Origin of the sequence: Dielma fastidiosa (assembly GCF_000313565.1) — a bacterium.
In the GTDB taxonomy this organism is placed as follows: Bacteria; Bacillota_I; Bacilli_A; order Erysipelotrichales; family Erysipelotrichaceae; genus Dielma; species Dielma fastidiosa.
The window spans coordinates 48,875-105,542 of the sequence record NZ_HE578927.1 but is presented as its reverse complement, the minus strand read 5'-3'; the positions used below and the strand labels follow the sequence as shown (position 1 = coordinate 105,542).

Sequence of the window (56,668 nt, the reverse complement as noted above, 5' to 3'; positions counted from 1 at the left end):
AGATACCCAATTGTCTACACTTTAAAATGAGACATATGAACTCATTTCATTAAACTAAATAGGAGGAGGAACGCTGATACATATTTCTGACAATTAATTTTTGTCATGAATATGTGTTAAGTTCCGTTTTTTTTATTTAGGAGGTGGGCACATATGCTTAGAATTTGTAAACAAGATAAAAACAAAGTCATGGAACAAGTAAAAAATAAAGTGTTAGATGGTATTATGGTAAGCAACAGTAATTTGATTGATGATATTATACTTTCTATGTGTCATGAAGGTGTCTTGGATAACTTAGACCAAGGCTTTCCAGATAAGAGAAATACTAATTCCACGATTCCTTTAAGGTTTATAATGGCTTTAGTTATTGTTTCAAAAATGAAAGTCAGAACCAGCTTAACGGATATTCCTTATGCTATTCAAGATTACAGAACATTAGCTGAATTAGGTTATAATGCAATGAGTACAGATAAGTCAGATGGTTGGTTTAATGAAGGAACTATCAGACATTTATTGGGTAAATATAAATCTGAGGATATATTCAATTACTATAACAATGTAGTACAAAAGCATATCTTTAATACCATGGATATTGAAACTAATATTCATATATTAGATTGTACCAAGATAGCAGTTAACTATAATAATGAGAACTATGAAGGTTCAACCTTTGGTTATGATAGATTAGGCAATTCTATGAGAGGTTATAAACTAGCTTCACTTAGAGGTATCTATAACGATAGTGGTTTAATCGAAGATGTTCGTTTTGGTACAGTTAATATTCACGATTTTAAGTTGAGTGAAGAAATGTTAAAGACTACTCCGTGTTTCCATGAGGGTGACATCCTACTAATGGATAGAGGATTCACTTCACGAGAAATGATGAACTACTTAAAGACGGTTAGAAAAGTAGATACATACATCCCAGTAAGAAAAAGTATGGAAATATATGAAATGGCTATTGAATTAGCAGAAGAAATTGACGATTGGCAACCTCACCCTACTAGAAAAGATCAAATGATTTGTCACGTTAATAATGTAGGTGAATATTTTAGAACTAGAAATTCTAAGCATGATGTTGACTTAAATTCATGTGTTGTATGGTCGGAAGATACTCAATCTTATGAAGTGTTTATTACAACAGACATGAATAGGTCAGCAAGTGATATTGTCAATATATATAATATGAGAACTGAAATTGAAGAAGATTTCAGACAACTAAAAGACTTCTGGAAACTTGAAGATTTCAAGAGTACAAAGTTAAATATTATCTCATTCCATTTAGTATGTGTGTTATTAGGGTATCTATTTTATCAGTTATATTTAAATACAGAAGATGGACAAAAATACATTGGTAAATGTTTACCAGTAATTCTTAAAAACTATAAACAAGAATTTCTAAATTATTTAGTATTATTTAGCGGAGAATACTTTTGCAGTATGAGTATGCGTGAATTTTTAGAGTTTAGAGATGAATGTTCAACTGACGTAAGAAAATTCATTTTAGAATTTTCAGTTAAAAATTTAACGTCAAAAGTGAGTGTAGGGACTTTTTAGGCTTTTTTAGATAAATACTAATAAAATACCTTTCAATAGTATAATTTATTGAAAGGTATTTTTATTTTTAATTCTCAAAAAGTCATATTCCGAATCGCAGTTATAAGATGATTTTTCTCAATATCAATACGATCTATGATATAATGATAAATAATTAACAAAATATGAGGAGAAGAAAATGAAAAAACTATTATTAAGCTGTTTGACAGCATTATGTCTTGTGGGATGTACGTCAGCTCCAACGCCGACAAATAAACCAGAAGAACCGGTCAATGAACCTGAACAGCCAACCAATGAGCCGTCAACAACGCCGGATACTGAGCCTGAACAAGAGGCGGTTAAAAGGACCGTCTGCGCTTTAAATCAAGAGGGTGTCAGCGTAGAGACAACTTTTGAGCATGATGGTGTTAAGGTTCTGAGACAAGTAAATACAAATACGATTGTATTATCAAAAGCAGGATTGAATAAGGAACAAATCGAAGAAGCGGCAGCGAATGCCAATGAAACATACAGCGCTATCGCAGGTGTAACGTATAGCTATGAATTCAAAGATGATGATACATTTGTAGAAACAACAACAATTGATTTTACAGCTACATCAATTGCTGATTTACAATCTGCGGGTATTGTAGAAGCTGGTGAAGCTGATTATGTGGGTATTGAAGAAACACTTGAATTAAACAACCAAAACGGTATTGAATGTAAAGACGCTGAATAACTAAAACTAGCATAATCAATAAATTAAGAAAAGGAAGTCTTAATTCATTGCAATCATTTGCAATCTGAATTAATGCTTCCTTTTTTTTGTTGCTTTTAAGGCTTGTGACGGCCAATTCGATTTATTGTAAATTGTTTATGAACGATCGTTTCTTGCATGACAAAAATCACGTTTTGCTTAATTGTGTCAAAAAGTATACTTTATGAGACACTGTAATTGTAATCTTTTTTACATTATTTGTAAATAATTTATTACGATTTTATTCATTTTATGACCGAATTTTGTTTATTCAGTCATTTATTAAGCCTGTTTTTATCTGTCTTATAAAGTATACCTTTTAAGACAATATATGAAAAACTGGGATGTTTACAATTATGGAAGCAGGAAAATATAGCTTCCGCCGATACAGGAATGATGTTTTTCCCAAGTTTCATCATTCCTGCTTTTTTATAGAAAAATCAATCTTTTTAGATTGCAGAGGGGTGAACAATGGATAAAACAGTGAAATTTAAAACAGTATTCAATGGTTATTCAAAAACTGAGGTAGATCAATATCTCAATGAGCTGGACACCCAATATCAAAATGAACATCTGGCAATCAGCCGTTTAATGCTGAATGCACAAAACCGCAGTGATCAGATTATCCATGAAGCAGAGCAGCGGGCGGCTGAGATTCTTGCTAAGGCAGAGGCTGACAGCAAAATGATACGGGCTGAAGCGGAACAGGTAAAGGCAGACTTAATTCAGGAAATGCGTACTAATTTTATCGATCTTTTGCATACGGCTGAAAAGATGCGTAAAACCATAGAGAATTCACAAGAGATGTATATGCTTTATTCAACCAAGATACTGCGGGAGATTCCTTTAGAAAGCAGTATCAATGCCGCTGTTGAAAAAGTGAAACAGCTATATCCGCAGACAATCAAGAAAGAAGCCGCCATTAAGGAACAAACCCCGATACAGGAAACAATCATTGATGCAGAGGATCTACCAATGCAAACCGTCTGTAATGAAATCCCTGTTTCAAAGCAGTCAGAGACGAATGTTGACGATCTAATTAAAAGCATCAATGCACAGCGCAGGAGTTAATCAGCGTGTTTGCTGCCATTATTGGAAAGGGGAAGCTTGTATTACTTATCTTCTGCCTGCTTTCTTCAATGCCAATGCATTCTTTCTTAGAAATTGAAGAATGGGAGGATACAGGCAATGAGGTTCTTGAAGATGAGGGGGAGAGTGCTGATCATGAATCAGCCGATGAGGACAGCGATTATCAAGAGGCGGATCAAGGTGAAGATTTAAATGAAGCAACAGCAGGGGATATTTTGCCAGATGATACCGCAAGTGACAGTGACAGTTCATCAGATATTATTGAAAATGATCCGCTGCCTGCTGAGCCTTCAGATACCAATGCAGAACCATCATTGCCCGATACAAACGGGGTGTGTGAGGTCGAGGACGCTTTAGGCTTTCGGGAATGTCTGGCACAGGAAAAAGACATTCGCTTGACACTGCTGAGTGATGTTTCAGTAAATGCCGCTGATCTGCCAAATGCTGACACTGAATTTTTAAGTATCGATCTTAATGGCCATCAGCTGACAATCGTCATTGATGAGGATAGTAACTTTACACCGCTGCGCTGTTCATCGTTTCAGCTAATCAGTGAGAGTGAACACGCGGGCATGTTAAGTGTTAAAGCTGCCTCTTCAATGTCAGCACCCTTTCTTGCAGTCAGCTCCTATGCCTTTTTTGCCGGATCAGAAGCCGGTATTCAGATTTATTCTCAAAGTGCGGATAAGCAGGCTTATACAATGATTGATTTGATTGGTGATGCTGAAATGAATGCACAGAATTCACGATTCATGACGAATACGGGCGATGTGCTGACCTTAATAACACGGGAGGGGAATAAGCTGCCGCAGACAGCGTGGATTGAATTTGCCAATATTGACCAGCACGCTGAATTTTTAAATCAGCAGATTCTGTATTATTATCTGCCAGCCAGTCCCTTCCTTTATGCGGAATCAGACAAATATCAGGTTCAGATAGAATGGGGCGATTTGAGTTACAGCTATGATGGTGATCGTATGTCATGGCAGGGCAATGATAATTTAAACAATCATATCCGGGTTAATAATTATTCATTATTTCCGGTTATGATCACCCATGAGCTGCAGCTTGATGATGGAAATATTAAGGGTGATGTTTATAAGACTGCCGGCAGTAAAAGTGATGGCAGTGATGAATATGATTATGATATGTGTGAATTAGCGGCATATGAGGAAGAACTGATCGCGGCCGCCAGCAATCTTCCGACTCAGCTTGACCTCTATGTCGTACTTTCAGGAAATCCGGATCTTGATCAGTATAAGCATCAAAAACAAATCGGCTCTTTAAGCTTAACTGTGACATCGATGGAAAATGAGCCGCAGAATTTAAACGAACCAGCTGAAGCATTTGATCTTACGATTGAAAAAGGAGAGACTTTGATTTTAAGCGGCGAGCATGAAATGAATGGAAATATTTATCGTGTCAGCGGCGGCGGTACGTTATGCTTTGATCAGTTTCAGGCGGTTGATGCGTTGGATGGTGATGTTTTGGCGGAATGTGATGAAGATAGTTCACTGATAGCAGGCAGTCATCAGGACTTGAATGCTTATCGGTTTATTGATTTGCTGGGTGAAGAAACTACGGCTGGCACACCGGCTGTCAAGCTGATTTATCGAAAGGAAGAAGCGGATGTCAAAGCCAATGACACAAATGAAACAGCTGACGAGCAGCCGCAGTAATGCGCAGTATAAAAAGCGCCGCTTTCAGATTGCGGTTAGCTGCTTGCTGCTTCTGCTCATGATGCTGCTGGCGGTATATCGATGGGATGGCTTCCTGCTGCCGCGCCATGAGCCCAAAGCACAGGTATTGATTGATCCATCTATGCTTGATGAGCGCATGCGTTATCAAATCTATGAAGTAAATGAAGGCTATGTGACAGGCTTTTGTATTTCCCCGGTATATGAACAGGATGAATTGATGATTTATTTAATGAATCAGCCAGAAAGTAAGGTTGATATTCAGTTAGTGATTCTTGATCAAGAGGGTCAAATAAAAGCTAAAAGCGGCTTGCTTTCACCGGGAGAGATGCTGGCTGGAATCAAGGTCAAAGCACTTGAAAAACAGTTTCGCGTCGAGGTTTTGGCTTATGAACAGGGCACCCATTATTCAGCCGGCGTGCTGCGTGTGAAAACATCTTGGATTGATGCATTGGAGGAATAAGATGAAGAAAAAGATATGTCTTATGGGTGGTCTGGCTGGCCTCAGCAACAGTTATATTAAAGATTGCTATGCCATGGTGAAGCTTAGCGGCGGACAAAGCAGCGGCGGTTTTATTGGCTGTAACTATGGTGAGATTTATAACAGCTGGTGTCAAACAGATTCAAAGCGGGGAAAAATCATGGCCGGCTTTGCAGCTAAAAATGAAGGCATCATGGAACATATCTTCTATATTGATGACCGTAAAAAAAGAAAAAGGAATTTGCGGACAGTGAGCTGGCTTTAGATTCTGAATCAATTCAAAACCTGCCCTGGGATTATGAGCGGACATGGAACCGTGATGAAGTGCCGCGTCGATTCAAGGAAGATGCATTTCACATTGAAAGCGGCGCTGCTGATGAATGGATTGAAATTGACAGCATTGAAGGTTTTACAGCCTTTGCGGATGGTGTGAATCGAGGCAACCGCCAATATCAATATGCGGCCTGCCGGCTTACCGCTGATCTTGATTTTCAAGGCAAGAAACTCATACCAATTGGGGAAGATGATGCGCTTCCTTTCAAGGGTATATTTGATGGCGGCAATCACAGCATTACCAATTTTAAAATCAAAGGGAAACGAAAATACGGCGGTTTATTTGGCTGTCTTAAGGATGCGAAGATCGTTAATCTCACTGTTGACGGTATGATACAGGGGGCCGAATACAGCGGCGGTATCGCTGGGATGATGGAAGGCGGTATCATCAGCTGCTGCGGCAGTGCCATCCGCATTGAAGCTAAAAAGTACGCCGGCGGCCTGGTTGGGAAGAACCGTGATGGGATTCTGATTAAAAATTATGCGGTGGGATTGATTCATGAACATAAAAGGCCGTGGTTTCTGCTGCTGTTTCTTATCCCGCTGCTGCTGTTGCTGCTGAAGCTGGGTATCCCTTATCCATCGGTTCCGGTTGATGGAAATGTGCAGGCAATTCATGATGGCCTTAAACCCCAGAATGGTAATACAGCGGCATTTGAATTTAACCGGCTGATTGTCTTTACCGACGGGATCGGCGAGCTGGCCTTCTACAATCCCGGCAATTCTACCCAGGACATTGTTGTGAAGCTGACAATCAGTGATCAGGAGCTGATCGATAAGCTAGGTGTCAATCATCGAACCTTTCTTGATCAAAAACGCCTTGAAGTATTAGGGGAATATGATCCTGAAACATACCGTCAGGATTTAGCTGTTTCCGGACGGGTACCGGCTGGTTCAAGACTTGAGACATTGACACTGAATGCTTTACAGGACGGCACCGATTTGCCGCCGGGTACTTATAAGGGAATTATTGAATTAGTGTTTTATGACAGTGAAAGTCAGGAAAAGGCATTGCTGAACAGTCAGCTGCCGGTAGGCATTGAGATTCGATGAGCGGTTGGATTGACTTATTGGCACAGCTGATCTTTATCACGATATTTTGGGAATTTGGTTATGGTGAAACCATTTATTATTACTTTTGGGGTAATGTGGTAATCATCATGCTGGCACTGCTTGAACTTGAAGTCTTTAAGATAATCAATGGCGGTTATCAGATAGCGGAGAAAAGCCGTGATGAAATCTTATTTATACATAGCTTAAGCAGCTTAATCAGCGCGCCGGTGCTTTATTTAGAAATATCATTGATTGCCTATCGTTTTATGAATCTGCTGCCGCTGCTGCTTTTAATCGGTACGCAGCTGATATGGGCACTGATCTGGAGCAAAGCGGTGGATCATTATTATCAAAATCGGCATGGCTGTAAAACATTGATTCACGTCGGTGAGTCTGGGCTGGCACTTTATGAGTTTAGAGCGCGTGCTGATCGTTTTAAGATTGTAGATAAACTGTCATCAGAAGCAGTTGACGCAGAAAGGCTGAAAGCTGTAGATGGACTGCTTGTTGAAAAAATCAGTACGGCAGAACGTTATCGATTAAATCAGCTTTGTTTTGAACTAGGCAGGGAATGGTATGAACGCTGTGAAATCAAAGATGTGCTGCTGAGCGGCGATACGGTAGTTGTCAGTGATTTATTAATGAGTCATCAGCAAAAAGGAAGGCTTTGCTCTCTAAACGTGTGATGGATATTGTTATCTCCATGCTGCTTCTGATTATTACTTCGCCACTGATGGGAATCGCGGCATTGTGCATCTATCTTGAGGACGGCGGGCCGATCTTTTACCGCCAGCGCCGCTATGGGCAGGGAAATCACTGCTTTGAGGTAATTAAACTTCGCAGTATGAGGGTGAATGCGGAGGCCGACGGCATCGCGCGAATAAGTGATGCTGAGGATCAGCGTGTCACCAAGGTTGGCAGAATTTTGCGGAGACTGAGAATCGATGAATTGCCGCAGCTGATGAATGTGTTAAAAGGTGAGATGAGTTTAGTTGGGCCGCGTCCAGAACGTCCGGAATTAGCCGATGAGATTATCAAGCGATTACCGGAATTTTCATATCGGACAAGTGTGAAAGCGGGACTGACAGGCTATGCGCAGGTAATGGGAAGGTACAGCAGTGATATTGAAAGTAAGCTTGCTTTTGATTTGTATTATATCCAGAAACAGACGCTGATGCTGGATCTGTTGATCTTAATGAAAACCGTTATGGTAATTTTTGAGAAGCATCGCAGTGAGTAAATTTTTGCTTTTCTGTTTAAAAGTCTGAATTTCAGGCTTTTTGACGGAAAAGCAAAGGAGGGGGCGAAACGATAAAAATTAAGCATTACAGTATGGAATTAGAAAAAAGCGAGATTGAAAGGAGAATTAAATGAAAAAGTTAATAGAAAAACTTGGTGCGTTTTTTATTGCATTAGCAATGATATTAGCTGTTTTCCCAACACAGGTACAGGCAGCCGCAACGGCTGAAACTTGGTTTGAAGCGGGTAAGTCAGCGGAAAAGGGAAAAGATTATCGATTTGTAGAAGACAGCAGTAGTCATGTGGTATCTGAAATTCAGGTTATGACAGCTACCGGATTAGGCTTCGTGTCATATTTAATGACCGGTGGAGTAACTGTGGATGGTGTAAGTTATGGTACTGCTGAAGTTGGAGATGCGACAATCAAATTAATGAACGATATTGATTTAGCTGGCAAGCAGTGGGTTGGTATAGGTGGTATAGCTATATATAGTGGTACTACTCAAGCGACATATACAGCAACTTTTCCCGGTTCAAGTCCTCAAACTTCTGATTATTTTTATGCCCCTTCGACAGGCAGTAATATTGTAGACTTTAAAGGAAATTTTAATGGTAATGATAAAATAATCAGCAACTTAACTATTCAGCGTACATATAGCGGTGATAAAGATGGTACTGATGACTGGGGTATTTCAAACTTAAGTGGCTATAACGCATCTAAGAATGTGGGCGGATATTTCTTAGGTGAGAATTATTTTATGTTGAATAATGATGGTGAATTTAAGAATGTTACATTCAGGGATATTAATGTACAGATTATTGATAAATTCGTAAGCACAAATTTAATACCAATGGAGTCTTACTTAACCGACTACTACAGAGGCAGTGCGACGGGTTTTGGCTTGATAATGGAAAATCATGGCACTGTTTCAAATGTCAGTGCAGATGGAAATGTGACAATTTTATCAAGTATGCCTTTCTATTATGGTCTGACTGCAATCAATCGCGGAACCATCAGTAATGCAGCAATGAATATCAATGTTGATTTGTTATTGGCATCGGATAGCGGTCACCGATACGCCGGACTTCAGAGCACTCCGTCTGTCAAACTTAATGATGGCGTTATGCGCCGATATGCATTAATCAGCGGGATAGCTGGGATTACAGGTGAGCCGATTCCGGATCAAAGTAAATTAGGTGGTATGACTACATCATCAATTAAAAATTCAAGTGTAAGGGGAGCCTATAACTTGTATTATGCCGATGTCGATACATCAGGCTATCCTATTTATGAGGGATTAAAAGAATTTAAGGATGCTCAGCAGTTATTTAAATTAGATTTGCTGAATGATACTCACGGATATTCCGGTTCATTAAAAGGCTTATTAACTAACTATGAATTATCTCTAGTCAGCGCTATTTCAGGTTCTGGATATAATTCGATCACTGTTGATTCAACAACTTATAATATTCAAGTAGGTGCGGATGAAAGCTATACAGGAGCTGCCGGTTCACTGCGGGGTAAGGATCTGAGCGGACTCGCCAATCCTTTAGAGACAATGAGTGTGAATTATACAGCAGAGCCAGGCTCAATGGCTAAATTATTCTCTACTCCAGCAGAACCAGTTGTTGCCAAAACGGAAACCTTTACTTCATCAATAGGCGGTGTTGTCGCCTCGGCTTGGACACGTTTCTCAGATGGTGCGGCTACCAACAGCATTGAGATTCCAATCTATTTGACAACTGCCGGTGATATCAGCTATAAGGTTGAGCTCAACTGGGGTGATATGGAGTTTGTTTATGACCGCGGCAGCTATGATGCTGGTAAAGGTGAAACATTACCGTCTGCAGGCAATGAATTAGGCTGGAATGGTAATGATAATACAAACAATCTGATTAATGTTATTAATAAATCAAATGCATCGGTAAATGCGAAGCTGAATTTACAGCTGGATAAGAATTATTCAGGTGCATTCTATAAGGAAGCGGGTGCTGATAAGACCGACAGTAATGAAAAAGATTACGCTGGCAAAGCATCTTACGCAGCAGGCACTTATCTGGCCTTATCGAGTGCCGGCGGCGGCAGTGACAGCCAGAATTTCTATCTGGTTATGGGCGGCGTACCAAATGGCAATTTAAGCAATGCTCAGATTGGTTCAATCACCGTAACTGTAACTTCACAGACTGCCAGCACTGACAGTACGAAGCTGACAGCATATTTGAGTGATGATACTAGTACGGCATATATGGTCGAAAGTGATGTTGAGGTTGGCGATGTGAAATTGATTGCTAATAAAACAATAACTGTCGCTGATAATATGACCATGACCTTATTTGGTGAATTGAATGCAAATGGCAATACAATAACGGTCAGCAATGCAAATACATCAGGTAAATTAACGCTGCATCCTGAATTCAGAGTTATAGGCAGTGCAGGTACTGTTTTGGACAGCACGAAGATGCTGATCAGCGGCGCTGAAACATTAAAAGCCAATGGATTAGTATGGAAAGACAGCACAGGCAACGCAATCGCTGATCTCAGCACAACAGGTTTACAGGGAGATAATGTGAAGCTTGTTTATCTTGGCTCAGTTGCTGACTATCTGAAAGCTACCGGATTGTCAGAAGTCTATCCAATCAACAGTTCAGAAACTATGACGGCTGGTGAGCTGAATGAAGCAAATGTATTACAGCTGAATAACGGTGCTGTATTAACCATTGAAGGTACATTTACCGGCAGTGGAACATTACAGCTTAATGCTGGCAGCAATGGCAGTGTAATCTATAACGGAAATACATACCATGGCGCTGCAGATACTGTAATGATTATAGAATAAGCAATTAATTGAAAAGGCAAGAAAATTTGCCTTTTCATCAAAGCGTCTGAAGTTTTCGGGCGTTTTGATGAAAGCAGGAGGCTATTGTGAAAGAAAAAGACAGAAACCTTATCTATCGATTTTGTGAGCTGGGCGGTACTTATTTGCTGATTGCGTTAATCTTTATGATGCCCATCAGCGTTATATTCCGGCAGATCTTAATGCGCGGTGAATATTTTCCAGTTGTACTTGATTTATTCAGCGCTGCCTTGCTTTTTATTACATTGATTAAACTGACCCAGGGGGTTATGCGGTTTAAGCAAAAGCTATTATTGATACTTTTGCTGATTGGGATTAGTTTGATCTTTCTGTCAGCACTGAATTCATTGAATCAAAGCTTTTCTTTACAAGGTAAACCAAGCCGTTATGAAGGGTTCACAACATGGTGCTGTTACTTTACACTATTGCTTAGCAGTTTAAGTCTTTGTGAGGAAAAGCATCGCCGCTGGGTGTTGTATGCGATGCTGGGAGCTGGTTTAATCAACGGTATTTATACAATCATTCAATATTTTGAAATCATGCCAAGACTGACATATTACAGTGAGCTGTACCGTGAGGTAAAATTAGTGCCCGGTTTATGCGGCAATGCCAATTTTCTGGCGGCTAATATGGTAATGCTGAGCGGTGTCGGCGCAGCTGGCTTTATAATGGCTCAAAACTGGCGGCAAGAATTGTTTTTCTTAGGCAGTCTTATGTTTTCCATAACTATTGTTTTAATGACGAAAGCAATGGGCGGCCTTTTGGGATTATGTGTTGTTTTTTTACTGATGATAACAGTCATGCTTAAGGAATGGAAGCGGCGTCCCCATTGGCGCATGGATTCAGGTCAGCTGACGATTTTAGGAACGGCTGCCATACTTCTTGTACTGCTTATTATGCTTGTGACAAATCACCCGTTGATGCAGCGTTTTATACAGCAGCTTCAGGATGGCCTGGGGCCGCTTTTGGGCGAGACAATCAGTGAAAAATCTGGCTCAGGCCGTTATCTGGTGTGGAAGAACGCATTAAAATTTATTCCACAAACATGGCTGTTAGGCAGCGGCCCTGATACATTCGGATTGCTTTATCATTCTGTTTATCCATTAAATAATGCTCAGTATTATGATAAAGCGCACAACGAATATCTTGAAGTTCTTTTAACCATGGGTCTGCCGATGCTGCTGTGTCTTTTGAGTATCTATGGCACTTGTTTGAAAAACATTCTTCAGCGCTTTATCAGCAAACAGGCAACCTGGGTCAGCGCCGCTTGTCTTTTTGCGGTTTGCGGTTATTTAGTTCAGGCTTTCTTCGGGATCAGCTATATGCTGAGTGCGCATCTTTTATGGATACTGCTTGGTTTGGGCGCGGGACAGCAATTAAATGAGTCAAAAATGAGAAACTATGCGGACTGAACCTTTACTGAGTATCATCATTCCGGTTTATAATACCAAGCAGTATCTGCCGGCATGTATGCAAAGTGTACTGCATCAGCAAGCTTGTTTTGATTATGAGGTTATACTTGTGGATGACGGATCAACGGATGGTAGCTCACTGCTCTGTGATCGTTATGCATCAGATACTCCATTTGTACATGTGCTTCATCAAAAGAATCAAGGCTTGTCAGTGGCGCGCAACAATGGCTTAAAAGCATCAAGAGGATCGTATATCTTATTTTTAGACAGTGATGACTGGCTGGCGGATGAGCGGGTATTCAGCTGTCTGAACAAGTATTTGAAGGATCAAAAGGATGTGATTTTCTTTGAATCAAAGAAGGATATCAGCCACTGGTTCAATCGGACACCGCATGTATTAAAGCGTCTGCTTAATGCTGACACCCCTCAAAATCAGCTGTTTAATGAAATGATTCGATACAATTATCCACTTGGCTGCGCATGGAACCGGGTGTTGAAAAGAAGTTTATTGATTGATGGTGAATTATGGTTTGAAGCGAATACTTATTGTGAGGATATTGAGTGGAATGTGAAGCTGATGCGTTTAAATCCCCAAATCGCATTATGCCCCCATGTTTTGCATTGCTACCGTCAGCACAGCAATACGATTACTCAGCGCTATGAACGCATCGCTGATGATTTTAAGACAGTAGTGCTGCGCTGTATTCATGATCATGAAGCAGGGAGTGAAAAAGCTGTGGATGCATTTCTTGCTTTTCAATATGCCTCATTGTTGGAGTTTGTTCCTTATCTGAGTGATGAAGGTCAAAAACAGACTGCCAGCGCAAAAGATATTTTAAATTATGCGTCAGATAAAAAGGCAAAAGGCTGCCGGCGGTTGGTTGCGTTGCTTGGTTATGAGCGTGCCTGCCGATTATTAAATCGATATTTATTAAGCAAAAAAGTATAAGCATCAGAGGAGGTACGCGATGAAGAAAATTAGTATAGGGTTAATGATTTTACTGCTTTGCGGCTGTCAGTCAGCGTCGGTCAATGAGCTTCAGGAAAGCGTCTGTACGATGAATGCCGGCGGCGCGGCGGTCACAACCATTTTTGAACATGATGATAATTATGTGAAAACGCAGAAGAATGTGAATGTAGTTCAGTTGGATATGAGTGCGGTAAGCGCTGATGAATTAACGGCTACGGCTGAAGTAGCGGCAGCTATTTATCGCACTGTCAAGGGAATAGAATATAGCTATGAGATTGATGATCAATTCTTTATTGAGACATTATATATTGATTTTACAGCGGCATCGATTGAAGAATTGTCTGCCATCGGCATTGTCCGCAATGCTGATGAAACAACAACCCAAATCGGCATCAAGGAAACTTTAGCCATGAATCGTGAAATGGGTCTTGAATGCACAGAAAATGAATAAAAAGAGCTCGCGCTCTTTTATTTTGATTCATAGAGATTTTTAAGATCATCAAGCATATCCAGGTGTTTGAAATCCTTGTGATATACCATATTAATTTCACGGGTCAGATTCATGTTTTCAATCTGCAGTGTTACTAATGTTCCTTTAGCTATTTCACGGGTACAGGCGCTGTGAGCAATAATCGTAATACCAAAATTAGAGGCAACGAGTTCTTTAATCGTCGTGACATTGTCCAGTTCCAATATGATATTAAAATTTTTAATATGCTCATAGTGAGAGACAAGCTGATTTTCAAAAAGCTGTCTAGTACCTGCGCTGCGAGAACGCAAAATAAAATTTTCTTTCTTTAATTCCTGTAAAGAGATGCTTTTTCGTTTACTTTTTGCGATTGGATGCTCCTTTGAAACAGCAACGCACAGGTAATCAGTATCTAAAAGTACCGAGGTAAATTTAGGATTGAAAAGATTTCCCTCCACAATAGCTAAATCTAATTCATAATTTTTTAACTTATCATAAATATTATTTATAGCATCTGTGGTTACATTGAAGTGAATATCATTGTGCATATTACAGTAGCGGGCAACAACATGAGGTACGATGGTTTCTTCAGCAGTCGGTGTCATACCGATATTTAGGCTGTGTACTGACATCCGGGTATCTTCAATTGCCTGCCGGCAGTTGTCGTTCAGCGCGCTCATTCGCCGGGCATATTTAACCAGAACCTCACCTTCCGGCGTAAGGACCAGTTTTTTCTTATCGCGGCGGAATAATTTTATTTTATAGTCTTCTTCCAGCAGCTTAATTTGATGGGTTACCGCTGGCTGAGTGAGTGCCATTTTTTTAGCGGTTTTGGTATAGCTGCAATTTTCAGCTAATGCCAGCAGTGTCATTACTTTAGGATCAATCATAGATGCGCCTTCTTTCAATATAAATATTTTTGATAAGCCTAATAAATATTATAATTAGATTTTATCACTTTTGGGACATATAATCAATTGTGTAAGGAGGGATAAAATGAATCAATTTCTATTGGCTGCGAATGCTGCGATTCAATCAAATCTGATTCTTGAGGTAGCCTTGCTGCTGTCTGCCGGATATCTGATGAGCCGATTGAGTAAGAAGCTCCATCTTCCTTATGTGACTGGGTATCTGCTGGCTGGTATTCTGATTGGCCCATCGGTTCTGCAGCTGATTTCATCAGAAACCGTAGCACGCTTTGATGTGATAACGGATATTGCGTTGGCCTTTATTGCATTTCAGGCAGGGCGTTTCTTTAATCTTAAGATTTTGCGTTCCAATGGCCGGCAAATGGTGATTATCACAATTATGGAAGCACTTGGGGCGGCAATTATTGTTACCTTGGTTATGTATTTTATTTTTCATCTTTCACTTCCTTTTTCTTTATTATTGGGTGCTATCGGATGTGCAACCGCACCGGCATCTACCATTATGACAATCCGTCAATATAAGGCAAAAGGAAACTTTGTGAATATGATTTTACAGGTAACGGCACTTGATGATGCTGTCGCACTATTAACTTTCAGTGCGTGCATGGCTGTGGTACAAGCGATGGATACGGGTGTCTTCTCGGCATCGGTGGTTATTGAGCCGGTGCTGCTGAATCTGGCGGCTGTCGGTTTAGGCATCGTCGGCGGGTATGTATTGAAACGAATCATAACTGAGGAGCGCAGTGAAGATTCTACGTTAATTCTGTCGGTTATTGTTATTTTGACTTTAAGCGGTATCTGTACGGCTATTAATGTATCACCGCTGTTATGCTGTATGTGTCTGGGGGCAAGCTATATAAACTTCTCTAAGAATCAACGGCTTTTTGATCAGCTGAATAATTTCACACCGCCGATTCTGACATTATTCTTTGTCTGCAGCGGCATGCGCCTGAATCTGAGTTCATTAAAAGATGCCGGAATTATTGGCGTAGCGTATTTCTTTATCAGAATTGTTGGTAAATATATCGGCTCCTACCTTGGCGGCAAGCTTACTCAAGCGGAACCAAGCATTACCAACTATCTGGGCTTGGCTCTGATTCCGCAGGCGGGTGTCTCAATTGGGCTTGCTGCATTAGGACAGCGTCTGCTACCGCCTCAATATGGAACCTTACTGACAACCATTATTCTGTCAAGCAGTGTTCTTTATGAAATGGTTGGACCTGCCTGTGCTAAGCTTTCACTTCACCTGTCTCATTCAATACCAGGCAGTGAGAAAGAAGCGGATATGCATAAGAATATTGTATTGCCAAAAAGTGTACCGCATAAATCTTAATCAATAAAAGGAGCTTGATAAGCCCTTAATAAGCACACCCAATTCACTAAGAAAAGGGCGTGCTTTTTTACCGGAAATGTATGCATATCAATCATAGCTGCTGGTTTTTAGTTATCTTATCAAAAAGACGGACTGGCTCAGGAAAGCATCATTTGAGCTTTCACACAAAACATCAAGGATTTCATTTTATGCAGCATAGGACATCTGCTTATTTAAAATTCTGTCTCTATAAATAATCGTTATTGTATGCTATGATGAGGATAAGAAAATGAAGACCATGAATGGAGGTGTCCTATGAGAAAATCAGCATTGCTTCTATTATCATTAATTATTGCTGGCTGCAAACCTGCCTTGAATGAGCAGGTTCAAGAGGAAATCATCAATCAGGAACAAACAGAAATCAGCGGGGTTATCGCCCAAGTAAACCAAAATAAATTGCAGCTGGTGATGAATGGCGGTCATTTGCTTCAGGTCACGGTTGAAGATGGCTCACAGTATGAAGCTAATGATTGGCTGACAATAAACATCAATGCCCCTTTGGCAAAGAACGCGAGATATTACACGCTGCGTAAGGATGATGTGATTGAAAACAAGGGGAAACAACCGTTACAGCTGAAGACAGTTGAGGATACACTTTATTTTGAGGGGCAGATTGGGTTGTATTACACACTTTCATCACAACAAAAGGCAGCCGATTTGTATGCTGGTAAGCCTTATTTAGTGGCTAGCGGCGGCAAACGTATTAATGCCGTTGACGATCAAAATGAGCGAGTTGCTTTCAATGGACAGTTGGACGGAGAGATCATGGCAGAGGATTATCCCGAACTGGTATCAGCCCATTATTACCTGATGATTGATGTTTATAATGCGATGGATGAAATCATAACTACCACAGCTGCTCCAATCGATGTTCAAGCTACTCCTTATCAAACGGCACATATCCGAATTACGGAAATCAGTGATGATTATTTTATCGGCACCCTGCGCAATAATGTTTCAGGCTTTGCCATGAAGACTATGTTTAAGGTCAATTTGCCAAGTGATGAATTGATTAGTGAGGCGCGTAATGAAGATTATATGATTGGTGATGAGGTTGTTGTCGAATACGATCAGCGGCATTTAATTGAGGACAATGACGGCATGGTGGAAATCACGGCAATGTGGCTGGAATGCCGCAGCAATGATAACAGGGGAGCCGCTATGAAGCCGGTTATTTATCTCTACCCGCAGGTGCCAGTTAACTTTAAGGTATCCATTGATTATGACGGCCAGTTAACCACGACATACCCAGCTTATAAGGATGGCTGGCAGGGGATTGCCAATCCCGACGGTACGCTTCTTGTAGATGATCATGAATATTCTTATCTGTTCTGGGAAGGGTTTGATCATAATGAATATGATATGTCAAAGGGCTTTGTGGTTAAGGGTGAGGACAGTGCAGAGTTTCTGCAGAACGTATTAAGTCAGATGGGACTGCTGCCCAAGGAGTATAATGAATTTATCGTATACTGGCTGCCGCAGCTTGCTGACAACGCGTATAACTTGATTACTTTTCAGCAAGCGGACTACACCGATCATGCCCGTTTGACTATTGATCCAGAGCCTGATAGTGTTTTACGGATATTCATGGTTTATCAAGCATTGAATGAGCCAATCGATGTAGAAGAAATGGCAGTCGAACCATTTATCCGTCATGGCTTTACAGTTGTGGAATGGGGCGGCTGTGAACTGAAAACTACGCAGGTAAATTAAATCGATGAATCAGCGCATCCTAGCCACTGATTTTTTCTCTTTAATGAGCATTTGCCTTGTTGTTTATAAATATAGGGAACATAATGAAGATACATGAAGGCTCATGCCAAAAGGAGGATCTTATGAATATCACAGAATCATTAAAACAGCGCCGAAGCTATTATCATATTAATAAAACACTGCCTGTCAGTGAAGAAACAATCATTGAACAGATTAAAGAAATCACTGAATTGGTACCCGATGCATATAATATGAAAAGCTCCATTATTGTTGTGGCGCTCAATGAACAGCACGATCAGTTATGGGATATGATATATGAAGCATTTAATGGTAAAATCAGCAGGGAAAAGATTGACAGCTTCAAAGCTGGTGCCGGTACGATCCTGTATTTTTACGATCAGCAGGTCATTGAGACAATGCAGCAGCAATTTCCTTTATATGCTGATAATTTTCCAGTTTGGGCGAATCAAGCCAGCGGAATGCTGCAGCTCAGCCTTTGGAGCGGTCTGCGTGAATTAGGTATTGGCGCCTCTTTGCAGCATTACAATCCAATCATCGATGAGCAGGTTCATGAACTGTTTGCTTTGCCTAAGCAATATAAGCTGATCGCGCAGATGCCATTTGGCGGCATTGGTACTGAAGCAATGGCTAAGCCTAAGGAAGATATTAATCAAAGGGTGTTGATTCGCAGATAAATTTTGTGAGCAGGAAATCTTTAAAAGGGTTTCCTTTTTATATGTTTTGAAAAAAACTCTAATTTGTACTTTTTGACAAAGTTAAATTAAAAAAGTTAAACTTTTTAGCACTTAAGTGTTGACAGTGCTAAAATATATGTTATACTACTATTAGCAATCAATTAGATAGAGTGCTAAAAAAGGAGGACGATATTATGGATTTCAATCAATGTTCAGAAAGTTTACAAACAATACTCATGAATGCCATCAATATCGCAAAATCCTATAAACATCCGATGATAGATACTGTCGAATGTTTAAAAGCGATTTTTGAGAATGATGTGCTTGATGGTTTGTTTAAACGTGTCAATATCAATAAGCAGCAGGCATTAAATATAATTGACAATGAAATGCTGCGGGTAGCGGCGGTCAGCGACAGTTCTGAACCGCGCATCAGCAGTACGGTCAATGAGAGTATTATGGAAGCGGAGAAATGGAGTGAGGCTCATCAGGAAAGCTATATGAGTACAGCCAGCTTCTTCTTTGCCTTATTAAGAAATCGATCAACGATATCCAAACAGCTGGTGAAAGAGCTTAGAATTAATCTTTCACAGTTGGAGAATGAAGAAATTACACGCAGAGGGGGGAAGAAAATGGATACACAAACAAGTGAAAACAACATTGAAGCATTGGCTAAATACGGCCGTGATCTCGTTAAGGATGTGCAGGATGGAAAGATTGATCCGGTAATTGGCCGTGATGAAGAAATCCGCCGTGTGATTCAGATTTTATCACGTAAAACAAAGAATAACCCGGTTTTGATTGGTGAGCCTGGCGTTGGTAAAACGGCCATTGTCGAAGGTATTGCCTGGCGTATTATGAAGGGTGATGTACCTTTATCATTAAAGGATAAGAAACTGATTGAATTGGATATGGGTGCCTTGATTGCCGGTGCTAAATATAGAGGTGAATTTGAAGAGCGTCTGAAAGCTGTCCTTGAGGAAGTTAAGAATGCTGAAGGCGGTATTATCTTATTTATCGATGAGATTCATAACTTGGTGGGTGCCGGTAAGACGGAGGGCTCAATGGATGCCGCGAACTTACTAAAGCCAATGCTGGCCCGCGGTGAATTAAGATGTATCGGTGCGACTACTTTTAATGAGTACCGTAAATATATTGAAAAAGATGCTGCCTTGGAGCGCCGTTTCCAAAAGGTTACGGTTGCTGAACCAAGTGTAGAAGATACCATCTCTATTCTGCGTGGTTTAAAGGATCGTTTTGAAAGCTATCACGGTGTTAAGATTCTTGATGAAGCAATCATAGCCAGCGCGGTATTAAGCAATCGTTATATCACCGATCGCTTCCTGCCGGATAAGGCCATTGACTTAGTTGATGAAGCGTGCGCAATGTTAAGAGTTGAGATGGATTCAATGCCGCAGGAGCTGGATGAATTAATGCGCAAAATCATGCAGCTGGAAATTGAGGAGACGGCATTAAAGCAGGAAAATGATAAAAAAGCTCAGGAACGTCTTGTTGAAATTCAAAATGAATTAAAGGAATTGAAACAGCAGAAAGATGTTTTATATACAAAATGGATGGATGAAAAACGTGATCTTGAAGCCAGCAAACAGGATAAGGTTGAATTAGAAAGAGCAAAGCTTGATCTTGAACGGGCTCAGAATGAGGCGCGTTATGAAGAAGCGGCAAAGCTTCAATACTCAACAATTCCAGCCTTGGAAAAGAAGATTCAGGAAGCCAGCGATGCAATCAAGAATGATGCCTTGATTCAGGAAACCGTAAATGAAGAAATGATTGCGAAGGTCGTATCACGGTGGAGCGGCGTTGAAGTCAGCAAACTGGTTGAGAGTGAGCGGACAAAGCTTCTGCATCTTGAAGATGCTTTGCGTCAGCGGGTAGTTGGTCAGGATGAGGCACTGGAATTAGTCAGTGATGCAATCATTCGTTCAAAAGCACAAATTCAGGATGAGAATCGGCCGATCGGCAGTTTCTTGTTCCTAGGCCCTACCGGTGTTGGTAAGACAGAGGTAGCAAAAGCCTTAGCTGAACAATTATTTGACAGTGAATCTCATATCGTGCGTATCGATATGAGTGAATATATGGAGAAACACAGCGTCGCTCGTCTGATTGGCGCGCCTCCGGGATATGTCGGTTATGATGAAGGCGGTCAGCTGACGGAAGCAGTTCGCCGCAATCCATACTCAATCATTTTGTTTGATGAGGTTGAAAAGGCACATCCGGATGTCTTTAATGTACTGCTGCAGATTCTTGATGATGGCAGAATCACGGATTCTAAAGGTGTAACTGTCGATTTCAAGAATACTTTATTGATTATGACAAGCAATCTTGGTTCACAATTCGCGTTTGATGCTCAACATCGAAATGAGAAATACATGGAAGAAGTAAAGCGTTACTTCAAACCTGAATTTATTAATCGTATCGATGAGATTGTCGTATTCAATGCGTTAAATGATGACATGATGAGTAAGATTGCCCATAAGTTCATGAATCAGCTTGCCCAGCGTTTGGCTGCCAAGGATATTCATCTTGAGGTTACCGATGCCGTTTATAAGGAAATCGCAACTCAGGGTGTTGACCCAGTTTATGGCGCTCGTCCAATGAAGCGGTATATTCAAAGAAATATTGAAACTTTAATTGCCAGAAAGATTGTTGAGGGTGCAGTTGATAAGGATGAAACATGCGTCATTGACTGTGTGGACGGCGCTTATACGATTACTGCCAAGCATTAAATATAAGAGCGGATAAATAGCTATATTTATCTGCTTTTTTTCATGATTTTAAGGAATTGCTCCATACTACTGATAGAAAGTGAGGAACAATTATGTTTAAACATGAGAAGAAGTTATTACATAAAGTAAGAGTAGAAAAACCTAATCCGCAGTATGCGGTATTGATGCAGGAGCAGTTAGGCGGCTGTAATGGTGAACTGAAAGCAGCAATGCAGTATTTATCTCAAAGCTTCCGTGCCAATGATCCGGTATTTAAAGATTTATTTTTGGATATCGGTACCGAAGAATTAAGTCATATGGAAATGGTAGCGGAAACGATTAATCTGCTTAACGGCGGTGATGTAGATTACAAAAAGGTAGGTGTCGGAGAAATTGAAACGATGGTTACCTATGGCTTGAATCCTGCTTTGGTCAACTCAAGCGGTAATCCATGGACAGCTGATTATGTAACTGTTACGGGTGATTTGGCCGCCGATTTATTGGCCGATATTGCCAGTGAACAGCGTGCTAAGGTCGTGTATGAATACTTATATCGTCAGATTGATGATAAATATGTCAAGGAAACAATCATGTTCTTATTGGAACGTGAAGAAGCGCATAACGCACTATTCTGTGAAGCGTTAAATAAGATTACTGATGATGGCAGCAATAAGAATTTCGGTATGAGTGAGGACAGCCGTTTATACTTTGATTTGTCTAAGCCGGGCCGTTATTTTGATGACCCAGATCCAGAAGCAGTTAAAATTGATCGCAAGAAGAAAAAATAAACAAATGAAATAAGGAAGTGTTAAATTCATTATATAAATGAAAGTAATGCTTCCTTTTGATATGAGAATTCACCTGGGGGATCGGTATTATCTTGACGAAGAGGGTAAGATGCGTGTCAGCTGCTGGCTGTCATCAAGCAATGGCCGCTGGTACTATCTTGGCAGTGACGGCAAAATGGTCAAGAATCAATGGATCGATGGCTGCTTAATCAATGCAGAGGGGTTTTATATCAGTCCGCTGTTTAAGGCTTAATTATAAAAACTTTATACTAGGTAAGAAAGATCCGCCGGCTGTCTTCATATACTATAAGGAAATAAGCATTTCTTAATCTTCACATTCAATTTTTAGCCTTTACATTCTGTACGGTTCACGATAAACTAAAGACAGAGATTTAGAAAGGAGCTGTATGAGATCGAACTCTCATGCAATTGATAGGATGAGTAAAACTACGTTAGTTGTATTAGCAGCTGGTATGGGCAGCCGGTACGGCGGGCTGAAACAAATTGATCCCATTGGTCCTAATGGTGAAATTATTTTAGAATTATCCGTTTATGATGCAATTCAGGCAGGCTTTGACCGAGTTGTTTTTATCATTAAAAAAGAAATTGAAGCTGACTTCAAAGAAGCAATCGGCAATAAGCTGGCAGCTCATGTTGAAGTGGAATATGTATTCCAGGATCTTCATCATTTACCAAAAGATTATGAGGTTCCTGCCGGCCGCGTGAAACCGTGGGGAACCGCCCATGCGCTTTGGTGCTGCAAAGAAGTATTAGACGGCCCTTTTGCGGTTATTAATGCGGATGATTATTATGGACAGTCCTGTTTTAAAGATCTATATGCATTCTTAAATAATGAAGCTAAAAGCCATCATTATGGCATGGTTGGCTATCTGCTGCGCAATACGATTACTGAAAACGGCAGTGTTGCCCGTGGTCAATGTGTGGTTAAGGACGGCAAGCTGGTGAATGTTGTTGAACGTACCAGAATTGAAAAACGCAATGATAAGATTGAATACTATCTGGATGATGAATGGCATACACTGCCGGAGGATACGCTTGTATCAATGAATATGTGGGCCTTTACACCAGATATCATTGAGGAAATCGAGCATCGTTTTGATGCCTTCATGGCTGATGCTGTACCTGCCAATCCTTTGAAGAGTGAGATGTATATTCCTAATGTCGTTGGTGAGCTGCTTCGAGAAGAAGCCGCTGATGTAGTCATGATGTCAAGCCGCGATAAATGGTATGGCGTTACTTATCAGGAAGACAAGGAAGGGGTTAAAGCCGGTATTCGATCACTGATTGATCAGGGCCGCTACCCACAGCCGCTTTGGAAATAATCTAAACTATCGCAAATGCGGTAGTTTTTTTGTATTATAGGAAATTGCATTTTCAAGCATCAAAGGTTTAATATCTCATCATGAAAAGGTATCTAAAAAATTACAAAAAACAGATGAAATCATCTTGTGAATATGGTATACTATGAGTAACAAAAAACAATCTATTTAATCATTAAATTCAACCTAAGCATCACCTAGTTTCCTTTGTATCAATCGAATCTCAGTGGATGCTTTTTTGTTCAAGGGGGGGAACATCCATGAAGTGTTTATCTTATTCAAATCGCTTCTATTATAAAGAGTTATCAGAAGAGGATGCGAATTGTATTAAGAAGGATTTGATCCTGTATAATTCTATGCTGCATACTGCCTATAAGAAACTCTATTTAACTTGTTTTTATGGTGTCAAAGAAGCTGTCTCTTTAGAAAAACAGTTAAAAGCAAGATATGGTACGAATGATTACTTTCCTTTATCTGCAATACATGAAGCCAGAGCCTTGCTTAAAAGTAATATTGAAACTAATCAGCGATTGAAGAAAGAATGTACTAAACGGATTGAAAGAATCAAAGAGAAGATTCGCAAGGATAACAAGTCTTTACAGAACTGGCAGAAACAGAAAGAACAATTAATTCAAAAAAGCAAGGAACATGAAACTAGTAAAACAGACTATTTGTATGAGGTACAGATCGTCAGTCCGAATATCAAACAGCTGAAGCATAGAATCGGGTTGTTGACCTTTAAATTAAACCGGGAAACGGATAAGCTGAATCATTTGAACTTAGGTGTGAGAGCCGCTTGCTTTGGTTCTAGGAAGAAGCTTCATCATAATCTTGAAGCTTATCGGTATGAAAGAAGAAAGCGGATGCTGATAACGGGAAGACGGCAGGGAAAATACAGCAACAATCTCTTTAAATATCATCTTGAATCCGGGATCATGGTTTATCGAGGCACAGAGAAAGAGGTTCATTTACCAATTCGTTTCTATCATCATGCAGAGAAATTAGAAAGAGCAGTCAGATTACCGCATAATACCGCTGGTAAAGCCGTAGCTTATGAACTCTATGACCATGGTGAGTATTTCATCATCAAAGCGATCATTGAGGTGGAACCCAAAATGATAGTGACTAAAAAGGAAGAAGGCAGTATCGGTATCGATATCAATGTGGATCATATCGCGGTTGCCCACATCGATCGGCAAGGCAATCTGTGCAGACAGCAGATCCTGCCGATGAAGTTAAAGGGAAAGACAAGGAATCAGCGAAAGCATATGATTGCAGAAACAGCGAGCAAGATCATTCATGAATGTGTAGATACCCATAAACCATTAGTGATGGAAGCCTTGGACTTTAGTGATAAAAAGCGGAAGCAGCGTTATCAGCCAAAAGGACTGAATCGAATGCTGAGTGAGTTTGCTTATGCACAGATCAGTGAAGCCATCGAGCGAAAAGCAGCTTATGAAGGAGTTGAAGTGATCAAAGTTGATCCAGCGTATACGTCACTGATTGGAAAATTGAAGTATGTACGGGATAAGGGAATGAGTGTGCATCAGGCAGCGAGTTATGTGATCGCAAGAAAAGGGATCGGCTACAAAGAGAAGATCTTGAGAGAATATCGAGTGTTCGTAAAAGAAAAGCAAACACAAACAGAGCAATGGGCAGCGATTGGTAAGAATATAGGAAAAGCGAGTATTAAAGAATGTCAGCTAACCGCCATATTAGCATTATTCAGATAACATAAAAAAATCAGTTCAATGAATCAAGGGAAACAGACCCAAACTAGAAGAAAAGGCTGTTTACTTGATGGAAATCATTGAACTGATCAAAAGAGTTCCTGTATGGATTTGCTCGAGTATGACTCCAATACCGATAGGTAGAACGAGAGAGACATTGAAATACAGGAAGGAACAGCGCCGCGAGAAAGGCAGCTGGGTGTCATCATTGATGGCATGATTTCCTGAAGGATTGAAGGAATTCATTTTCTTGTTGTTCTGCTGCTTTTGCCTACTTTTTGCGGATAAAGGAGAATAAGCTAGAATAAGTTAATGATTGTATCATTTGCTTTTTTTTCCAGCATACTATAAACTAAAAAACGAGGTGATCAGTATGGATGCATTGCAATTGATTGGCAATACGCCAATGTTTGAATATAAGGATAATATTTATGTGAAGCTTGAGAAATACAACTTAGGCGGCAGCATCAAAGACCGTGCTGTTTTGGGTATGCTTGAGGATGCTCAAAAACGCGGACTTCTAAAATCGGATACGGTGCTTGTGGAGGCCACCAGCGGCAATACCGGTATAGCCCTTGCTATTATTGGCCGTCAGTTTGGTTATAAAGTTGTCATCGTCATGCCGGAAAGTATGAGTATTGAAAGAAGAAAGCTGATCTTATCTTATGGGGCTGAATTGATTCTGACTGATAAGGCTAAGGGAATGCAGGGAAGTATTGATAAGGTCAATGAGCTGATGGCCGCTAATCCTAATTATTATTCACTGGGCCAGTTTGATAATCCGGCAATGGTTCAGAAGCATTTTGATACAACTGCGGTGGAAATTATGAATCAGGTGCCTGATCTTGGTGTGTTTATCGCCTGCTCAGGAACCGGCGGTACCATTACTGGTGTCGCTAAACGATTAAAGCAGGACAAGCCTGATGTTTTAACGGTATTAGGTGAGCCTGCCGGCAGTCCGCTGCTGAGTGAACAGCGGCTAGGTCCGCATGCAATCCAGGGAATCGGGCCTAATTTTGTGCCAAGCGTACTTGATTTGAGCGTGATTGATGAAATTGCGGTGGTCAGCGATGAAGAAGCGATTCAGGAAACGATCCATTTCACAAGGGAAACCGGTATTTCCATCGGTATTTCCAGCGGGGCAAACATCGCCTTGGCTAAGCGGTACCACGCATTATATCCTGACCGCAAAATCGTGACAGTAGCACCAGACGGCGGCGATAAGTACCTGTCCGTATTGGATTTTGGGGCATAGCTATGAATTGGTTTTCACTGCTTTGGTATAATGTAAACCGTGTTGTGGAAGTGGACCCTGCCGCTCATTCAAGACTGGAAGTGCTGATTCTTTATCCGCATATTTGGGCATTGATTTTTTATCGCTTCGCGCATTTCTTTTATAAATGCCATCTGTTTTTTATCGCCCGTCTGATTTCACAGATTGCCCGTTTCTTAACCAATATTGAAATCCATCCCGGCGCGACGATTGGCAAGGGGCTGATCATTGACCATGGTACTGGCTGTGTCATCGGTGAAACAACGGTTATCGGTGATGACTGTCTGCTTTATCACGGCGTTACCTTAGGCGGCAACGGACGCGGCAAATGCAAGCGTCATCCGACTTTATTAAATCATGTCATGGTCGGCTGCAACTCCAGTATTCTTGGCAATATTACGCTTGGCAATTATGTTCAGATCGGAGCCAACAGTGTGGTAACAAAGGATGTCGAGGATCATCAGGTTGTCTATGGTTTGGCGGCTAAGGTTCGGCCAGAAAAATGCACTGATGCTGACCGTCCAAATATTATAAACGTAAACCGCGATTAAACAGTATTTGTGATAGATTGACAAAATAAGCAGTGAGGAGAACAATTTCCCTCACTGTTTTCATTTTTAGGCATGTTTATGATTGACTTGCATTGATTTGAATAGTACCATAAAAATGATATTAAACTTAATATATTAAGCAGAAAGGAGAACTATGCGTACTAAAATCAATAAATATCGTCAAATTGAGGAAGAAATCATCGCTGATATTAAATCGGGAAAATTAAAACCCGGCGATAAGGTTGACAGTGAATCCGTACTAAAAAAGAAATACAATGTCTCTACGATCACTGTGCGGAAGGCATTTACCGATCTGATCAATGACGGTTATCTTTACGGCGTTCAAGGTCTTGGCACCTTTGTCGCAAAGAAACAAATGATCCGCGGTTTAACTTCTATCAGCTTTTCTGAAGAATTGATTCAACTGGGATATGAGGTTGATATGATTATCGATTCCATTGAAGAAGTAGAGAATAGTGTAGCAAGTGAAAAACTGGGACTTGATCCGCATGCGACACTGGTCTGTATCAAACGTGTGCGGATTGCTAATAAAGAACCGATGGCCTATCATATTTCATATTTTGATCCTGAGGTTTTATCCTGCGAGCAGGCGCAAAGTCTTTATGAGACACGTTCACTCTACAAAACGTTGGCGCAAATAGGCATCTATCCTGAATGGGTGAATGAAAACTATTCAGTCAAGGATATCAATGAACCCAATGTGGTAAATCAGATGAATGTGAAAAAAGGAACCCCGTCATTTTTTATCAAGCGGGTTACTTTTGATGAAAAGGATAAAGTAATCGAATATGCGGAAACGTATTTTAATCGGGATAATTATTCCGTCACTGTAAACATCAAGGTGTGAGTTCACACCTTTTTATTTGCGCAATTGTTGTAAGCGCTTAATTTCTTATTGACAAGGAGCAGAAAGCATGTTAATCTCTTAATAGATAACATGTTAATATATTAAGTAGGAGGGCTTATGGAAATAAAAAATTATAGTCAGGTTTATGAACAGGGGGTTGTGGATTGCTGGAACCGCTGTTGTACATTTGATCCGATTGATGTGAAAAAGTTTAGGAAGCAGGCGTTGTTTGATGATAACTTCGATGAATCCTTAAGCTGGGTTGCGGTAAATGATGAACGTGTTATTGGTTATATTCTGGCAACTAAGCGGAAGTTTCCATACTTGGAACGCGGTCTTGAACCGGAAAGAGGCTGGATCAATGTAATTTTTGTAGATGCTGAATATCGGGGCATGAATATCGGCGAGCAATTGCTGATGAGAGCGGAAATGGCTTTGAAATCACTCGGCGTAAAAAATATAACGGTGGGTGCTTACAGTCCGAATTATTTCTTTGCCGGTATTGATGCTGACAACTATCCGGAAGCAATTTGTTTCTTTGAAAAGCACGGCTATATCAGCGGTGATCAGCATTATTCAATGTGCAGAGATTTACATGGCTATCAGCTGTCCGAGTCCACGCAGAAGAAAAAGGTTGAAGCAGAAGCAAAGGGCTATCGTTTTATTCAATTTAATTATGCTTATGCGCTTGATTTGCTGCGTTTCCTGAAGGATGAATTTGGCGGCGGCTGGAAGCGCAATGCCTTAATCAGCATGCAGAATGATGAGGCTGAGGATCTGATTCTTCTTGTTTTGGATCATGACGAAAATATTGTGGGCTTCTGTATGCGCAAGATTGACGGCAACCCGATGCGTTTTGGCCCGATCGGTATCAGTGAAAAGGCCAGAAATGCCGGCCTTGGCGGTATTCTCTTAGAGCTGCAGATGGCTGAAATGGCTAAGAAGGGAATCTATCATATGTATTTTGTCACTACGGATGAACCTGGCAGAAGATATTATGAACGGCATGGCTTAAATGTATTTAGATCATTTATTGATTATAGAAAGGACATATAGTATGAGTAAAGTACAGCGAGTAGTCTCAATCGGCGCGCATTCCTTGGATGCGGAATTAATGGGCGGACCTTTATTATTAAAATATGCTAAGCAAGGTGCGCACTGCACATGCATGCATGTTACCCAAGGCCGTCTTGAAGATCCCAATGCTACCAAAGAAGAATGTGATGCATATTTAAAGGAATTACTGGATCAGAACCAGCGCGCTGCTGCCAAGCTTGGCGCCGATACGCTTTGGCTGGGATATGTATCAAGTAATATGCCAACCACTGAAGTATTTTCTGATCGATTAGAAAAATATTTTATTGATGAAAAGGTTGATTTAGTCATCACCCATTGGCGCGGTTCAATGCATCCACGGCATATTAATACTCATGATGCAGTTGTTCGGGCGGTAAAGCGGATGCGTGAAAATGGTTCAGCGATTAAACTGCTTTATGGCGAAACCTTTGAGGATTTAGTTGGTTTTATCCCTCAGGCTTATATCGGCTTGGAGGATGCTGAAATTGAACAGTGGTATTCGGCATTAAATGAATATACGGTGTTTAAAGGCGGGGTAAATGATTTCCCTTATCAGCAATACTATCCGACAAACTTAAAAGTACGCCAGATTGAGTCAAATCATTCTAAAAAATGTGTTTGTTATATGTATGCAAGCTTAATTGAAAATGAATTGTGGTAGAAAGGCAGAAGCCGGGAGGAAATTATGGGAAAAGTGTATGTGCGCGTAGATGATCGATTAATTCATGGTCAAACAGTGTTAGCTTGGTGTCCGACATTATCGATACAGGAGATTATCGCAATTGATAATGACAGTGCTTCAAATCCTATGCTGAGATCAATCATGGAAATGGGTGTGCCTAAAAACTATGCGACAAAAATTGTGACGGTTGATCAGGCTAAAGAATTATTAAGGGAAGACAGTTCTAAGACAAGGCTGGTTATTGTTAAATATCCAAGCCGTTTAATGGAAATTCAAGAAGAAATTGCCGGCTGTGAATTTATTATATTAGGCAACATCGCAAAACGCAGTGACAGTGTTCATCAAGTAAAAGGGGCTACAGGTATTTTCTTCTTGAGTGAACAGGATGTAAAAGATATTGACAGTTTAGTTGAAAAAGGTTTTAAAGTGGACTTTCAGCAATTGCCGAATGCTGCCGGCATGAGCTGGAGTGCATTTAAGAAAACAATATAGGGAGGAATATCTATGACTATTCAGATTCTACTAATCGCATTGTTTATTTATCTTGGCTCGATTGGCTCAATTGTAGGGAATACCATTGGCTGGTATACATTGGGCAGGCCGTTAGTTGCATCATTTGTTGTTGGCATTATCATGGGGGATATCAATAGTGCTTTGATTGTTGGTATACCGCTGCAAATCATGTATATGGGTAATGTAACACCGGGCGGTGCGGTTGCTTGGGACTTATCCTATGCAACCTATATTGGTACAGCGGCAGCATTGATTTTCGGCAAAGGCTTAGATGCCACCGGTTTAATTGGTTTAGCAGTTGTATTTGCTGGTATCGGCGGTTTAGTCGGACAATTGATGTGGAATGTATCTTATGCACTTAATCTGCCTTTAAATCGCATTGCTCATAAATATGCGGAAGAGGGCAATACTTCTAAAATGTATATTCCTAATATGGTATTAGGTCAGTTAATCGGTTTCGCATGCCGTTTCATACCGGCTATCATTGTATTGACATCAATGACGGCAGCTTCCGGACAGGCTGATTTTGCTACCTTGATTCCGAATTGGGTTACTACTGGCTTGAGTGTCTTCGGCGGCATGATGGCTGCTCTTGGTATGGGTATCTTACTTTCATTCCTGTTAAAGAAACGCTACGATCTGGCGATTTTCTTAGGCGGCTTTATTTTAGTTACTTATTTTGGTTTAAATACAATGGCGGTTGCTGTTGTCGGGGTAATTACAGCAGTGCTTTATTATGCGGTGATTACTAAGGGAAAGGAGACTGTATAAGATGAGTGAGGTTAAGAAAATCAGTCCTAAGACACTAAAAAAATCATTCCATAGTTGGTTCTTCTTCAATGGCTGTTCCCAACAGGCAGAATCAATGCTGGGAATGGCATTCGGACAGTCAATGGCACCGGTCATTGATGAATTATATACAACAAAAGAAGAAAAAGCAGCAGCTTTATTGCGTCATGTAACGCTGTTTAATACTGAAGCGCAAGTCGGTTCAATCTGTAATGGTATTGTATGCGGCTTGGAAGAAGCGAATGCGAATGGCCAATGTACACCGGAAGTTATTGAATCCGTAAAAGTAGCCTTGATCGGGCCTACCAGCGCGATTGGTGATTCATTGTGGGTAGCAACCATTATTCCTATTTTACTGACAATCTGTTTATCCATTTCACAATCCTCACCAACCTCAGCATGGATCGGCCCGCTGCTTTATATGATTGCCTATCCGATCATCACTTACACATTAAGCTGGTGGTTATTCAGAATGGGCTATCGTTCTGGTCTTGAAGGCATGCAGGGCTTTATGGGAAGCGGAAAATTAGACGCGTTTACCGATACGATGGGCGTTTTAGGCTTAGTGGTTGTCGGTGCTTTAACCGCATCCTTTGTAAGCTTAACATTACCGATTCAAATCGTAAAAGATGTATTAGACGGCGCAACCGGTGAAATCATTCCTGCTCAAGTTTTATTTAATGCTGACGCGATGCTAAATTCGATTTTCCCTCAATTATTACCTTTATTATTAACTCTGGGTGTCTATTATCTATATTCTAAAAAGAAATGGTCACCGCTTAAATTAATGGCTTTGATTCTGGTGCTTGCTGTCGTTTTAACGGCAATCGGCTATGCTACTGGATTCTACGCATAAATAAACAGCCTAAATAATGAAAAGCACGGTCAATATGAAAAAAGAACGTGCTTTTTTGTTATAATAAAAGCGAAATCTTCAAAGTGCTTAAATGAAATGGGGAATGAATATGAATCAAGATTTTATGCAGCTGACCTCGGTTGATGAGGTATGCGCATTTTTAAAAGAACGCGGCAGCCGGCATCAGAATTATCATCATTATACGAGTTTGCCGACCTTAAAACTGATTCTTAATGGCAATACATGGAAGCTGTCAGATCCGATAACGATGAATGATCTTCAGGAACGGCAGGAAAAAGGGGCTGAGGAAGTATGGCGGCAAACGGTTTTTGCCAGTTTTTGTTTTGGTGATTCTGAAAATATGGCGATGTGGGGTCTGTATTGTTTTCCAAGACAGGATGCTGTCAGAATATCATTGCCGCGTAAATTGATGATGCAGTGGCTGACAGAGACTGAAAAATCAGCCGATGTTTTATTGAGTGATGTGATCTATGTCAATCATCAAAAGGCTCATCAGCTGCGCTGGAACAATCGCAGGCTCGATATTACCGAGATGCCCGCTTTAGCCAATATCAGTCATGAAAGGGCGATGACCGGTTTAATTAAAGCTGACGCGTGGAGCTATGAAAATGAGGTGCGTTTTCTGATGCGTTTAAAAGATGCGGATAATAAGGGTGTATTTGCAGCGCTGCCAGCTGATTTTGCGGCTTTTGTGCATGTCATGCTGGGCCCGTGGATGGATCAGGAAGCAAGGCATCTCGCGAAGGTAGAGCTGATTGCGCTGGGGGTACGCCCAGAGAATATTCATGAAAGCATCTTTACCGGCAAGGTTCATTTGGATAATAAATGTGAATCCTGTACTTATTTTCTTGCTGATCAAATGCGGAAAAAGGTGAATGAATAACGGTTTTTACGCATCACTCAATTTTACTTGTGCTATAATAGGAACATTGGAGGAAAAGATCTATGAAAAATCAATTAATGCATGACTGTCTGGCTTTTATTCAAAAGAGTCCGAGCACTTTTCATGCTGTTCATGAGTTAAAAGATACATGTCTGAAGGCAGGCTTTACTGAATTAAAGGAAGGGACTGTCTGGCAGCTTGAAAAAGGCAGGGGTTATGTTGTTACCCGTAACGGCAGCAGCATCTTGGCATTTAAGATAGGCAGTAAACTGTCCGCACCGATTTTTAATATCACCGCATCGCATTCTGATTCACCAACATTTAAGCTGAAGGAAAACGCGGAAATTGAAAGCAGCGCTTATCTGCAGTTAAATACTGAAGGCTATGGCGGTATGATCGCTTCATCATGGTTTGACCGGCCATTGTCGCTGGCAGGCCGGCTGGCGGTGAAGAAAGCGGATAAAATTGAGATTCAGCTTTATGATGCGGGACGTGATTTGTTAATGATTCCCAATGTGGCGATTCATATGAACCGCAGTATCAACAGCGGATATAATTATAATCTGCAGGTTGATTTACTGCCGTTATTCAGTGCCAAAAATAAGCAGGGAACGCTGAAAAAGCTGATTGCGGAAGATATTAAGGCAGCGGAAGCAGATATTTTAAGCATGGAATTAAACATTTATAACCGCACGCCTTATTCAATCTGGGGGGCTGAGGAAGAATTTGTTTCCTCACCAAAGCTGGATAATCTTGAATGTGCCTATACGACGCTTGATGGTTTCCTGAAAGCGCAAAATGATGAACGCATTTGTGTCTATGGCTGTTTTGATAATGAAGAAGTAGGTTCGACTAGCAAGCAGGGAGCGGATTCAACATTCCTCTATGATGTGCTGAAACGGATCAGCGCTAATCTTGGCTATGATGAAGAAGCTTATCTGGCTGGTTTGAATCATTCTTTTATGCTTTCTGCAGATAATGCTCACGCGCTGCACCCAAATCATCCTGAATTCAGCGATAAGACGAATCAGGTGCTGATGAATCAGGGGGTTGTCGTTAAGGGGAACGCGAATCAGAAATATACGACTGACGGTGTCAGCAATGCGATCTTTAAGGCAATCTGTGAACAAGCCGGTGTGCCGCTTCAATTTTATTACAACCGTTCTGATATGCCGGGCGGTTCAACACTGGGCAATCTGTCATCAAGACATGTCAGCATCAAAACGATTGATATCGGTCTTGCCCAGCTGGCGATGCATTCATCCTATGAGACAGCGGGAATTAAGGATGGTCAGTATATGAGTCAGGCTTGTCAGGCTTTTTATGAAACATCTTTAACAATGGATGAGGAAGCAATCAGATTCTAATCATAGATTTTTCAGAAAATACTTTCAATCTTGATGAAAATCGTTGTATAATTGAGAAGTCTGAGGAGGAATCAATATGAATCATGAACGTTTAGTTCTCCCAGAGAACTATGAAAATAAATTAAATTATCTTGATACAGAGCTGGCGATTAAAATTGTGAAAGACTCTTTTGAGAAAAGACTGGCGCATCATTTGAATCTTGTGCGTGTATCGGCACCGCTGTTTGTACGCAATGATTCCGGTTTGAATGATAATTTGAACGGTGTGGAACGGCCGGTTGGTTTTGATATTAAGGATATCCACAGTGATGTGGAGGTCGTTCATTCGTTGGCTAAATGGAAGCGGCTGGCTTTGAAGCAGTATGATTTTGAAACCTACCGCGGCATTTATACCGATATGAACGCGATCCGCCGTGATGAGGAATTGGATAATCTGCATTCTGTTTATGTTGACCAGTGGGACTGGGAGAAGATTATTGAGCGTGAAGAACGAACGGTGGATACATTAAAGGAAACCGTGCGGGCGATCGTAAAAGCGATCAAGGAAACTGAATATGTGCTGCATGAGCATTATGATGAGCTGCAGCGAATAGTGCAGGGTGAGGTCTTTTTTATCACTTCTCAGGAGCTGGAGGATATGTATCCCAATAAGAGCGGCAAGGAACGTGAATATCTGATCTGTAAAGAGAAGAAAACAGTGTTTATCATGCAGATCGGCGATAAGCTGAAAAGCGGATTGCCGCATGACGGCCGCGCGCCGGATTATGATGATTGGAAATTAAACGGCGATCTGCTTGTTTATTATCCGATTCTTGACTGTGCTCTTGAATTATCCAGCATGGGTATCCGCGTCGACCGTGAATCACTGCTTGATCAGTGTACCAAGGCGAATACATTGGATCGTTTGGAATATCCTTTTCATAAGGCCTTGATGAATGATGAGCTGCCGCTTACGATGGGCGGCGGTATCGGTCAGTCACGGCTTTGTCTGATGATGCTGAATAAGGCGCATATCGGTGAGGTACAGGTTTCTACCTGGGGCGCGGATATGATTGAGGAATGCCGAAAACACGGCATCAGGTTGTTATAATGCAGTCTTTAATTCTTGAGGGCGGTACCTTTAGACCGGTATTCTCCTGCGGAATCATGGATTGTCTGCTTGACCATAAATTATATTTTCCTTATGTTATCGGTGTTTCGGCAGGAATTACCGATGGCATGAGCTATCTGTCACGTCAGAAGGGGCGCAACCTTGAGGTATTTATGCGCTACCGCAATGACAAGCGTTATGTCGGCATCGGCAATCTGATGAAACATCAAAGTCTGTTTGGCTTAGATTTTGTCTATGATGAAGTTCCCAATAAGCTTCTGCCCTTTGACTGGCAGGCATTCTATGATTACCCAGGTCAGGGCTGGGTCGGCGTAACTAATGCTGATACCGGTGAGGCTGAATACATTAATTGCCAGCTGCTTGATAAACAATGTACGATGTTGCGGGCAACGTGTGCGATTCCCTTAGTATTCCCGGCCATTGAATTAAATGGCAAACGGTTTTATGACGGTGGTTTGGCAGATCCGATCCCAATCCGCAAGGCCATCGCCGATGGCTGTGATAAGCATTTGATCATTTTAACCCGCTGCAAGGGCTATGTAAAGGAACTCAGCAAGCAGAACATTGTCGCGGCTAAGGTTTTGAAAAAGAAATATCCAAAGCTGGTGCCGCTGTTAGAAACAAGACATCTTGCCTATAATGAAACCGTGCAGTTCTGTGAACAGCTGGAGCGTGAGGGCAAGGCGCTGATCTTACGCCCTGAGTGGCCGATCGAAAGCTTTGAAAAGGATTTGAATAAGCTTCAGGCAGCCTATGATATGGGTTATCAGATGGCAGAGGCACATTTGGATGAAATCAAGGCTATTTTGAAACCTTCTAATAAATAAAGATACCGCATCACTTCCGTTGATGCGGTATTTACTTTCCTATGTGACAATAATGAAAGAATGCGCTTATCGGGAGCATGTTAAAATATAAATAGATAAAGTGTCCTTGATGCGGAAAGGAGAAGGCTATGATCACTATTTTTAATCGAAAAGAAGTAGCAGCTACATTTTCCGAAGAACGTCAGGCCGAGATCCGTCAGATTCTTGGCGCCTGCGGTGTTGATTACCGTTGGAAAATCATTCAGGCGGAACCCAATCGCGGCCGCATGACTGAAAGAAGCTGCTTTCAGGGAAAACGAGACAGTGAATATGTCATCTATGTAGCTAAAAGAGATTATGAGAAGGCGATGCATCTCTTACAAACGTATAAAAAACAAAAGAACTGAGGGGATAATATGCTTCACTTATTAAACCGCGCGGTACTGCTTGATACAGCTTCTGTTGATCGGCAGGTACAGATCAAAGATTTATTATTGGCTAATGGCTATGAGGTTTATGTTAAGGCGATGGCTTATCAACCGCTGCCGGCGGCCGCTTCACAATTAGGTAAGAAGTTTGGCGAACATAAGAGTGAGTGCATCTATCGGATTTATGTCAGACGATCAGAGCTTGCGATAATCATGAGTCTGATTAAAAAGCATAATCTATAATAGGGATAATAAAAGGCAGATTAATCTGCCTCTTTCATATTCAGACCTTACAAAATTGAAAGCTAACTGTAAGTGTAAGCGATGGCTGTCATTTAAACGCTGTTTTATAATGGTTATAGTAAAGGTGGTGATTCAGATGAAGAAACTGATCAAAGCATTCGCATTAACCATCATGGCTTGTTTTATGGTACTGCTGGTATTAGGCTTTATTGAATACCGCAGTGTAATCCGTGAAATGCCGATTCAGGATAAGGTAGCCTCAATCATGCAGAAGGACGATTATGTGCCGATTGATGAAATCAGTGATTATCTGAAGGTAGCGACAATATCCACAGAGGATAAGCGGTTCTATAAGCATCAAGGCGTTGACCTCATCGCTTATGGACGGATTCTTTATGTATTTATTACCAGCGGGCAAATCAGCGGCGGCGGTTCTACCATCACGCAGCAGCTGGCAAAAAACATGTATTTTTCCTTTCAGCCATCAATCATCCGCAAGGTTGCGGAATTCTTTGTAACAAAAGATTTAGAACGGCTCTATGATAAGGATACGCTTTTAGAATTATATCTCAACATCATAAATTATGGAGATAATAATATCGGTATTGCCAGTGCCAGCATGAATTACTTTCATGTTGAACCTGCTGATTTAAGCTTTGACCAGGCAACCTTACTGGCCGGCATCCCTCAGTCACCCGCTAATTATCAGTTAAGCAATCATGAGGATCAGGCCAGGCTCAGGCAGCAGGCAGTCTTGGCAACCATTGAGGATAACGGCTACTATGATGACGATGAGCTGGCAAGGCTGCTGTTAGGCGTCAATCCTTAATGACGGCGCTTTGTTAGATGCGTACTGAGTAGGTTTTGAATCGTTGCTGGTTCAGGATCGATATAAATAGTTTTATATGAGGAAAGCAGGGCTTGGCCAAGCATGCCGCCCTTTGCTTTTTTTAAATAGCGGACTTCACAATAATCAACAGGTACTGAGCTTGACTGCCGTCCCTGCGAATAATAAGCGGCTAACATCGCCGCCAGGCGCAGCAGCTCTTCATTGGGATGAGCGTCATTGATCAGAACATGAGCGCCGTGGAAATCCTTGGCATGCAGCCACAAATCATCCTTGCGCGCAAAGCGGAAGGTCAGATAATCATTTTGAATATTATTTTTTCCGACATAGATCTTATGACCGTCTTCAAATTCAAAAGTCATGAAATGCGGAATTTCATTTTGTTTTTTCTTTTTGATTCTCTGCTTCTGCGGTTTCAGATAATGCATTTTTTCTAATTCATTGCGAATTTCAACGGCATCCTCAAAGCTGGCATATTCAAGCTGAGCGCCGATCTCTTCAAAATAAGCGAGTTCTTTTTCGCAGAGTGAAATCTGTTCGCTGACTAAAAGCTGAGCAGTTTTACTTTTATGATATTTCTGATAATACTTTTTCGCGTTCTGCTTGGCATCAAAACGTATATCAAGCGGAATCCTAATCATTTCACCCGTTTCAAAATCAGGCAGCTCAACACTGCCGCTTTTTTCATTCAGCGTATCGGCATAGGCATAAAGCAAATCGCCGTACATTCTATAATGTTCGCAGTTCATCGCATCCTCAAGTGTCTGATTGAGTTTGCCCAGCTTATTGGTATTCTTATTGATTTCACGGCGAACAAGTTTAAATAAGTCACCGCTTTGCTGGCGGATGCGCTCCCGTTCTTCCTTGTGGTAGAAAATTACGTCGATGCCTTTTTGCAGGCTGTACGCGGCCGGCTGATTTTCAAGGTGAGTGAGCGGCAGACAATGAAACTGCGGTTCCTTTTCGGTTTCAGTAATATAAAGCGTTTTTGAGGCAAGCAGCTCCTTCATGATTTCCGCAAAATTTTCACCGTTATGCATGCGGTGCTGAAATTCACGGCTCAGCTGCGGGGAGAAGCCATGAAACTGCTTCACCAGCGATTCATCCGCGTCAGCGTCTAATGTGATCCGCGGATCTTTCTTCAGCTCCTGCGCCGGCAATGTATAAAGGGCGCCGGGATGAATCGTTCGCTTCGTATTTTCAAAGGGCGGAATCCGCTTCATCGCGTCAATGATCTTTTCATTTTCATCAACCAAGACACAATTGGCATATTTGCCCATCAATTCGATATACAAAGAAAAATCATGCTGGTCACCCAGATCATTGCGGGCAGTAATCAGCATATGCAGGATGCGGTCAAGGCCAACCTGTTCACATGAATTAATGATACCGCCGTCAAGATACTTCCTCAGCACCATGATGAAGTTATTTGGGACATCGGGAGCGGTGTATGTTTCTTCGGTAAGATTAATGCGGTTATATTGTGAGTGACAGCTGATCATCAGCTTAAAACCACTGCTGCGGGAGCGGCAGTTAAAGAGTATTTCAGTATCTGATATCTGCTGGATTTTATTGATTTTAGCCGGCAGCAGCTGTTTAATTTCTTCATTGATTTGATATAAGAGTAAGCCATCTAAAGCCATGGCAACCCCTCCTTTCATGTGCTTTATTATACCATGATTTAGCGGATGCATTGAATTATTTATTTAAAGCGCGGATATTCATCAGGGTATGCTTGAATGTCATAGGTATTATTTGTTAAGTTTGTATCTTTATAATGACGCCTTTAGGAAAATGTTTGACTTTCATTAAGGAGCGTTATATCATAATTAGTATCTATAAAAGGTGAGGACAGCAAAAATGAAAAAAGGGCTACTGATTATTATTAGCGGACCAAGCGGCGTAGGCAAGGGAACGATTCGCGAATACTTTATGAAGGATGAAAGTCTGAATCTTACATATTCTATTTCTATGACCACAAGAGCGCCAAGAGCCGGCGAGGTTAACAACGTTGATTATATTTTTACTGACAAGGCAGAATTTGAGCGTCAGATCAAAGCGGGCAAGCTGTTGGAATGGGCTGAATTTGTCGGCAATTATTATGGCACACCGTTAGAACAGGTTGAAAAGCTGCGCAATGAGGGGAAAAATGTCGTACTTGAAATTGAAGTTCAGGGGGCGACACAGGTACGTGAGAAATGTCCTGACGCAATTACGATCTTTATTATTCCGCCGACGATGGAAGAACTTGAAAAACGCATCCGCGGCCGTAAGAGCGAGCCGGAAGAAGTTATTCAGCAGCGCTTGGCGAAAGCAGCTTTAGAGATGAAGCAGATCTCTGATTATAAGTATGTAGTCTGCAACGACGATCCGGAGCTGGCAGCGGATGTCATCGGGCTGATTGTGAAACGCAACAGTAAATAGGGAATTGACAGGTTATCGAGGGATAGCCTGTTTTTATTTTAAAATAAAGGCTGAAAATACTTGTTATCACATAATTTCACAATGATTTTATTCAACGTTAAGGTGAAAATACTGTATAATGAATTTAGTAGGAGGTAGTTTTATGTCTGAATTAAAAAAGCAAACTTGTTCCCACTGCGGAAGTGAAATTGATGAGTCATGTAATTTCTGTCCCAATTGCGGAGCTAAAATAGTCAGAGCTGAAAAGGATGAAAAGGATGAAATCAGCGCTGTCATGAATGAATTGTTTGAGGATACGCCAATGGCGGAAAAAGAAGAACCGGTAACGATTCCTAAGTTCAGTGAGCCTCAGCGTCAGGCAGGCAAGGAGCCAAAGCCGATTCGTGAACAGGCCAAGCCGTCAAGGCCGCGTCCGGCTGAAAAAGAAAGCCGTCTGCCGGTAATCTTAACGGTGGCGGCGGTAGCGCTTGTTGTTCTGTTAGTTGCCGGCGGCGGGTTTATGATTTATAAGGCGATGCAGTCACCGTCAGATCCGACACCGCCAATTGTCGATAATAACAACAATGGCCAAAACAATCAGAATAACCAAAATAACAGCCAGCAGCCGGATAATCACCAGCCTGAAGATAAACCGATTGCCAGTGATGATGATAAAAAACCATCTAAGGATAAAGATTTGAAAGATGGTGTAATTCTTGATTTTACAGAAGATATGGGGCAGCTTGCGGGTATTGCCTCAATCAGTGAAATCAAGGTTCAGGATATGGATAACGGCAATCTGCGCTTTACGATCAGCTATGAGTCATCATCAGATCTGACAATGATTTTTGCCAACGCGCCGGATGGTCAGATTTTCCGCATCGAGGTCGATGTGACAGGCAGCGGTCAGGGCGCTTACTTTGAAGTAAGCAAGAGTATTTTAAAACCAGACATGGCACTGATGGTCACCTTGTTTGAAAAGGTTGAAGAAAGCAGCATGAGTGACGGTACGCCGATTGGCAGCGGCAGTGCTGTGATCAGTGCTGAAACGATGGCTGAAATCTTAGAATTAGCCGGTGAATAATTAAGTTGAATAAAGAATCTTGCAAGCTGAGATTCTTTTTCTTTTTGATATATAAAAGTTACAAAAAGGATGGGAAATCAATGAAAAATATTGTATGATAGTAATAATATAAAGAGGGTAAATATATGAAGGAAGAGCTTCAGAAAACATTTGATGATTATCTGGATCGTTTTGAGAGCGATGAGAGTGTCTGTGAGGGATTCAAGAAACTGCTGTTGGAACAGATCGGCCTTGGCCCTGTCCTAGAACCAGTTATGCAGCGCTATATTGAAATTGCGGAACGGAAGGCTTACGCTTATGCACTGCCCTTAGGTTATGCGATGATGTTTTATATATACTATGGCCGAAATCTCGATTTGGCGATTCACTATAATGAATTAGCCAGAGAAATGTTTATGCGTCAGCCAGACTATAAGGAACATGACGGCATTTTAACGGTAGCGAATAATGCCTTGCTCGGTCATATTTTTAAAGGGAATTACGGGGCGGCTTACCAGGAAATACTGGCAGCCATGCCAATTGCGGAAAAAGGCGGCCAGATAACCTATTACTCCGCGTTTTTAAATAATGGAGCAATCATTCTGCGGGAATTTGGCTTATATAAAAAAGCGATTCAGCAGGTTGAAGAAACATTGGAAAAAAGAGATTTTATCGGTGACAGTAATTTTTATACCACTGTTTTTTTATTATGCGGCTTATACCTTGCGGTTAAGGATACGGCTAAGGTTAAAAAGCTGCTTGATACATATGTGCCCGAATTACAGAAAACGGGTTATTTTGATGTAAATATTTTTAATTTAGGCTATCTTGACGCGGCCATTCTTGAGGATGATCGCAAGCTGGCTGATGAATTGTATCAAAAGTTTATCACATCTTATGATTTTACTAAGGGCGATGATATGGATAACGGCGAGGTTTATTTTACTTTAGGCCGCTATCATATGTATCGTAAAGAGTATGAGCAGGCATTAAAATATTATAAGCTTCTGCTTGATTATAAAGGCGGCTTTTTTGGTCATAAAAGACAGCTGCTGGAAGAAGCGGCAAAGCTTTATGATTGTTTAGGCGATCAGGATAAAGCTTATTGCTATTTACAGTCAGCTCATGAATTGACTAAGACATTTATTTCCTTTATTGATGATATTTATCACAAGGAGATTGAGGACGTATGGGAACAGAACCGGCGCTTATCGTATGAGGTAATGTATGACCGGCTTTTGGTCATGACTGAATTTGGTAAGGTTGTAACCTCTTGTTTGACCTGGCAGCAGCTGTTAGAGGTGATTACCCTTCATGCCGGCCGCATTTTCTCCTTTGATGAATGGCATTTGTTATTTTATGATGAGCCCTTGCAGCGTTTCGGCAGTTTGGATCATGAAAGCTATGATTTAGCTGATCATCCTTTATTGGCTCTGTGCGTCAGCAAAAACAGCGCGTATAAGCTGGGTAATTGGAATGCGGAAACTGATTTGGCTAAACGCTTGGGGAAGCTGTATGATGAACACAGCCGCTCAATGCTGATTCAGCCGGTCAGCTATCAGGGAGAATTGCTGGCATTATTTTGTATGAAGTCCAATCAGATTGAAAATTACAGCCGTACAGATCAGGGTCTGCTTCAGATTTTCGCAGATTATATCGCGATTGCGATTCACAATGTGAAGCAGTATTCAGCGGCGCTTGAAAAGTCGAGCTATGATTATCTCAGCGGTATTTATAACCGCAGTGCGCTGATGAAATATGGAGAAGGAATGCTTCAGCGCGCGGATCAGGAAAAGCATTCCATCGGAGCATTAATGATTGATATCGATGATTTTAAAAAGATTAATGACAGCTATGGACATATGCAGGGAGATCGGGTTATCTGCGCGGTTACGGATATTTTAAAGCAGCATCAGCAGCAGGGAATCATCGCCCGCTTTGGCGGTGAAGAATTCATTTTGCTGATTGATTCGCTCAGTGAACAGGCATTGTATGAATTAGCTGAACGCATTCGTTATGCTTGTGAAACAAACCGTGTGTCAATGGGTGAGACGGCAATTCATTACACAATCAGCATTGGCTGCTGTTACCGTGAATGCGCGCCGAAATCGCTGCATGAATTATTTGATGAAGCTGATCAGCGGATGTATATTGCCAAAAGAAATGGTAAGAACTGTGTTCAGATGTAATACAGGGTTATGTGAAAAGGAAAGAACTGAAAAGGTCAGGCAGAGCTATGGAAAAGGAACACGGATTTACTGAATATGAAGAATGGGCTGAATATTTTAAAATTTATACAGATCGTATTCTCAGTATTGAAAAGCTGACCTCTTTTTCATCTGCTCACTATCAGAATGGGGCTCACTGGCTGACATTATATAAAAAACGCGCCCTGTGCTTAAGGGAAATGTATCTGGATAATGAAAAATATCTTGAACGCCATCTTTACTGGTTTATTAAAAACCCAGAGCATTGGGAGGCGGATGTCGCGGCTTCCTTGCTTGATTATTTATTTAGAAACAGTATTCGCATAGAAGATATTGAGGCTACTCAGAAAACTGCCGAATCGCTTTATAATTATTATCAGCAGGCAGATAATGAGATTGCGATGATGAAATGTACCTTAATTATCCTCACAAACAGGATTATGCTTGATTTCCCCCATAATAAAGAGCAAATCTTATCGCTTTGTGAATGGGCAATCGATGTTTATGAGCGCAATTATGATCAGTTGAATGCTGTGGAACGCAGTATGGGATTGAGCTTTTATGATTATGAAAGCAATGCCTGCAGCGAATATGTGAATTTTGATCCGATTATAAGTCCGGAAACGTTGATTAAGCTGTATCAGCGGCGGATGCGTCACATTGAACGGTTTATAGCTGAAGAAGATTTGTCGCTGCGTGTTAATCATATTGTGCCTTATCTGCGGGTATGCTGGCAATGCGGTTTTGTCGGTATACCGATTAAAGCTGAGCATACCGCTTTTACGGCTGAACAATTAGCTATGTTTTATGAAGTATGCGGGCAGATGGAAAACGAAACACAGGCTGGTTCTATTCAGGATGTGAAGGTTTGTTTGATCAAGCTGATGCTTACATATCAAGAGCAGGGGCTTGATAAGGATCAGGTTATGGCTGAATTAATAAGACTTCAGAACATGCTGCCTAAACCGACGATGACCTATGATGATGAATTGATGGATGCTTTGCAGATACTTTCCTGTGCCATCCGCATTATTGCGAAAGATGATAAGAAATATCAGGCTGAGGTAAAGGGTATTCTGCAGATATTGCTTGATGCCTATCTTTGTCTGCCTAATGACAATTATATCGAGCATATTACCGATAATGCGATTTTTCTTTATATGTTTCCGCTGCTGAATGTTTTGCCGGCAGATGAGATCTTGCGAATTACTCTTTTTCTTACGATTTTCCGACAGCCTCAGACCGCCGCGCACACGATCATGGTTGGAAAGCTGGCAACTACGATCGTTGCCGCAATGATTGATAAGACACCGGCTTTATTCATGAGGATGAGCTGCTTTTCCTCGATTGCACATGTTCAGGCTAACCGTCAGAAAATTATTGACTATGTAGGTGAAGCTGCATTGCTGCATGATGTCGGAAAAATTTTAAGCAGCAATGTGATCAATATGCAATATCGGCGGCTGATTGATCTTGAATTTGAAGCGATTAAGCTGCATCCGATAAGCAGCGGTGAAATCTTGAAGCAGATTCCAACCATCGCTGATTTCTATGATATCGCCGTCGGTCATCATAAAAGCTATGACGGTCAAAAAGGTTATCCGATTGATTTTGATAATCTGCATTCACCGCAGAAGCTGTTTATTGATCTGATTACAATTTGTGACACATTAGATGCGGCAACCGATAATTTAGGCCGTAATTATGCGCGTACAAAACAATTTAAAGAAGTGCTGGAAGAATTAAACAGTGAAAAGGGAAGCCATTATTCTGATTCAATTGTTGATTTGATCCTGAATGATGATGAATTACAGATTCAATTGGAGGAACTGCTGAACAGCCGTGAGGAAAGCTATCGGCAAGTTTTTGAAATCATTGATTCAGAATTGAGAGAATTTCAAACGAAACAAACGATATAAAAAATAGTTATCTTTTCAGCCGGTTACGTCTTCTCTATAAGCTGAAAACCGCATGGTTATTGGGTTTCTTGTAAAATGAGCATATATGTAAAGTGGCAAAATGGTGCCCAGATGAACAAAAAGAGTTATGGACAGTAACATGAAGTTATGATACGAAATGAGCTGTTTGACATTTCCGCACGCTGATATTAGGATGGAAATGTTTAAGTTGTGTTTGTTTTTGGCGGATAAGATGTACTAAATAAAGGAGATGATGTTGATGAACGGACGTGATGTGAGAGTAGGCGCAAGCCTGTTAGTTGGCGATATGGACAGTATGGTACGGTTCTACAGAGATACATTGGGCTTTCGTACACAATGGGATGGTGGGGATTTCGCAGAGTTTGAAACGGCAAGCGGTGCGCTGTCTTTGTTCATGTACAGTAGGAAACAATTTGTAAAGGCGATTGGAGAGACCTACGTCCCGCCAAAGGGGATTAATCAGACGTTTGAAATAGCCCTTTGGTTGCCTAGCTTTGCTGATGTGGATGCGGAATATGAGCGGCTATCAAAGTTGGACTTGCAATTTCCTACTGGAGCACCCATTACCTATCCTTTCGGCATCCGCAACTTTTATGTTGCCGACTTGGAAGGCAACTTGCTTGAAATCGGTAGTACGAGCGAAACGTAGAGCTACGTCTTAATGGTAAAAGGCGTACTACGCTATAGTTGTTTTCAATCGTGGCAAGCAGTGTTTCGTGGTACACACGAAACGATTTTCCACTTTTTCGTCACCGCGAAAACCAGTAAAATCTTCTTGTTGAGGAGGCAATCCAACAAGCGTTTTGCAGAAGTATATACACTCCTGCCCTGCTTGCCACGATTGTTTTTTTGTGGATTGGTACACCAGTCACGCATGGAAATAGCCCCGGCATGTGACGGCGCCAATCTCATCGGGGAGGTTATGCACAATGATAAAACGCCCATTTCATGAGGGTTTGCGGGGCCTACATATGGAACAATTTGCCACCTTGTGACAACTGAAACAGTTATACAGGCAATAAAAAAACTGAAGCTGAACGCTCATGATTCATGAAGCGATTTCAAATCTTCAATTATTTTTCTATTGATTTAACAGTGCTTCGATGCGCTGGGCAACACCATCATCAAGGTTGCTGGCCGTAATTTCATCAGCAATTGCCAGTGCCTTTTGTGAACCGTTAGCCATGACCACGCCAATGCCGCATTCCTTCAGCATTTCTAAATCATTATCCTCATCACCAAAGGCCATTACATGATCTAATGTGAAGCCATGCAGCCGGGCAATTTGTTCGATACCACGGCTTTTAGAATTACGGGCATCAAATATTTCAAATAAATCCGGCTGTGAATGCACACCCCGCACATTTTCTATATGAATCTGGCTCATGACTTCTTCTACCCGCGCCATCTTTTCCTTTGGACAGGAAATTAAAAGCTTAGGGTGCTCATGACTGAGAATTTCATCAGTAAGCTCACGGCGCGGCAGCCGGTTGTTGCGGCTGAGCCGTTCACTGACAACATCAACCTTTTGTGTATAAATGCCGTCTTGTTCATATAACATGAAGTTAATGCCTTCATTTTCATAATGCTTCATAATTTCAAGCTGATTAGCTGATGAAAGCGGATAATTCAGGCGGCTTTCATTTAAGGTATAATCAATCAGCTGGGCGCCGTTAAAGCCAACGATGCAGTCGATGTCTTCTTCAATACCCCAAATTTTAATCAGCTCGCTGACCGCGTAAGGCGGCCGGCCGGTTGCGATACCAAAATATAGTCCCGCCTGCCGTGCCATTTTGATTGCTTTTTTAGTGCGGTCAGAAACTGAATTAGCACTTGTAAGCAGGGTGCCGTCAAGATCGCACATAATCATTTTAACTGTTTTCATTGCTGCCTCCCAGATAATGCAGGCATTCATAGGCTACACCATCTTCATTATTAGTTTTTGCGGATAAGGTCCGTGCCACGGCCAACGCTTTCTTTGTGCCGTTTTTCATCGTAACACCAATGCCGGCGCTTAACAGCAGCGGTTCATCATTGCCGGAATCGCCAAAGGCAATCACTTCATCAAGCTGAATGCCTGTCTGCCGGCAGATATATTCAACCGCGTTGCGTTTGCTGACGGATTTCTTACAGATTTCCACTGCCATTGGATTGACATAATAAAATGCGTACTGATCAGGATAAACCTTTTCCACAAGCTCAATCAGTTTTTTGATTCGCTTAACCGTACCGATGAAACAGATCTTATAAACATCCTCATTGAGATACTCACGCATGGATTGGACATTGCGGGTTTCTTCAAGCAGATGAACTGTGTAAGTGCCTTTTTGATATCCCAAACGATGCATCAGCTTTAATAATCCCACCGCGCCTTTTAAACCGCCGCCCAGTAAACGATTGATTTTCAGATGATATTGATCGGCGATGCGGACATATTGAATCAGCTTTAATTCATCGGCGATGCTGCACAGCTTCTGACTTTCCTGAGGATTCAATGAATCAAAGGTATGACAGCTGCCATCTGCCATGCGGGTTACCTCATAACCATTGGCACATACCATCCAGCCATTATATTCTTTTAATTTTAACTGCTTTGCATAGCGATCCACTTCACGCTGGAAACGGCCGCTGGCTAAGACGACAATACAGCCCTGCTGCTGATATTCCAGCAAGGTCTTTTCGGTAAACGCGCTGATTTTTTTAGCGTCATTAAGCAGGGTACCGTCAAGATCTGAGACAATCATTTTGATTTTATGCTCCATACTACCTCCATAAATGAAAAAGCTGAAACCAGATTATTTGATTTCTTCGGCCCAGCTTTTTTTCTTTTCTTTTTCTTTGATCTGCACTTTTTTCACAGGGCGGATCGGTTCAAACTGCTCCTGGCGTTCATTGAGGCTGATTGCGGCAGCCGGCTGTTGGGCACGGACATAAGCCATTTCCTCATGTTCGATTATTTCATCATCAGCCAGCAGCGGCCGGCCGTCACGATCGACAAGAACACACAGACCGGCGCCAGAACCTTCATTGTGGAACATATACTGTACATGGGTTTCTACATCTACTAAAAGCTTGGTACAGGCTGACATTCCATCATGATAAATCTCAGTCGTAATAAAACGGTTTTTATTCTTTTTCATGGCACCACGTCCTTTCTCTATTATTATACACAATCCCGCCGAACAATTCTATAACGGAAAGGGAATAATTGCGGCAGAATATTAAAAATTTCAGCCGTTATTAATGCGTGACTAAATGCATTTGAAAAAACGAAGCAGGTTGGCTTGGCTCATGGTATAATAGTAGGGTGAGGTGAAGTGAATGAATCTTGTCTACTGCTATATCGAACATCCTGTATCAGCCATTGATCAGCGGTATACCTATCAGTTTCATGATGAAAAAATTGAACCGGGGATGCGGATTCAGGTTGATTTTGCGCATCGGCTCTGTGTCGCTTTCGTTGATGAGGTTGTTTATAATACGAAGGAAAGCTTTGACTTTGAAATTAAGGATGTTGTCAAGGTATTGGATGCTTCACCAATTCTGAATGCGGAATTAATGGCTTTAGGCAAATGGCTGGCGGAAACGACGGTTTCACCGGTAATCGCCTGTTTTCAAGCGATGCTGCCGGCAAAGCTGAAACCTAAGTCAAGCAAACAGCGCATAAAAATGGAAAAATGGGTGCGTGTTCATCATGTGCCTTTGGTTATGACGCCTAAGCGTCAGGAAGCCTTGTCTGCCTTACAGGCGGTTGGGGAAATGACGCTGACCCTATGGCGCCGTGATTTTAAGAGTGTGGGAAAGGCGCTTGAGGAATGTCAGGCGGTGGAAGTGTTTGAAAAGGAAGCGAAAGCGGCTGAGGAGAAACTGAGTGTCAGTGATTTTGATTTGACTCTAAGTGAGGAGCAAAAGCAGGCCATTGAACAAGTGCTGCATCCGCGTAAGTCAGTGCTTTGTCTGCACGGCGTTACCGGCAGCGGCAAAACAGAGGTTTTTCTGCGCTGTGCCAAAGAGGTTTTAAAGCAGGGCAAGCAAGTGCTGCTGCTCGTACCGGAAATCGCGCTGACACCGATGATGGTGGAGCGGGTACAGAAGCGTTTTGGCAATGATGTGGCAATCTATCATTCCGCATTAAATGATCAGGAAAAATATGAACAGTTTCAAAGTGTGCGCAGGCATGAGAAAAATATTGTGGTCGGTACCCGTTCCGCAATCTTTATGCCTTTTGATCAATTAGGCTTGATCATCCTTGATGAAGAGCATGACAGCAGCTATAAGCAGGACAGTCAGCCGCAGTATCACTGCCGTGATGTAGCGATATGGCGGGGAGCTGTTCATCATGCGACCGTTTTGCTGGCGAGTGCGACGCCATCTTTAGAGACGTATGCGCGTGCCATTAAGGATGTTTATCAGCTGATATCACTGAAAAGCAGGGTAAGTAATAATCTGCCGGATGTGTCGCTGATCAATATGCAGCAGACTGTAAAAAAAGGCGGCTCTTATATATTGAGTCCGCAGCTGATTGATGCGATGCGTTTGAGTCTGGATCGCAATGAACAAGTGATTTTGCTGCTGAACCGGCGCGGTTATCAGCCGACGATTCATTGCAGTGAATGCGGAACAACACTGATGTGTCCGCATTGTGACCGGGCTTTAGTTTACCATAAGGATGATCAAAGCGCTAAATGCCATCTATGCGGTTACAGCATACCGGTACCCAGTGTTTGTCCATCGTGCAAATCACCTTCATTAAAGGGAATGGGGTTTGGAACACAGCGGCTGGCGGAAATGGTCAGCGAGCTGTTCCCGGATAAAAAAATCATTCGCATGGATGCCGACACGACAGCCCGCAAGAATGCGCACCGCGATTTACTGGCACAATTTGGCCGGCATGAAGCGGATATCCTGCTTGGTACGCAGATGATCGCGAAAGGCTTGGATTTTGAAAATGTCACGCTGGTGGGAATCCTCCAAGGTGATGCTATGCTTTATCGCTCTGATTATCGCAGCAGTGAGCTGACCTTTGATCTGCTGTGTCAAGCCAGCGGACGAAGCGGCCGCGGTCAGAAAAAGGGGAAGGTATTGCTTCAGGTTTTTGATGATCAGCACTATGCCGTGCGCTGTGCGCTGACCCATGATTATCTGAAATTTTTTGAACAGGAAATGCGCTACCGCCATTTAGCCGGTTATCCGCCATATACCTATTTGGCATCGATTCTGTATATTCATAAAGATAAGGAATCAGCCAGTGAGGCGGCGTGTGAGGGCATGCGCTGCTTGGCGGAAGAAACATTCAGGCTATTGGGGCCCAGTGAATTAATGAAGGTAAAGGATGAATATCGATTCCGTATTTGTATTAAAAGTAAATCACTGACGCAATTGCAGAAGGCGGTTTATCAGCTTTCACGCAAACATCGCTCATCAAAAAGCAAAGTCAGACTGCAGATCGATATCAATCCGCTGAATATGGATTAGAGGAGAATCTTATGAAAGCAAGAGAAAAAGCATACAATTGTTTATGTGATATTGTTTTAGGCAAGAGTTACAGCAATCTTTATCTGCGTAAAGAAATTAATGATTTCAGCTCAGCGGATAAGGGTTTGATTACCAATATCGTTTATGGTACGATGCAGAATTATCTCTATCTCAGATATCAATGGGAAGCCTATGTGCAAAGCGATATTGCCGCTGATATGGCGCTTTTGATGGATATGAGTATCTATCAGTTCCTGTTTATGGATAAGGTGCCTGAATATGCGGTGGTGAATGAAGCCGTGGAAATTGCGGCTAAGAAGCATAAAGGCAAGTATAAAGCGATGATTAACGCGATGCTGCGGCGCTTTTTAAGAGAGGGTAAACGTCCGATCCTTGGTGATGCGCTCTTTCAGCTGTCTATCAAAACATCGCATCCTTTATGGGTAGTCAAGATGTGGGAAAAACAATATGGATATGAAATTGCTGAGCGGATCTGTCTTGATGATCAGGGAGCACCGGCGTTAGCGGCCCGGGTGAATACATGTGTTACCAGCCGTGATGAAATCATTGCCGCCAATCCTGATTTTGAAAAGGGCTGTTTGAGTGAAGACGCGCTGATTTATCATGGCGGCAATATTGCCGATACAAAGGAATATCTGACCGGCAGAGTATCGATTCAGGATGAGGCAAGCCAGTGTGTCGCCTTATTAGTTGATCCTCAGCCCGATGAGAGTATTTTGGATATGTGCGCGGCGCCGGGAACGAAAACATGCCACATGGCCCAGCTGATGAAAAACGAGGGAGAAATCATCGCCTTGGATATTCATGAACATCGTGTTGAATTGATTAGTAATGCGGCGGCCAGACTTGGCTTAAGCATCATTCAGCCATGGTGCTTTGATGCCTGTGAAATCAATCATGAATATGATGAGGAAAGCTTTGATCGGGTATTGGTCGACGCGCCATGCTCGGGCTATGGTGTAATGAAGCGCAAAAATGATATCAAAGTACATATGCAGCCAGAAGACATGGATACTTTACTGCCGCTTCAGGCAAAGCTTTTAGATACCGCATTTAAAATGGTAAAACCGGGCGGCGTTCTTGTCTATTCAACATGTACGTTGAATAAAAAAGAAAATGAAAAGCAAATTGAGAAATTTCTGGGACTGCATGATAATGCGCAGCTGATTTCTCAGCGAACCATTTTCCCTTATGAATACAATACCGATGGCTTTTATATGGCCAAGCTGGTAAAAGCTGAAAAGGCATAATCATCAAATGATACAGACATGTGCAAACAGTCTGTATTTTTTTTGTAATTTCGTGCTTGACTTTACACTTAGCAAGCGGTACTATAAAGATGTAATAAGCAAAAGATTAGAATACTAAACAAATGATTATGGAAAGGAGGCAGTTATGATTACTGATCGAGAACGTCAAATTCTGCATTGGATCGAGGAAAATCCCTTGATCTCCCAACAGGAACTAGCAGATCTGGCAGGTATTACCCGCTCATCAGCAGCTGTGCATATCTCCAATCTGACTAAAAAGGGATTGATTCAGGGTAAGGGTTATATCTTACAGAAAAAGCCATATATCGTGGTGATTGGCGGTGTGAACATGGATATCTGCGGACGTCCGTATCAGCCATTGGTCATGCGTGATTCCAATCCCGGCACCACCTTTTTATCGGCGGGCGGCGTTGGCCGTAATATCGCGCATAATTTGGCGCTGTTAGATGAAGATGTGAAATTGATTACGGCTTTTGGCAGTGATGGCTATGCGTCACAGCTCAGTGAAGAATGCCATCGCATCGGCATTGATACATCCCAGTCCTTTACGATTCCCAACGGTGTGACATCGACTTATTTATTCATTACTGATGAGCATGGCGATATGGAATTAGCGGTGTCGGATATGGGGATTTATGAGCATTTAACACCTGAACTGATGGCAACCCGCATCGATTTTATCAATCGTGCAAGTCTTTGTATCTGTGATACCAATCTACCGCAGAATACCTTAGAATATCTTGCCGCGCATTGCCAGTGTCCGTTATTTGCTGATACGGTATCAACGACTAAGGCGAAAAAGCTGAAAGGCTTGTTAGGTAAGATTCACACATTGAAACCAAACCTTATTGAAGCGGAGGAGCTGACAGGCATTAAAATCGCTGATGAAAATTCCCTGCGCGCAGCGGCGGAGTGTTTTCTGAAACAGGGCATGCAGCAGGTTTTTATATCTTTAGGAGAAGAGGGTGTTTATGCGGCAAATAACCATGAGCATCTGCATCTGCCAAGCTTTCCATGTGAAATTGTCAATACGACAGGCGCCGGTGACAGCTTTGTCGCAGCTCTTGCCTGGGCATGGCGTCAGCAGCTTCCACTGCGCGATATTGCCAGAGCCGGTATGGCGGCAGCCAGCATTTGTATCGCCAGTGAATCAACCATCAGTCCGCATATCAGCTGTGAACATATACTTGAAATCCTGGATCAGCATCCAGTAAAATAGGAGGAAAAACATGAACACAAGTAACTTAAGAAAGTATTTAGACGTATCTGAAGAAGTACAGAAGGCATTAGCCGAGGGACGTCCGGTTGTAGCACTGGAATCAACGATTATCTCTCATGGCATGCCATATCCGCAGAATGTGGAAACCGCCTTAAATGTGGAAAAGGTCGTACGTGACAATGGTGCTGTACCGGCTACGATTGCCATTATCGGCGGTAAGCTGAAGGTAGGTATTTCAAAGGAAGAAATTGATCATTTAGGCCGTAAAGGACTGAATGTCATCAAAGCCAGCCGCCGTGATATTCCAGTGTTGGCTGCTAAGGGAGAAGATGGCGCGACAACCGTAGCGGCAACCATGATTCTTGCCAATCTTGCCGGTGTTAAAATCTTTGCGACCGGCGGTGTCGGCGGTGTTCACCGCGGAGCTGAAACTACGATGGATATTTCCGCTGACCTTGAGGAATTAGCTGAAACACCGGTGATGGTTGTCTGCGCAGGCGCTAAATCCATTCTTGATCTTGGTTTAACGCTTGAATATCTGGAAACCAAGGGGGTTACGGTATTTGGTTATCAGAGTGAAGAATTACCAGCCTTCTATACCCGCAAAAGCGGCTTTAAAGTAGACTACCGCATGGATACACCAAAGGAATTAGCTGATGTCTACAAGGCTAAAGAGGATTTAGGATTACGCGGCGGAATGCTGGTAACTAATCCAATCCCTGAAGAATATTCAATGGATCCGGATATGATTAATAAATCCATTGATGAAGCAATTGAAGAAGCTAACCGTTTAGGCATTAAAGGCAAGGATACCACGCCGTATTTATTGGATAAGATTCAAAAGATTACCGGCGGATCAAGTCTGGCTGCAAATATTCAGCTGGTTTATAATAACGCTAAGCTGGCATCACAGATTGCCTGTGAGTTAAGTAAGTTGAAATAAATAGTTGTGAAGTGAACTCATTAAATATGGGTTCGCTTTTTATGTGGTATAGGCAAACTCAACCTTAGGTTTGGTGTGTTTTATGAGAAATTGCTCAATAATTTATTTAGGAGGAATAGTAATGGTAAGAAAGCATGAGAAAACTGATTGATGCCAATGATATTTTAAGGTATCAGAATGTGACTGTTGGAGAAGTTCAGTCTGTTTGATGATAAGTATCATGTGCAATATAGAGTGACGAACCCTATGGATTTTCATGAAGGAATGGTAGATTAGTGGGAATGATACCTGTTTCAGAAAAAAAGTTCTTTCTTTTTCTTTATATATGAGTATAATTGAAACAAAGAAATGGGGTAGTTTATGAAACATAAGGGCGTCTTTTTTGAAGCGGTTGAAACCACAATTCCGGTCATGCTTGGCTATTTATTTGTCGGCATTGCTTTTGGTATGCTGTTTCAGGAAAAAGGATATAATTTTTTATGGGCGGCAGCCATGTCGGTATTTGTTTATGCCGGCAGTATGCAGTTTATCGGTATTAATTTTTTTGTGCCGGGAGTCAGTCTTGTGGAAGTAGCTTTGATGACCTTGCTGGTGAATGTACGGCATATATTTTATGGCTTAAGCATGATTGAGCCATTTTCGCATATGGGGCGCAAAAAGCCATATATGATTTTTTCTTTGACCGATGAAACTTATTCTTTGCTGGTCAATATCAAGAATGAGGAAGGTCACGCCGACAAGCTGATGTTTCTGATTTCATTTTTAGATCAATGCTACTGGATCATCGGCTCAATACTAGGTTCACTGATTGGCAGTATGCTGCCTTTTGATACAACAGGCATTGATTTTGCGCTGATTGCTTTGTTTGTGGTGATCTTTACGGAACAATGGCTAAGCTGTTCTGATCACCGCCCAGCATTGTGCGGAACCGCCTGCGGCTTGCTTTCACTAGTCGTATTTGGTGCTGAGAATATGGTTATTCCTTCAATGATTTTGATTGTGCTTGTGTTAATGGCAATGAAGAAGAAAGCGGGTGATGCTTCATGATTTCAACAGCAACGTCTATCTTAATTATTGCCATTATGGCGGGTGTTACCTTTTTAACCCGTGTCATTCCCTTTATCTTATGGGGAAATAAAAATGAGCTGCCATCGCTGATCCGCTATCTGGGAAATGTTTTGCCTTATGCGATGATGGGCCTATTAGTCATTTATTGTCTGCGCAATACAGCTGTGCTGTCAGCCCCTTATGGCATCCCTGAATTAATAGCGGTCAGTGCCGTAGTTGGACTGCATTGCTGGAAACGCAACAATTTAATCAGTATCTTAGGCGGCACGGCATTATATATGCTTCTGGTGCAGGTGATCTTTAAATAATTGATATAAATAAAACCCTCGATTGAGGGTTTTATTTACTAAAAAGGAAGTGACAGATAGGATAATAACAAGACAATGGCCGGCGGTATCGCTAAAAGTAAGAAAAGGTTTGTCGTGGCAAAACGGTTTTCATTTTTAGATGTGTTTAAATTAGCCCGCATACGATCCCCTGAGGTTAATAACCCACTGCTTAATACAGCGATAATTAATAACGCTGCTGTAATGATCAGTAAGATATTTTTAAAATTATAAACATTCAATAGCTGAAGGATGTAAATGACAATAAAAATCAGAGTATAAATGAGATAGACAATTTTCTTGTTCATATCAAATGCTCCTTTCCCAAGATTAAATGAATGTCTTCTATGGTTATATATATTATACCATAAGCATCTTACTGATTGAATTTAAAGGTAAAATTTAAGTAATCTTTAGAAATCTTTAAGCTTATCACCGTTAGGTTTTAAGAATGATTTGTTATTCTTAGAGCATGAAATGAGGGATAAGCGATGAAGCAAGTGGATCGTAATATTTTTAAAGGAATATGTGCTGTAATAGCTGGTGGTTTAATCTTATTGGGACTGATTTATTATGGCAAAGACCTGTTTAATCTATTAAGCAATATGGATCAGATGAAGGCCTTCCTTGAACAATTTGGTGCCAGCAGCATGCTGGTGGGTATATTGCTTTATGCCGCTCAAATTCTGATAGCCATTTTGCCGGGTGAAATTATTGAGGTATTGTTCGGTGTCCTTTATGGAAGTATCGGCGGTATGGCCTTCTGTTTAGTAGGCAATCTGATTGGTTCGACATTAATCTTCCTGTTAACTAAACGTTATGGCAAAAAATTTGTTCAGCGGTTTATTTCCGAAGAAAAAATGGATAAGATCAGTTTCTTTAAGGATGAGAGCCGGCTGAACGCCGTTACCTTTATCCTGTTTCTGATTCCGGGAACACCAAAGGATATCTTTACCTATTTGTTAGGTTTAACGAATATGAAGCTGTCAACCTTCCTGCTGATTTCAAGCATTGCCCGCATTCCTTCCATTTATTCATCAACCTTGGTCGGTGCTAATCTGGGCAGCAATATGCTTGCTCAGGCAATCTTGATTTATGCGATTACTGGCATCTTCTCCTTAGGCGGCTATCTGTTTTACCGTTTTGTATTTCAGAAAAAAGCGGCGGGAGCGCAAACCAGCGGTATCTAAACAATTGAATCGAGTACATAAAACATCTGCAGGTTCTTGATCT

At 41.5% G+C, this 56,668-nt stretch carries 54 protein-coding genes; 48 read left to right on the top strand and 6 right to left on the bottom strand.

Annotation, left to right across the window (positions count from 1 at the left end; all coding sequences use genetic code 11):
- The first annotated feature begins 153 nt into the window (after window positions 1-153).
- From DAHG_RS19350 to DAHG_RS10275, 13 genes are all read left to right on the top strand, one after another.
- Complete coding sequence (locus DAHG_RS19350) at window positions 154-1,557, top strand: transposase (RefSeq protein WP_022938277.1); 1,404 nt, start codon at window positions 154-156, stop codon at window positions 1,555-1,557.
- Window positions 1,558-1,735: 178 nt separating this feature from the next.
- Window positions 1,736-2,275: a DUF1307 domain-containing protein gene (locus tag DAHG_RS10330; protein ID WP_022938276.1), complete on the top strand. Its 540-nt coding sequence runs from the start codon at window positions 1,736-1,738 to the stop codon at window positions 2,273-2,275.
- Window positions 2,276-2,764: 489 nt separating this feature from the next.
- Entirely contained in the window at window positions 2,765-3,364 is a 600-nt protein-coding gene (locus DAHG_RS10325) for a DivIVA domain-containing protein (protein ID WP_022938275.1), read from the top strand.
- Window positions 3,365-3,369: 5 nt separating this feature from the next.
- Window positions 3,370-5,061 carry a hypothetical protein gene (locus tag DAHG_RS10320; RefSeq protein WP_022938274.1) on the top strand — a complete coding sequence of 564 codons (1,692 nt, stop codon included), beginning with the start codon at window positions 3,370-3,372 and terminating at the stop codon, window positions 5,059-5,061.
- Window positions 5,012-5,542 (top strand): hypothetical protein, encoded by a 531-nt coding sequence (locus tag DAHG_RS10315; RefSeq protein ID WP_022938273.1) that lies wholly within the window; start codon window positions 5,012-5,014, stop codon window positions 5,540-5,542. The genes DAHG_RS10320 and DAHG_RS10315 overlap by 50 nt, the downstream gene beginning before the upstream one ends.
- 1 nt (window position 5,543) lies before the next feature.
- Entirely contained in the window at window positions 5,544-5,825 is a 282-nt protein-coding gene (locus tag DAHG_RS10310) for a hypothetical protein (RefSeq protein ID WP_022938272.1), read from the top strand.
- 59 nt (window positions 5,826-5,884) lie between these two features.
- Entirely contained in the window at window positions 5,885-6,946 is a 1,062-nt protein-coding gene (locus DAHG_RS10305; protein WP_022938271.1) for a hypothetical protein, read from the top strand.
- On the top strand, window positions 6,943-7,632 hold the full coding sequence (locus DAHG_RS10300; RefSeq protein ID WP_022938270.1) for a hypothetical protein: 690 nt from the start codon (window positions 6,943-6,945) through the stop codon (window positions 7,630-7,632). The genes DAHG_RS10305 and DAHG_RS10300 overlap by 4 nt, the downstream gene beginning before the upstream one ends.
- Entirely contained in the window at window positions 7,614-8,186 is a 573-nt protein-coding gene (locus tag DAHG_RS19345; protein WP_147576397.1) for a sugar transferase, read from the top strand. The genes DAHG_RS10300 and DAHG_RS19345 overlap by 19 nt, the downstream gene beginning before the upstream one ends.
- 130 nt (window positions 8,187-8,316) lie before the next feature.
- Window positions 8,317-11,022, top strand: coding sequence for a hypothetical protein (locus DAHG_RS10290; RefSeq protein WP_022938268.1), 2,706 nt, complete (start codon window positions 8,317-8,319; stop codon window positions 11,020-11,022).
- 86 nt (window positions 11,023-11,108) lie between these two features.
- Window positions 11,109-12,452 (top strand): O-antigen ligase family protein, encoded by a 1,344-nt coding sequence (locus tag DAHG_RS10285; protein ID WP_022938267.1) that lies wholly within the window; start codon window positions 11,109-11,111, stop codon window positions 12,450-12,452.
- Window positions 12,442-13,401: a glycosyltransferase family 2 protein gene (locus DAHG_RS10280; protein WP_022938266.1), complete on the top strand. Its 960-nt coding sequence runs from the start codon at window positions 12,442-12,444 to the stop codon at window positions 13,399-13,401. Before DAHG_RS10285 ends, DAHG_RS10280 begins: the two co-directional genes overlap by 11 nt.
- 19 nt (window positions 13,402-13,420) lie before the next feature.
- Window positions 13,421-13,873: a DUF1307 domain-containing protein gene (locus tag DAHG_RS10275; protein WP_022938265.1), complete on the top strand. Its 453-nt coding sequence runs from the start codon at window positions 13,421-13,423 to the stop codon at window positions 13,871-13,873.
- A gap of 17 nt (window positions 13,874-13,890) precedes the next feature.
- Here the strand turns inward: DAHG_RS10275 and DAHG_RS10270 are convergent, their stop codons facing one another.
- The gene (locus DAHG_RS10270; protein WP_022938264.1) at window positions 13,891-14,781 is read right to left on the bottom strand and encodes a LysR family transcriptional regulator; all 891 of its coding nucleotides are present in this window, start codon (window positions 14,779-14,781) and stop codon (window positions 13,891-13,893) included.
- A 106-nt stretch (window positions 14,782-14,887) separates the two neighbouring features.
- Between DAHG_RS10270 and DAHG_RS19340 the strand changes: the two genes are divergently transcribed.
- From DAHG_RS19340 to DAHG_RS10155, 23 genes are all read left to right on the top strand, one after another.
- On the top strand, window positions 14,888-16,153 hold the full coding sequence (locus DAHG_RS19340; protein ID WP_022938263.1) for a cation:proton antiporter: 1,266 nt from the start codon (window positions 14,888-14,890) through the stop codon (window positions 16,151-16,153).
- Window positions 16,154-16,447: 294 nt separating this feature from the next.
- Window positions 16,448-17,905 (top strand): hypothetical protein, encoded by a 1,458-nt coding sequence (locus tag DAHG_RS21135; protein WP_022938262.1) that lies wholly within the window; start codon window positions 16,448-16,450, stop codon window positions 17,903-17,905.
- Between the two features lie 122 nt (window positions 17,906-18,027).
- A complete protein-coding gene (locus DAHG_RS10255) occupies window positions 18,028-18,600 on the top strand; it encodes a nitroreductase family protein (protein ID WP_022938261.1) in 573 nt (190 codons plus the stop codon).
- Window positions 18,601-18,794: 194 nt separating this feature from the next.
- The gene (locus DAHG_RS10250; RefSeq protein ID WP_022938260.1) at window positions 18,795-21,347 is read left to right on the top strand and encodes an ATP-dependent Clp protease ATP-binding subunit; all 2,553 of its coding nucleotides are present in this window, start codon (window positions 18,795-18,797) and stop codon (window positions 21,345-21,347) included.
- Between the two features lie 92 nt (window positions 21,348-21,439).
- Complete coding sequence (locus DAHG_RS10245; RefSeq protein WP_022938259.1) at window positions 21,440-22,114, top strand: manganese catalase family protein; 675 nt, start codon at window positions 21,440-21,442, stop codon at window positions 22,112-22,114.
- 37 nt (window positions 22,115-22,151) lie between these two features.
- Entirely contained in the window at window positions 22,152-22,367 is a 216-nt protein-coding gene (locus DAHG_RS20910; protein WP_022938258.1) for a hypothetical protein, read from the top strand.
- A gap of 154 nt (window positions 22,368-22,521) precedes the next feature.
- Window positions 22,522-23,457, top strand: a complete 936-nt coding sequence (locus DAHG_RS10235; RefSeq protein WP_420870384.1) for a nucleotidyltransferase family protein — start codon at window positions 22,522-22,524, stop codon at window positions 23,455-23,457.
- Window positions 23,458-23,714: 257 nt separating this feature from the next.
- On the top strand, window positions 23,715-25,187 hold the full coding sequence (locus DAHG_RS10230) for an IS200/IS605 family accessory protein TnpB-related protein (protein ID WP_022938256.1): 1,473 nt from the start codon (window positions 23,715-23,717) through the stop codon (window positions 25,185-25,187).
- Between the two features lie 370 nt (window positions 25,188-25,557).
- Window positions 25,558-26,439: a PLP-dependent cysteine synthase family protein gene (locus tag DAHG_RS10225; RefSeq protein WP_022938255.1), complete on the top strand. Its 882-nt coding sequence runs from the start codon at window positions 25,558-25,560 to the stop codon at window positions 26,437-26,439.
- 2 nt (window positions 26,440-26,441) lie between these two features.
- Window positions 26,442-27,008: a serine O-acetyltransferase EpsC gene (gene epsC, locus DAHG_RS10220; RefSeq protein ID WP_022938254.1), complete on the top strand. Its 567-nt coding sequence runs from the start codon at window positions 26,442-26,444 to the stop codon at window positions 27,006-27,008.
- Window positions 27,009-27,162: 154 nt separating this feature from the next.
- Entirely contained in the window at window positions 27,163-27,876 is a 714-nt protein-coding gene (locus DAHG_RS10215) for a GntR family transcriptional regulator (RefSeq protein WP_022938253.1), read from the top strand.
- Window positions 27,877-27,993: 117 nt separating this feature from the next.
- Window positions 27,994-28,932: a GNAT family N-acetyltransferase gene (locus tag DAHG_RS10210; RefSeq protein ID WP_022938252.1), complete on the top strand. Its 939-nt coding sequence runs from the start codon at window positions 27,994-27,996 to the stop codon at window positions 28,930-28,932.
- A 1-nt stretch (window position 28,933) separates the two neighbouring features.
- Window positions 28,934-29,614, top strand: a complete 681-nt coding sequence (locus DAHG_RS10205; protein ID WP_022938251.1) for a PIG-L deacetylase family protein — start codon at window positions 28,934-28,936, stop codon at window positions 29,612-29,614.
- Window positions 29,615-29,638: 24 nt separating this feature from the next.
- Complete coding sequence (locus DAHG_RS10200; RefSeq protein ID WP_022938250.1) at window positions 29,639-30,127, top strand: PTS system mannose/fructose/N-acetylgalactosamine-transporter subunit IIB; 489 nt, start codon at window positions 29,639-29,641, stop codon at window positions 30,125-30,127.
- Window positions 30,128-30,139: 12 nt separating this feature from the next.
- Window positions 30,140-30,919, top strand: a complete 780-nt coding sequence (locus DAHG_RS10195; protein ID WP_022938249.1) for a PTS mannose/fructose/sorbose/N-acetylgalactosamine transporter subunit IIC — start codon at window positions 30,140-30,142, stop codon at window positions 30,917-30,919.
- A gap of 1 nt (window position 30,920) precedes the next feature.
- Window positions 30,921-31,793, top strand: a complete 873-nt coding sequence (locus DAHG_RS10190) for a PTS system mannose/fructose/sorbose family transporter subunit IID (RefSeq protein ID WP_022938248.1) — start codon at window positions 30,921-30,923, stop codon at window positions 31,791-31,793.
- A 109-nt stretch (window positions 31,794-31,902) separates the two neighbouring features.
- Window positions 31,903-32,697: a DUF2971 domain-containing protein gene (locus tag DAHG_RS10185; RefSeq protein WP_022938247.1), complete on the top strand. Its 795-nt coding sequence runs from the start codon at window positions 31,903-31,905 to the stop codon at window positions 32,695-32,697.
- Window positions 32,698-32,759: 62 nt separating this feature from the next.
- Window positions 32,760-34,064 (top strand): M18 family aminopeptidase, encoded by a 1,305-nt coding sequence (locus tag DAHG_RS10180; RefSeq protein WP_022938246.1) that lies wholly within the window; start codon window positions 32,760-32,762, stop codon window positions 34,062-34,064.
- Window positions 34,065-34,140: 76 nt separating this feature from the next.
- Entirely contained in the window at window positions 34,141-35,154 is a 1,014-nt protein-coding gene (gene asnA, locus DAHG_RS10175) for an aspartate--ammonia ligase (RefSeq protein ID WP_022938245.1), read from the top strand.
- Complete coding sequence (locus DAHG_RS10170) at window positions 35,154-36,002, top strand: patatin-like phospholipase family protein (protein ID WP_022938244.1); 849 nt, start codon at window positions 35,154-35,156, stop codon at window positions 36,000-36,002. The genes asnA and DAHG_RS10170 overlap by 1 nt, the downstream gene beginning before the upstream one ends.
- Window positions 36,003-36,130: 128 nt before the next feature.
- On the top strand, window positions 36,131-36,388 hold the full coding sequence (locus tag DAHG_RS10165) for a hypothetical protein (protein WP_022938243.1): 258 nt from the start codon (window positions 36,131-36,133) through the stop codon (window positions 36,386-36,388).
- Window positions 36,389-36,397: 9 nt separating this feature from the next.
- Window positions 36,398-36,652: a hypothetical protein gene (locus DAHG_RS10160; protein ID WP_022938242.1), complete on the top strand. Its 255-nt coding sequence runs from the start codon at window positions 36,398-36,400 to the stop codon at window positions 36,650-36,652.
- Window positions 36,653-36,788: 136 nt separating this feature from the next.
- Window positions 36,789-37,481, top strand: a complete 693-nt coding sequence (locus DAHG_RS10155; RefSeq protein WP_022938241.1) for a biosynthetic peptidoglycan transglycosylase — start codon at window positions 36,789-36,791, stop codon at window positions 37,479-37,481.
- Here DAHG_RS10155 and DAHG_RS10150 read toward each other — a convergent pair.
- Window positions 37,478-39,142, bottom strand: a complete 1,665-nt coding sequence (locus tag DAHG_RS10150; RefSeq protein ID WP_022938240.1) for an Rqc2 family fibronectin-binding protein — start codon at window positions 39,140-39,142, stop codon at window positions 37,478-37,480. The two genes, DAHG_RS10155 and DAHG_RS10150, sit on opposite strands and share 4 nt — an antisense overlap.
- Before the next feature lie 217 nt (window positions 39,143-39,359).
- Between DAHG_RS10150 and gmk the strand changes: the two genes are divergently transcribed.
- From gmk to DAHG_RS10125, 5 genes are all read left to right on the top strand, one after another.
- Window positions 39,360-39,923, top strand: coding sequence for a guanylate kinase (gene gmk, locus DAHG_RS10145; protein WP_022938239.1), 564 nt, complete (start codon window positions 39,360-39,362; stop codon window positions 39,921-39,923).
- Window positions 39,924-40,065: 142 nt separating this feature from the next.
- Complete coding sequence (locus tag DAHG_RS10140; protein ID WP_022938238.1) at window positions 40,066-40,986, top strand: zinc ribbon domain-containing protein; 921 nt, start codon at window positions 40,066-40,068, stop codon at window positions 40,984-40,986.
- Between the two features lie 125 nt (window positions 40,987-41,111).
- Window positions 41,112-43,154: a sensor domain-containing diguanylate cyclase gene (locus DAHG_RS10135; RefSeq protein WP_022938237.1), complete on the top strand. Its 2,043-nt coding sequence runs from the start codon at window positions 41,112-41,114 to the stop codon at window positions 43,152-43,154.
- A 47-nt stretch (window positions 43,155-43,201) separates the two neighbouring features.
- Window positions 43,202-45,091 (top strand): HD-GYP domain-containing protein, encoded by a 1,890-nt coding sequence (locus DAHG_RS10130; protein WP_022938236.1) that lies wholly within the window; start codon window positions 43,202-43,204, stop codon window positions 45,089-45,091.
- Window positions 45,092-45,350: 259 nt separating this feature from the next.
- Window positions 45,351-45,761, top strand: a complete 411-nt coding sequence (locus DAHG_RS10125) for a VOC family protein (protein ID WP_022938235.1) — start codon at window positions 45,351-45,353, stop codon at window positions 45,759-45,761.
- 432 nt (window positions 45,762-46,193) lie between these two features.
- On the opposite strand, the gene DAHG_RS10120 is transcribed toward DAHG_RS10125, so the two are convergent.
- The 3 genes from DAHG_RS10120 to DAHG_RS21590 are packed head-to-tail and all read right to left on the bottom strand — an operon-like array spanning window position 46,194 to window position 48,252.
- Window positions 46,194-46,997 carry a Cof-type HAD-IIB family hydrolase gene (locus tag DAHG_RS10120; RefSeq protein WP_022938234.1) on the bottom strand — a complete coding sequence of 268 codons (804 nt, stop codon included), beginning with the start codon at window positions 46,995-46,997 and terminating at the stop codon, window positions 46,194-46,196.
- Entirely contained in the window at window positions 46,984-47,874 is an 891-nt protein-coding gene (locus tag DAHG_RS10115; protein WP_022938233.1) for an HAD family hydrolase, read from the bottom strand. The genes DAHG_RS10120 and DAHG_RS10115 overlap by 14 nt, the downstream gene beginning before the upstream one ends.
- Before the next feature lie 33 nt (window positions 47,875-47,907).
- Window positions 47,908-48,252 carry a DUF6440 family protein gene (locus DAHG_RS21590; RefSeq protein WP_022938232.1) on the bottom strand — a complete coding sequence of 115 codons (345 nt, stop codon included), beginning with the start codon at window positions 48,250-48,252 and terminating at the stop codon, window positions 47,908-47,910.
- A 181-nt stretch (window positions 48,253-48,433) separates the two neighbouring features.
- On the opposite strand from DAHG_RS21590, the gene priA reads away from it, so the two are divergent.
- The 6 genes from priA (at window position 48,434) to DAHG_RS10080 (ending at window position 55,417) form a co-directional block, all read left to right on the top strand.
- The gene (priA, locus tag DAHG_RS10105; RefSeq protein WP_022938231.1) at window positions 48,434-50,587 is read left to right on the top strand and encodes a replication restart helicase PriA; all 2,154 of its coding nucleotides are present in this window, start codon (window positions 48,434-48,436) and stop codon (window positions 50,585-50,587) included.
- A gap of 11 nt (window positions 50,588-50,598) precedes the next feature.
- The gene (rsmB, locus tag DAHG_RS10100; protein WP_022938230.1) at window positions 50,599-51,858 is read left to right on the top strand and encodes a 16S rRNA (cytosine(967)-C(5))-methyltransferase RsmB; all 1,260 of its coding nucleotides are present in this window, start codon (window positions 50,599-50,601) and stop codon (window positions 51,856-51,858) included.
- A 145-nt stretch (window positions 51,859-52,003) separates the two neighbouring features.
- On the top strand, window positions 52,004-53,098 hold the full coding sequence (locus DAHG_RS10095; protein WP_022938229.1) for a PfkB family carbohydrate kinase: 1,095 nt from the start codon (window positions 52,004-52,006) through the stop codon (window positions 53,096-53,098).
- Between the two features lie 10 nt (window positions 53,099-53,108).
- The gene (locus DAHG_RS10090) at window positions 53,109-54,041 is read left to right on the top strand and encodes a pseudouridine-5'-phosphate glycosidase (RefSeq protein ID WP_022938228.1); all 933 of its coding nucleotides are present in this window, start codon (window positions 53,109-53,111) and stop codon (window positions 54,039-54,041) included.
- Between the two features lie 360 nt (window positions 54,042-54,401).
- Window positions 54,402-55,088 carry an AzlC family ABC transporter permease gene (locus DAHG_RS10085; protein ID WP_022938227.1) on the top strand — a complete coding sequence of 229 codons (687 nt, stop codon included), beginning with the start codon at window positions 54,402-54,404 and terminating at the stop codon, window positions 55,086-55,088.
- Window positions 55,085-55,417: a branched-chain amino acid transporter permease gene (locus DAHG_RS10080; RefSeq protein ID WP_022938226.1), complete on the top strand. Its 333-nt coding sequence runs from the start codon at window positions 55,085-55,087 to the stop codon at window positions 55,415-55,417. The genes DAHG_RS10085 and DAHG_RS10080 overlap by 4 nt, the downstream gene beginning before the upstream one ends.
- Window positions 55,418-55,455: 38 nt before the next feature.
- Here the strand turns inward: DAHG_RS10080 and DAHG_RS10075 are convergent, their stop codons facing one another.
- The gene (locus DAHG_RS10075; protein ID WP_022938225.1) at window positions 55,456-55,743 is read right to left on the bottom strand and encodes a DUF5316 family protein; all 288 of its coding nucleotides are present in this window, start codon (window positions 55,741-55,743) and stop codon (window positions 55,456-55,458) included.
- Between the two features lie 183 nt (window positions 55,744-55,926).
- Here DAHG_RS10075 and DAHG_RS10070 point away from each other — a divergent pair, with 183 nt between their 5' ends.
- The gene (locus tag DAHG_RS10070; RefSeq protein WP_022938224.1) at window positions 55,927-56,625 is read left to right on the top strand and encodes a TVP38/TMEM64 family protein; all 699 of its coding nucleotides are present in this window, start codon (window positions 55,927-55,929) and stop codon (window positions 56,623-56,625) included.
- The last annotated feature ends 43 nt before the right edge of the window (window positions 56,626-56,668 follow it).

Bases quoted from the DNA above. Each gene is read 5' to 3' on its own strand.
- DAHG_RS10155 (WP_022938241.1), top strand. From the start codon at position 36,789: ATGAAGAAACTGATCAAAGCATTCGCATTAACCATCATGGCTTGTTTT.
- DAHG_RS10270 (WP_022938264.1), bottom strand. From the start codon at position 14,781: ATGATTGATCCTAAAGTAATGACACTGCTGGCATTAGCTGAAAATTGC.
- DAHG_RS10275 (WP_022938265.1), top strand. From the start codon at position 13,421: ATGAAGAAAATTAGTATAGGGTTAATGATTTTACTGCTTTGCGGCTGT.
- DAHG_RS10120 (WP_022938234.1), bottom strand. From the start codon at position 46,997: ATGAAAACAGTTAAAATGATTATGTGCGATCTTGACGGCACCCTGCTT.
- gmk (WP_022938239.1), top strand. From the start codon at position 39,360: ATGAAAAAAGGGCTACTGATTATTATTAGCGGACCAAGCGGCGTAGGC.
- DAHG_RS10330 (WP_022938276.1), top strand. From the start codon at position 1,736: ATGAAAAAACTATTATTAAGCTGTTTGACAGCATTATGTCTTGTGGGA.
- DAHG_RS10215 (WP_022938253.1), top strand. From the start codon at position 27,163: ATGCGTACTAAAATCAATAAATATCGTCAAATTGAGGAAGAAATCATC.
- epsC (WP_022938254.1), top strand. From the start codon at position 26,442: ATGAATTGGTTTTCACTGCTTTGGTATAATGTAAACCGTGTTGTGGAA.
- DAHG_RS19350 (WP_022938277.1), top strand. From the start codon at position 154: ATGCTTAGAATTTGTAAACAAGATAAAAACAAAGTCATGGAACAAGTA.
- DAHG_RS10125 (WP_022938235.1), top strand. From the start codon at position 45,351: ATGAACGGACGTGATGTGAGAGTAGGCGCAAGCCTGTTAGTTGGCGAT.
- DAHG_RS10195 (WP_022938249.1), top strand. From the start codon at position 30,140: ATGACTATTCAGATTCTACTAATCGCATTGTTTATTTATCTTGGCTCG.
- DAHG_RS10185 (WP_022938247.1), top strand. From the start codon at position 31,903: ATGAATCAAGATTTTATGCAGCTGACCTCGGTTGATGAGGTATGCGCA.
- DAHG_RS10210 (WP_022938252.1), top strand. From the start codon at position 27,994: ATGGAAATAAAAAATTATAGTCAGGTTTATGAACAGGGGGTTGTGGAT.
- DAHG_RS10190 (WP_022938248.1), top strand. From the start codon at position 30,921: ATGAGTGAGGTTAAGAAAATCAGTCCTAAGACACTAAAAAAATCATTC.
- DAHG_RS10300 (WP_022938270.1), top strand. From the start codon at position 6,943: ATGAGCGGTTGGATTGACTTATTGGCACAGCTGATCTTTATCACGATA.
- DAHG_RS10225 (WP_022938255.1), top strand. From the start codon at position 25,558: ATGGATGCATTGCAATTGATTGGCAATACGCCAATGTTTGAATATAAG.
- DAHG_RS21590 (WP_022938232.1), bottom strand. From the start codon at position 48,252: ATGAAAAAGAATAAAAACCGTTTTATTACGACTGAGATTTATCATGAT.
- DAHG_RS10095 (WP_022938229.1), top strand. From the start codon at position 52,004: ATGATTACTGATCGAGAACGTCAAATTCTGCATTGGATCGAGGAAAAT.
- DAHG_RS10230 (WP_022938256.1), top strand. From the start codon at position 23,715: ATGAAGTGTTTATCTTATTCAAATCGCTTCTATTATAAAGAGTTATCA.
- DAHG_RS10235 (WP_420870384.1), top strand. From the start codon at position 22,522: ATGAGATCGAACTCTCATGCAATTGATAGGATGAGTAAAACTACGTTA.
- DAHG_RS10135 (WP_022938237.1), top strand. From the start codon at position 41,112: ATGAAGGAAGAGCTTCAGAAAACATTTGATGATTATCTGGATCGTTTT.
- DAHG_RS10090 (WP_022938228.1), top strand. From the start codon at position 53,109: ATGAACACAAGTAACTTAAGAAAGTATTTAGACGTATCTGAAGAAGTA.
- DAHG_RS10070 (WP_022938224.1), top strand. From the start codon at position 55,927: ATGAAGCAAGTGGATCGTAATATTTTTAAAGGAATATGTGCTGTAATA.
- DAHG_RS10115 (WP_022938233.1), bottom strand. From the start codon at position 47,874: ATGGAGCATAAAATCAAAATGATTGTCTCAGATCTTGACGGTACCCTG.
- DAHG_RS10290 (WP_022938268.1), top strand. From the start codon at position 8,317: ATGAAAAAGTTAATAGAAAAACTTGGTGCGTTTTTTATTGCATTAGCA.
- DAHG_RS10075 (WP_022938225.1), bottom strand. From the start codon at position 55,743: ATGAACAAGAAAATTGTCTATCTCATTTATACTCTGATTTTTATTGTC.
- DAHG_RS10170 (WP_022938244.1), top strand. From the start codon at position 35,154: ATGCAGTCTTTAATTCTTGAGGGCGGTACCTTTAGACCGGTATTCTCC.
- DAHG_RS10325 (WP_022938275.1), top strand. From the start codon at position 2,765: ATGGATAAAACAGTGAAATTTAAAACAGTATTCAATGGTTATTCAAAA.
- DAHG_RS10140 (WP_022938238.1), top strand. From the start codon at position 40,066: ATGTCTGAATTAAAAAAGCAAACTTGTTCCCACTGCGGAAGTGAAATT.
- DAHG_RS10085 (WP_022938227.1), top strand. From the start codon at position 54,402: ATGAAACATAAGGGCGTCTTTTTTGAAGCGGTTGAAACCACAATTCCG.
- DAHG_RS10180 (WP_022938246.1), top strand. From the start codon at position 32,760: ATGAAAAATCAATTAATGCATGACTGTCTGGCTTTTATTCAAAAGAGT.
- DAHG_RS10205 (WP_022938251.1), top strand. From the start codon at position 28,934: ATGAGTAAAGTACAGCGAGTAGTCTCAATCGGCGCGCATTCCTTGGAT.
- DAHG_RS10130 (WP_022938236.1), top strand. From the start codon at position 43,202: ATGGAAAAGGAACACGGATTTACTGAATATGAAGAATGGGCTGAATAT.
- DAHG_RS10255 (WP_022938261.1), top strand. From the start codon at position 18,028: ATGAATATCACAGAATCATTAAAACAGCGCCGAAGCTATTATCATATT.
- rsmB (WP_022938230.1), top strand. From the start codon at position 50,599: ATGAAAGCAAGAGAAAAAGCATACAATTGTTTATGTGATATTGTTTTA.
- DAHG_RS10160 (WP_022938242.1), top strand. From the start codon at position 36,398: ATGCTTCACTTATTAAACCGCGCGGTACTGCTTGATACAGCTTCTGTT.
- DAHG_RS10310 (WP_022938272.1), top strand. From the start codon at position 5,544: ATGAAGAAAAAGATATGTCTTATGGGTGGTCTGGCTGGCCTCAGCAAC.
- DAHG_RS19340 (WP_022938263.1), top strand. From the start codon at position 14,888: ATGAATCAATTTCTATTGGCTGCGAATGCTGCGATTCAATCAAATCTG.
- DAHG_RS20910 (WP_022938258.1), top strand. From the start codon at position 22,152: ATGAAAGTAATGCTTCCTTTTGATATGAGAATTCACCTGGGGGATCGG.
- DAHG_RS10250 (WP_022938260.1), top strand. From the start codon at position 18,795: ATGGATTTCAATCAATGTTCAGAAAGTTTACAAACAATACTCATGAAT.
- DAHG_RS10080 (WP_022938226.1), top strand. From the start codon at position 55,085: ATGATTTCAACAGCAACGTCTATCTTAATTATTGCCATTATGGCGGGT.
- DAHG_RS10165 (WP_022938243.1), top strand. From the start codon at position 36,131: ATGATCACTATTTTTAATCGAAAAGAAGTAGCAGCTACATTTTCCGAA.
- DAHG_RS21135 (WP_022938262.1), top strand. From the start codon at position 16,448: ATGAGAAAATCAGCATTGCTTCTATTATCATTAATTATTGCTGGCTGC.
- DAHG_RS10200 (WP_022938250.1), top strand. From the start codon at position 29,639: ATGGGAAAAGTGTATGTGCGCGTAGATGATCGATTAATTCATGGTCAA.
- DAHG_RS10150 (WP_022938240.1), bottom strand. From the start codon at position 39,142: ATGGCTTTAGATGGCTTACTCTTATATCAAATCAATGAAGAAATTAAA.
- DAHG_RS10280 (WP_022938266.1), top strand. From the start codon at position 12,442: ATGCGGACTGAACCTTTACTGAGTATCATCATTCCGGTTTATAATACC.
- priA (WP_022938231.1), top strand. From the start codon at position 48,434: ATGAATCTTGTCTACTGCTATATCGAACATCCTGTATCAGCCATTGAT.
- DAHG_RS10245 (WP_022938259.1), top strand. From the start codon at position 21,440: ATGTTTAAACATGAGAAGAAGTTATTACATAAAGTAAGAGTAGAAAAA.
- DAHG_RS10315 (WP_022938273.1), top strand. From the start codon at position 5,012: ATGTCAAAGCCAATGACACAAATGAAACAGCTGACGAGCAGCCGCAGT.
- asnA (WP_022938245.1), top strand. From the start codon at position 34,141: ATGAATCATGAACGTTTAGTTCTCCCAGAGAACTATGAAAATAAATTA.